Here is a 43815-nt window from a genome sequence, read left to right on the forward strand (position 1 = left end):
TTTTTTTGCTCTAAACTGAAGGAGCTATCTTGATCAAGATAGCTCCTTTTTTATTTTAAAAAGAAATGAAAAGTATGTAACGTTTTTGATTATGTAGGTACTAACTATATGTAATTGGTTTTAGAAATTGTTTTGGCGTTAGAAAGATTTGGATAAATAGTTTTTGCATTGTGAGTAAAGAAATAGAAGTTGAATTTTTACAAAAGATAAATATACATAAAGGGATTTTGTTTAAAGTCTCACGTATGTATATGGATAATATAAATGATCAAGAAGATTTGTATCAGGAGATTGTTTATCAATTGTGGAGATCGTATGCGAATTTTAAGGCTGAATCTAAGTTTTCAACTTGGATGTATCGCGTTGCGATCAATACAGCAATAACTTTTTTTAAGAAAGAAAGGGTGCGTATGTCAGCTGTAGATGCTTTTTCAAGTAATGAAACTGCAAGAGACGAATTTACTGAAGATAATATTAACACCGAGGTAGATTTCTTGTATAAAGCAATTCATTGTTTGAGTAAGTTAGATAAGGCGTTGGTCTTTTTTTATTTAGAAGGTATGTCACATAGGGAGATTGGACATAATTTAGGTATAACAGAAGGAAATGCGCGTGTTAAATTAAATAGAGCAAAAAGTAAGTTACAAGAAATAATTAAAAAGCAGGGATATGAATTTTGATGATTTAAAAGATAAATGGAAGGAACAAGAATTGATTTCTGAAGAAATAACAGAGAAGGTTGTCGTTAGACACATAAATACACTTCCATTAGATAAAATGCGAAGAAATGTAATAAGAGATATTTGGTTACAATCTTTATGTGTGATTCTGTTGGGATTTCTACCTTATTATCATCCTATGATTGGAGAAAACATAGTTTTATACTATGTTATGTTTACTTTATTTTCTTTAGTAACTATTTACTATTTACTTAAGATGTTTCTGTTTTATAGAAAATCAGAGTCGTATGTTTTAAATTCCTATGATAGTTTGTATGAAGTGTATTTCAATGTAAGGATGTATGTTCAATTATATGAAAATTTTTGTTTTTCCTTAGCCCCTTTTATTATTTTATTTATTCCTTTTTTCATTGGTTTGGATTTAGAGGGAATAGAGAAGCTCTTTAACAATGTAGTATTTTTAATAGCTTTATTTATTTATAGTTTGTTAGTTGTATTATTTTGTAAATATTGGATATATAGCTTGTATGGTAGATATCTTAAACAATTAAAAGATGTTTTGAAAGAGTTTAAAGAAGAAATGGAAGGATAAAATAAAAGCCAGTAACTAAATGTTCTGGCTTATTTATTTTAATTAGTACCTTATTTAAAGGTCATTCTTTGAATACGTACAGCATTTAGTATAGCAAGTAAAGCTACACCTACATCTGCAAATACAGCTTCCCACATATTAGCTATACCACCTGCACCAAGGATTAAAACTATAATTTTTACAGTCAACGCAAGAACTATATTTTGTATTACGATCTTTCTTGTTTCACGGGCTATTTGTATTGCTGTAGCAATTTTAGAAGGCTGGTCTGTTTGTATTACTACATCAGCTGTTTCAATTGCTGCATCACTACCTAAACCTCCCATAGCTATTCCTACATCACTTAAAGCAAGTACAGGAGCATCATTAATACCATCACCAACAAAAGCAATTGAACTATTTGGATGTTTATGTTTTAATTCTTCAACCTTTGCAACTTTATCTTCAGGTAGTAAACCTCCATAAGCATTGTCAATTGCCAGTTCTTTAGCAACTTTTTGAGTAATGCTATCTTTATCACCGCTGAGTATTATTGTTTGTGTAACACCACAATCTTTCATTTGTGTAATAGCAGATTTAGCATCTACTTTTATTTGGTCAGCTATTGTAATATAACCTACATATTCATTTTCTATTGCTACCACTACAATACTTTCAACGATATTATCAATTTCATCAGGATATTTGATATCAAACTGTTTCAATAGGGCCGTATTTCCAACGAGTACAGTTGTGTTGTTAATCTCTCCTTTTAATCCTTTTCCTGTTATTTCATGAACATTTTGTGCAATTAAATCAGTAGGGAAAGTTTCATTGATGGCTTTAGCTATAGGGTGAGTAGACTGTTTTTCAATTGCTGATACTATTTGTGTAAAGTCATGTTTATCTATACTTGTTTCAACCTTCTGCACTTTGAATACGCCTTCAGTCAGTGTACCCGTTTTATCCATTACAACAATATCAAGTTTAGCCATCAATTCAAGGTAATTTGAACCCTTGAAAAGTATACCGTTTTTTGACGCGGCACCTATTCCTCCAAAATATCCTAATGGAACAGAAATTACAAGGGCACAAGGACACGAGATTACTAAAAAGACCAATGCTCTATATAGCCAATCTTTAAATTCGTAATTTTCAACAAAAAACGCTGGTAATATTGTAACTGCAACGGCTAGAAAGAATACTATAGGAGTATATATTTTTGCGAATTTACGTATGTATAATTCAGTTGCAGCTTTACGCGAACTCGCCTCTTGTACCATTTCAAGTATTTTAGCAAGTGAACTATCTTGGTATAATTTTGTCGTTTGTATTTCAATTACATTCTGTAAGTTGATCATTCCCGTTAAGACAATGTCTCCTTGAGAAAATGTAGAGGGTTTACTTTCTCCAGTTAAAGCGGATGTATTAAAACTACCTTTGTTAGTTAGTAACTGTCCATCTAAAGGGATTTTTTCTCCTACCTTAACCTGTATAGTTTCACCTATTTTGACTTCTTCTGGATTAACAATAACAAACTTATTGTTTCTAAAGACATTTGCTTCTTTTGGACGAATATCAAGTAATGCTTTTATGTTTCCTTTAGCTTTATTAACGGCTTTTTCTTGAAATAACTCTCCTATTGTATAAAATATCATAACAGCCACTCCTTCTGGATATTCTCCAATTGCAAAGGCACCAATAGTTGCAATAGCCATTAAAGAGAACTCATTAAAGAAATTACCTTTTCCTCCTAATTCTACTGCTTCTTTTATAACAGGGAATCCTACAGGTAAGTATGCCGTACCATACCATAAGATTTGTAGTAGGGTATTGTTTACAAACCAATCGGCTTTGACTATATGAGTTAAGATTAATCCAGTAAATAAGAGTAGAAGTGAGACAATTAAAACCGAGTTATTGGTCATTTCTCCATGATCATGGTCATGATCTTCATCGTGATTATGATTATGTTTGTGTGGTTGACTATTGTGTTGGTCGCAGTTATTTTTATCACTATGGTCGTGACAATGATTATCTTGGTGATTATTTGATTTTGATGTACAACTATTATTCTGATTTATTTCAGAAGAACAGCAGGTTTTATGTGTATGTGCCATAATAGCATTATTTTATCATTCATAACAAATTTAGTAAGTTATACTCGATATAAATAATGCGTTGACATGTTTGCAATGCTGTTGCAAGTACTTAGAATTCATCAAATTTCCGGCTAATAGTTGATTAACAGCGATAATAAACAGGTGTAAGAATAGTCTAAAGATGGTGGAGTTATTGTAAGCACTATATGAATGAATACATCAATAGCTAAGGGAGTAGTAGATCAATAGAGGTTGGGTAGCAACCAAAAATGATAATCAAATGATTATATATTAATAAATGAAATAAAGCTTATGTATTAGTTTAAAGGATGTTTGGTTGTATTATTTGTGACATACAATAATCACCGAAATGAAGCTTATATACAGGGTTGAAGAATGTTTAATTGTACTATTGATGAACTTAGACTATATAGCATAATAATCGTTAAGCATTGAAGTTTCCGTATGAGTTGTTATAAAGGTCATTAAAACGTTCTTCTTGTTATGTTGGTTAGTGAGTGAAATAATAACATTTATTGATTTACATAGTTCTTTTTGAACAAATACATTAAAGGGAAACTACGGCAACACATCCAAACAGCAAAGGCAATCCAAACACTATATAGTTTAAAACCTAAGTAATCAAACAACAAAAGGGTAGGTATAAAACCACAAAAAGTTGCAAACAACAAATTATTACGTAAAAACTTAGCGTCTCCCATCCCTTTAAATATTCCATCATAAATATAAGCAAGAGCATTGATTGGTTGCATAATAAGTATTAACCAGAATACAGATAAAAATACTTTTATTACCTCAGGGTCTTGGTTGAAGAGTAAACCAATTTGTTTGTAGAATATGATGCAAATTGTATTTAAAGCAAGGGCAATAATAATAGCATATTTGCTGATATCCTTACTCATTTTCCACATCGCATTATAGTTTTTCTCGCCCAATAATCTACCTGATAAAGCATTACCAGCACTTGCATAACCATCAATAAAGAAAGAGAAGAAAAGCCAAATATTCATTAAGATACTTTGAGCAGCAATGAAGCTTTTACCATAACCAGTAGCGTACGCATTTGCTAAATATAGCGCCACATTTAAAGTTGCAGTACGAATTATAAAGTTAAAACTCATTATAATTAATGGCTTTAAAGAAGGATTAATCGTTCTTCGAACTTTTAACGTAAAAGGAGTTTTCGTAAAGAAGAAGTAGAAAGCCATAATTAACATTACAGTCTGAGCAATAACACTGGCATAAGCAGCTCCTTTAATATGCATTGCTGGGATCCATCCATCTACACCAAATACAAATAAGTAGTTTAGACCTACATTTAGAAAAGCTCCTACCAAACTACACTTCATTGCCCATACAGTGTTTTGAAGCCCCCTAAAGACTCCAAATATAGCAAAGGTTATCAAAGTAAGAGGAAAGCCCCAAGCTCGTATCAAATAGTATTCTTTTGCATAGGTAAGTATAAGACCACTTGCATTATAGGCCACAAAGATCTCGTGGACAAAAAAAGTAGTAAAGATGAATAAGAACACACTCAATAGAAAGTTGAAAACAATAGCCTGAGGAACAAGTGTTTTTACTGCAAATAATCTTTTGCTACCTAAGTGTTGTGATACGGTAGCAGAAATAGATGTTTTTGTTTGTGCAACTACCCATATAATAGCCGAAAGAAATGAACCGACAAGACCAACAGCAGCTAAGGCTTCTACACTATTTTCTTTTACATTCCCAACAATTGCAATATCCGTTAAAGAGATTATAGATTCTGAAATTCCTGAAAAGATAGCTGGAATAGCTAATTTGTTGATATCCTTAAACGTAATAGTAGTTGCCATAATAATTTGTAGTACTCAAAAACAATTGCAAAGGTCGCAAAAATATTAGGCAATAAAAAACCACCCTAACACAAGAATTGTGGGGGTGGTTGAAAAAAAAATGTCTTATTAAATAATTAAAAACGCATTCCTACACCAAAACCAATTAACATTGGGTCTACTTTTACTTTAGCAGGAATTTTTAATTCGTTGATTGGTGCACCTTCCATTAATAGGTTAGAAGCATCAACAGTTACGTCTGTTTTTAAGAATAATTTTTTGAAGTCAACGTTGATAAAGAATTTATCACTTAAATCAATGTCAAATCCAAATTGGTATCCCCAACCAAATTTGTTATCATACTTAATGTCTTTAGCTGCACCTGATTTTTCGTTGTAGAAAATTGTGTAGTTAACACCAGCACCAACATATGGTTTGAATACTTCACCAAATTTGTGGTGGTATTGTACCATTAAAGTAGGAGGTAATAACCAAACGCTTCCTAAATCGATATTAGCTACATCTGGTCCATCAACTAAAGTTGGATGATTTAAGTTAGAACCTAATGTTCCAACTGTATGTCTTGAAGTACCTAAAATTAATTCAGCAGCAAGATTTTCTGTGAAGAAATAAGTGAAGTCTAATTCAGGTATAAAGTTATTGTTTACGTCAATTTGACCACCGATAACACCAATGTCAGCTCTGTTGTGAGGAATTACACCAACACCACGTAAACGCATTTGCCATTTGTATGTTTCTTTTTCTTTAGCAACATTCTCTTGTGCAAATGTTGAACCACCCATTAATAAAGCAGCTCCTAAAAAAGATAGTAGTAATTTTTTCATAATTGTTTTTTTAAATTTTCTGATGTAAAATTAGTGTTAATATTGTATCAACAATATGACTTTTATCATTATTTGGATATTTATTCCAATTAAATGACTTATTTTACTGTTTTTAAGAAAATTTACTTCATTGTAAATGTTGATTTGGTATGTTTAATGTTGTTTGTGTTGTATCTTTTGTTAATTAATGTATAGTATTTGGGTTTAAATTGTTAAAGTAATAAAAATAATAAATTATGAAAACTTTAGTGTTAGGAGCTTCTTTAAAAACAGAAAGATACTCTTTTAAAGCAATTTCAATGTTACAAGAGTATGGTTATAGTGTTGTAGCTCACGGATTAAGAGTAGGTAATATTGGAAATGTAACTATTTCAAAGGAGTTAATAGCATATGATGATATAGATACAATTACCTTATATCTAAATCCTAAGAGACAAGAAGAGTTTTACGAATATATTATTTTGTTAAAACCAAGACGGGTAATATTTAACCCCGGAACAGAAAATCCGGTGTTATATAAATTATTGCGTGAAAATGGTATTGATTATGACGAGGCTTGTACGTTAGTTTTGTTGCGTACTAACCAATACTGATTTCTTGCTGATTAACAATAGTAAGATGACTGTAATACTTGCATTTATTAAGATCAATTCGTTGTCAAATACATAACCTCCTAAAAAACCGCTGGCATTATTACTAATAAATAATGTTGCAAATGGAGAAATTAGACAGATAATTGGAACCAGTTTGTCCTTCACTTGTTTGTTTTTAAAGATAATAGCAAAAGCGAATAATCCTAAAAGAGGACCATACGTATATGAAGCAATTCTAAAAATCATACTAACTACAGATGCGTCATTAATAGCATTGAACAAGATAATAACTAAGAACATCAAGAAAGAAAAGCTCAAGTGAACTATTTTTCGTTTCCAAACATTTGAGCTACTCTCTTTTTGTTTGTCCATATTTAAAAAGTCGATACAAAACGAAGTAGTTAATGCTGTTAAAGCAGAGTCAGTTGTTGCAAATGTAGCTGCTGTTAGCCCTAATAAGAATACTATTGCAGGAACAATAGATAAGTGGTTAAATGCTATTTCAGGGAACAATAAATCTGTTCTTGGTTTTCCTGAAGCGCTATCAAGAGGAACATCAATGCCGTATTTATTCGCATAGATATATAGTAAAGCTCCTACACCTAAGAAGAATAAGTTAATGACAACAAAGATAGCAGTGAACGAATACATATTTTTCTGAGCTTCTTTAATGTTTTTACAGCTCAAGTTTTTCTGCATCAAATCTTGGTCAAGTCCCACCATAGCCAAGGTTACAAAAATCCCTCCAATAAACTGTTTAAAGAAGTTAAATCGATTAGATATAAAATCTTCAAAGAAAAATATTTTAGAATAATTGCTTTGTTTTACTGTTTCAAAAGCTTCAATAGGACTTAAATCTAAGCTGTGGCAAATGAAAACAATGGTAAAAATAACCGATGCCACAAGGAAAAATGTTTGTAGCGTATCTGTTATGATAATGGTTTTTAGTCCTCCTTTGTAAGTATAGGCATATATAAGTAAAAGGGCAATTAATACGGTTGCAAAAAAAGGAATGCCAAAATGATCAAATACATAACGCTGTAGTACTATAACTACAAGGTAAAGTCTAAAAGCCGAACCAATTGTTCTACTTAATAAAAAGATAGATGCAGCACTTTTATAGCTATAATGTCCTAATCTTTTCTCGATGTAAGTATAAATGGACACCAAGTTATACTTATAATAAAGCGGTAATAAAATAGAGGCGGTTAGTAAAAAACCAATAGCATTTCCTAAAACGAATTGAAAGTATTTAAACTGTTCTCCATTAGGTGAACCAACTTCTCCAGGCACTGAAATAAAGGTAACACCAGAAAGTGCTGTTCCAATCATTCCAAAAGCTACTAAATACCATTTTGCATTTTTATTAGCACTAAAAAAGGCATCATTACTACTATCTTTTTTACTCACAAAATGTGAAATAAGAATTAATATACCGAAGTAAATCGTGATGATGGTAATAATGCTAATTGGTGACATAAATTGATTTTGAAAATGAATGTGTTTCCAAAAGTAATTATTTTTTTCACAAAGAGTGAATAGACGAAAAGAATGTTAGTTTTATTCTTTTTAACACTCGCAAAAACAAGTTGTTATTTTTTAGCGAACAGTGAAAAAGCAATTTCATCTATGCTTTGATATTTTATATATTTGCGCCATGGAATTCCCTTCAAAATTATTAGAAAAAGCAGTAGAAGAAATGTCACAATTACCAGGGATTGGTAAGCGTACTGCTTTGCGATTGATGTTACATTTATTAAAACAACCAGAAGAGCAAACAGTTCACATGGCAGAGGCGTTGATGAAAATGAGAAAAGAAATCAGTTTCTGTAAAAGCTGCCACAATATTTCTGACGAAGAAATCTGTGATATTTGTTCAAATCCAGTACGCGATCATCAAATAATTTGTGTCGTTGAAGACGTACGCGATGTTATGGCTTTGGAAAACACCCAACTGTTCAAAGGAATTTACCACGTTTTAGGAGGTAAGATATCGCCTATGGATGGAGTAGGGCCAAGCCAGTTGAATATTAATTCTTTGGTTGAAAAGGTAAAAAATGGAGAAGTAAAAGAAATTATTTTTGCTTTGAGTTCAACTATGGAAGGGGATACAACCAATTTTTACATTTATAAACAAGTAAAAGACCACAACATAATCACATCTACAATTGCCAGAGGAATTGCAGTTGGAGATGAGTTAGAGTATGCAGATGAAGTAACATTAGGGCGTAGTTTAGTGCACCGTGTTCCTTTTGAAAATGCGTTTAAACCGATTTAGTAACTGGTAGAAAATATTATGAAAGCAACTATTCGCAAGGGTAGTTGCTTTTTTTATGTCTGTTTGTTAAAGCTAAATAGGGATTAAGTAATGAGTCAGTTTTGTAATACCTGCTTTTTTAATTATATATTATTCGTAAACCATCAGCTCAGTCATATGCTTTTGTAATATCTGGGTGTACGTTAAATAGTACTGTCATTATAGGCTTCTTTGATACTTGTTTCACACAAGTACCACACAAGTACCAGACATCTTCGGTAAAAAAGGCTTTTTTCCGAACTTCTGTGGGACTTGAGTGGTAGATGTCTCGAACATGGTGCGTTTAAAACTCCCCTTTGATATGTTCTTTATCGCAAGAACAATCCATTGCATTAGATTTTTAATCTCCGTTTATTTTGTTTCTTATAGAAAAGGAAGTGTGTGTTTAGTGCCCCTAACTTTTAGACTTTTTCTTTACTTGTGTTTTAAAAAATTGAGTATTTCTTCAAGCTTTCCTTTTCTCTTAATCACATTATTTATAATGATTAGTTTTAACACTAAATTTATTGTTAGACAAGTCTAATTATGTAATTTTGTATATCTAAAGAAATGAGAATGAATTTGTCAGAACTTCAAAAAGGAGTAAAAGCTAAGATTGTTGGTATTGAGCGTGGTTGTGCAAGAGAAGTGCACCAACGTTTTCTTGACTTAGGATTTGTACCGGGTGCAGAAATTGCCGTACACAATGTAAGTCCTCTAAAAGATCCAGTAGCATACTCAATTTATAATACTATTATTTCATTGCGTAAAGAGGATGCAAAAATGGTATTAATCTCAATTCAATAACAAAATTTAAGTAAGGAGAAGATCGATATGGCGAAAACAGCCTGTGATATTTGTGATTTAAACGCTGCTGCAGAATTAAAGAAACTCGGTGATATATCGGGTAATTTTGATTATTCAATTGCGCTTGCGGGAAATCCAAATACTGGAAAAAGTACAATATTTAACGCCTTAACAGGATTGAAACAGCACACTGGTAACTGGCCAGGGAAAACTGTTACAAGAGCTGAGGGGAGTTTTCAATACAAAGAAAGTAAGTATAAATTAATTGACTTACCAGGAACGTATTCCCTAATGTCAACGTCAGAAGACGAAGAGGTAGCAAGGGATTTTATTCTTTTTGGTAAGCCTGATGTTACTGTTGTTGTAGTTGATGCTGGGAGATTAGAACGCCATTTAAGTTTGGTGGTTCAAATTCAAGAAATCACAAACAAAGTAGTTGTTTGTTTAAACCTTATGGATGAGGCTACGCGTCACGGTGTAGAGATTGACGTTCGTGGTTTATCAAGAGATTTAGGTGTTCCTGTTATTCCAACATCAGCGAGAAATAAAGAGGGAATTCCTGAGTTGCTATTGGCTATTGATCAAGTGGCAACAGGAAAATATGTTCCGGAACACAAAACGATTTCGGGAATTTCAGGGGAGTCGCGTAAAGCAGTACAAGAAGTTGCAACTGATTTATTAGCATTAGATGCTGAGTTGCCAAGTGCTTCGTGGATTGCAATGCGTTTGATTCAACAAGATAATAGTATTCAAGCTGCTTTGTTAAACAAAACCTTGTCTCAAAAAATAACAGTTGAAAAAATCCAACCTATTTTAGAAAAGGCAAATCAATACCACGATTCACTGGGGTTGGATTATTCAGATAATGTAGCAGGAGCTATTTTTTCACAAGTATCAAAAACAGTGAAAAGCACAGTGAAATCAGACGAGAATCAACGTGCATTCCGCATTGACAGAATGATAGACAACGTGGTTACCAGTAAGCGATTTGGTTTTCCTATTATGCTACTAATGTTAGGGGGAGTTTTATGGCTAACAATTATTGGGTCTAATTATCCTTCTGAAGCATTGTCATATTTGCTATTAGAACAATTATATCCTTTGCTAAAAGAGGGAGCAACCTCAGTAGGTTTTCCTTGGTGGCTAAGCGGATTTTTAATAGATGGAGTGTATCTTGCTACAGCGTGGGTAATAGCAGTAATGTTACCACCAATGGCTATTTTCTTTCCGTTATTTACGTTGTTAGAAGACTTTGGATATTTGCCAAGGGTAGCTTTTAATTTAGACAGGTTGTTTAAAGGAGCAGGGGCACACGGAAAGCAAGCGTTGACTATGAGTATGGGGTTTGGTTGTAATGCAGCAGGAGTTGTAGCAACAAGAATTATTAATAGTCCTCGAGAGAAATTAATAGCGATTATTACAAACAACTTTTCACTTTGTAATGGTCGTTGGCCAACGCAAATCTTAATGGCTACTATATTTATAGGAGCTTTAGTACCTGCTTATATGTCGCATACAATATCGACTTTAGCAGTTGTAGGAATTGTTGTTTTGGGAATTGCATTTACCTTTTTTGTTTCTTGGTTTCTATCGAAAACAATGCTAAAAGGAGAGGCTTCTTTCTTTACGTTAGAATTACCACCATACAGACCTCCTCACGTATTACAAACGGTTTATACATCATTGATTGACAGAACTATGATTGTATTGTGGAGAGCTATTGTGTTTGCAGCACCAGCGGGAGCAATTATTTGGTTAGTTTGTAATATTATGATTGGCGACAAGAGTATGGCATTATGGGTAATTGAAGGATTAGACCCAATCGGTGTTTTACTTGGATTAAATGGAGTTATTCTATTGGCTTATGTTGTAGCAATTCCAGCTAATGAAATTGTGATTCCAACCATATTAATGCTTACAGCAATGGTATTAGGCGATGCAAGTTTAGGTGAAGGAGCTGGAGTGATGTTTGAAGTTTCAGACGGAGAGATCGCTACAATTTTACACGCAGCAGGATGGACAACCTTAACAGGAGTAAATTTAATGTTGTTTAGTTTATTACACAATCCGTGTAGTACTACTATTTACACCATTTACAAGGAAACAAATAGTGTTAAGTGGACAACAGTAGCTTCTATTTTGCCAGTTATATTAGGAGTTATCGTTTGTTTTGTCGTAGCACAAGTATGGCATTTATTCGTATAATATATAGTTTAAAAACAAAAAAAGTCGAGATATTATCTCGACTTTTTTTGTTTATATATCTTGTGTTCCTATTTCGATAGGGACACCCAAATATTTAGGTTTCTTACTTATCAAATTATCTAATAGAACTTTTACTCTTGCAAACTTTTCTCTGATTAATGTTTTAAAACCGTAGTGTCTTGTAACATCTTGGGCATTAAAACCAATTGTTTTTAAATCAAGATGATTTGCAATATACACGGCTCTTTCATTGTGAAATGGTTGAGAAATAATGGTAAATTCATCTTGACCAAATATTTCTTTCATTCGATAAACAGAGTCTAATGTTCTGAAGCCAGCATAATCTAAGTAGATTTTTTCTTCAGGTATCCCTTTTTCTACCAACGCTAATTTCATATCCTCTGGTTCATTGTAATCTTTCCGACTATTGTCTCCACTAACAACTATATATTCTAACTTACCACTTTTATACAAAGCTGCTGCAGCTTCAATTCGATAAGTGAAATAATAGTTTAACTGACCATTAGCTAAGTGTTTTGCAGTACCTAAAACAAGACCTACTTTATTGTGAGGAATGTCCTCTGTCTTGTCATACAACTGCTTTTCTGTAGTCGCTTTTACTGTGTAATTAGCAAAGTAGAGTAACAGGAGTACACTGATAATGGCAATTAGTATTAAGTAAAATAGTTTTTTCATAACAGATTATTTAATCCGAAAGATAGATAAAAACCTTAGCTTAATACCAACGTTTTTTATTCTTTTTAGAGTTTTCAGATTTACGAGAATTACCTTGTCCTGGTTTTTTTCTGTAATCTTTCTTTTGTCCTTCACCCTCTTTTTTGTTCTTTTCTTTCCAAGGGAAAGGATGTTCAGTAACAATTTTAGGTTGAGAACGCGTGAATTTTACAATGTCAGCCCAGTAGTTTTTTTCTGTTTGGTCACAGAAAGAAATAGCTACTCCTTCATTTCCAGCTCTACCTGTACGTCCAATTCGGTGTACAAATGTTTCAGGAATATTAGGTAAATCATAGTTAATTACAACAGGTAACGAATCAATGTCAATTCCCCTTGCCGCAATATCTGTTGCAATTAATACTTTAGTTTCTTTATTTTTAAAACTATCTAAAGCCTCTTCACGTGCAGTTTGAGATTTGTCTCCGTGAAAAGCAGCAGCATTTATTCCGTTTTTAATCAAACTTTCTACTACAGTATCAGCTCCCATTTTAGTACGTGTAAATACTAAAACATCAGATAATTTCTCGTTTCTAATAATGTGGTATAACAATTTCTTTTTGTCTCCTTTTTCAACAAAGTACACTTTTTGTTTTACCGTTTTAGCACTTGAAGAAATAGAATCTACTGCTACATATTCTGGTTTTTGTAAAAACTCGTGTGCCAATTCGCGAATAGCCAAAGGCATAGTAGCTGAGAATAAAAGTGTTTGTCTATTAGACGGAGTTAATTGAATCAGTTTTTTCACTTCATCAATGAATCCCATATCTAACATTAAGTCCGCTTCATCTAAAACCAAGTAGTGTAAATGGTCAAGGTCTAAGTGTTTTTGTTTATATAAATCCAATAAACGACCTGGAGTACCAATGATTACATCAGCTCCTTTGTTTAATTGTTCTATTTGTGGTTTGATGGACATTCCACCATATAAAGTAATATGCGTAACGTTAGTATACTTAGCGTATTTCTCAAAGTTATCACCAATTTGAACAGCAAGTTCACGCGTTGGAGTAACGATTAATACTTTCGCTTTCTTTGCTTTTTTGGTATTCCCAATTTTGTGTAAATAATGGATAATCGGCATTGCAAAAGCAGCTGTTTTTCCAGTACCTGTTTGCGCACAACCAATAAGGTCTTTCTCTGCTAAGATTAATGGAATAACTTTTTGCTGAATAGGAGTAGGTTCTTTGTAACCAAGCTCTTCGATTGCACGTAATATATTTTTATTTAAGTGTAAGTCTTCAAATGTCATAAAAAAGTATAATATTTTGGACAAAGGTACTGCATTTGGAGTTAGTTTAACTTATAAAATTCAGTTTAAGAGCAGATTTATCGCTAAAAGCAACATACTATTAAACCTTTTGTTATTGATGTAATCTGTTTTATAATAGGTGATTGTGTTTTTTATAGCATCACTAAAGTTGTTGTTTTATACTTTTAAAATACGATAGGTTGTTTTTAAAAGTCTTATGGGAAATGTACTTAAAAAGAGATGGGATAAAAATTTGCTTTCAATTCGTATCTAAGCTCTTCAAACCTTTGAAAATCCTTGCTTTTTCAAGGTTTGGAACTTTTATCAATGAAAATATAGTTGAGCTTTGTTTCAACTGAAGATTGTGTTTGTGTAAATAGATTTCTTTATGATTGAGAAGAGTACAGAAAAAATGAACAAAAAAAATCCTCAACGAAAGTTGAGGATTCTTTGAAATAAAGACTTGTCAGATTGTCTTTGAAATTTATCTTAAGCTTCTTCTCCTATGAGAATTTCTAACATTGTAATAGCAGCTTCACTAATTTTAGTACCAGGACCAAATACGGCAACTGCACCTGCGTCGAATAAGAATTGGTAATCTTGTGCAGGAATAACTCCCCCTACAATCACCATAATATCATCACGACCATATTTTTTTAATTCTTCAATAACCTGAGGAACTAATGTTTTGTGTCCAGCTGCTAAAGAAGAAACTCCTAAAGCGTGAACATCATTCTCAACAGCTTGCTTTGCAGCTTCAGCTGGAGTTTGGAATAATGGTCCAATGTCTACGTCAAAACCAACGTCAGCATAACCAGTAGCTACTACCTTTGCTCCGCGGTCGTGACCATCTTGTCCCATTTTCGCAATCATAATACGAGGGCGACGACCTTCGATATCAGCAAATTTATCTGCTAACTCTTTCGCTCTTTTAAAACTTTTGTCGTCTTTTATTTCTTTGCTATACACACCACTTACAGATTGAATTTGTGCTTTAAATCTACCAAATACACTTTCCAGTGCATCACTAATCTCACCTAATGTAGCTCTTAATTTAGCTGCTTCAATAGCTAATGCTAATAAGTTACCTTCACCTGTTTTTGCAGAAGTAGTCAGTGCAGCTAATGCTTCTTGTACTTTCTGGTTATCACGCGTAGCTTTAATTTGATTTAATCGGTCAATTTGTTGCTTGCGAACTGTTTGGTTATCAACCTCTAAAATATGTAATGGGTCTTCTTTTTCTAAGCGATATTGGTTTACACCAACAATTATATCTTGTCCACTGTCAATACGTGCTTGTTTACGTGCCGCAGCTTCTTCAATGCGAAGTTTAGGAATACCAGCTTCAATAGCTTTAGTCATACCCCCTAATTCTTCAACCTCTTCGATAAGTGCCCACGCTTTTTGCGCAATTTCTTGTGTCAAGTTCTCTACATAATAACTACCAGCCCAAGGGTCAACCGTTTTACATAGTTTTGTTTCCTCTTGTAAGAAGATTTGTGTGTTACGAGCAATTCTTGCTGAGAAGTCTGTCGGAAGCGCAATAGCCTCATCAAGAGCATTGGTGTGTAACGATTGCGTTCCTCCAAAAGCCGCAGCGGCAGCTTCAATAGCTGTTCTTGCTACGTTGTTAAAAGGATCTTGTTCTGTTAAACTCCAACCTGATGTTTGACTATGTGTTCTTAATGCTAACGACTTTTCAGAAGTAGGGTTGAATTGTTTAAGTAGTTTTGCCCATAACATTCTACCTGCGCGCATTTTGGCAATCTCCATAAAATGGTTCATTCCAATTGCCCAGAAAAATGAAAGTCTTGGTGCAAATTCGTCAATTTTCATTCCTGCTGCCAATCCCGTACGGATGTACTCTAATCCGTCTGCTAACGTATAAGCTAACTCAATATCTGCGGTTGCACCTGCTTCTTGCATATGGTAACCAGAAATAGAAATAGAGTTAAACTTAGGCATATTTTTACTCGTGTATTCAAAAATATCTGCGATAATCTTCATAGAAGGAGTTGGTGGGTAGATATAAGTATTACGCACCATAAACTCTTTTAGAATATCGTTTTGGATAGTTCCTGATAATAATTTAGGGTCAACGCCTTGTTCTAAAGCTGCAACAATATAGAATGCCATAATTGGTAATACAGCACCATTCATTGTCATAGAAACAGACATTTCTCCTAATGGAATTTGGTCAAAGAGTACTTTCATATCTTCAACGCTGTCTATTGCAACTCCGGCTTTACCAACATCTCCAACTACGCGCTCGTGATCCGAGTCGTATCCGCGGTGTGTTGCCAAGTCAAAAGCTACAGATAGTCCTTTTTGTCCAGCGGCTAAGTTTCTTCTGTAGAAAGCATTACTTTCTTCAGCAGTTGAGAAACCAGCATATTGTCTAATTGTCCACGGACGACGTACATACATCGTAGAATATGGACCTCTTAGATTAGGAGCAAAACCAGCAGCAAATCCGATGTGTTCAATGTTTTCTAAATCAGTTTCGCTATATACTTTGTTAATAGCGATGCCTTCAGCAGTAGTAAACTCTGAAGTTTCCGATTGATTTCTGATAGCAGAAGTGTCAATCTCTAAATGATGTAAATCCTTTCTTTTCATACCTTATTGTTTAGCTTTTTTTTCCTCCTCTAATCTGTTTTGCTCATAAGCTTCAGCAAGACGTCTTTCAATAATCGGAACGATTAAAGTTTTACGAGGGTTTTGTTTAACAAAAGGATATAACTCAAGGTCGTGACTCATTTGGTCTTGAGGGTTTGGATATTTATTGGTACCCAATAGCACTTCTTTACCACTGTTGAACAAATCTTGTTCTTTGTGGGCGCTTTCATTTATTTTCTTCTGGATAGTTCCTTCAATTAACGAAGTGATAAATCCGTCTGCCTTCTCAATTTTTTTAAAAATGTCTAATGCTTTTTCAGCCAATTGTAAGGTAATGTTTTCTATATAGTAAGCCCCTTCAGCAGGATTATCAACTGCGTCAAAGTAGCTTTCTTTTTTCAAAATTAATAGTTGGTTACGTGCTATACGGTCACCAAACTCATTTTCTTTGTGGTATAGATTGTCGTAAGGCAAGTTACTCACCATATCAGCCCCACCTAAAATAGCACTCATACATTCCGTAGTTGTACGCAACATATTTACATTATAGTCATATAATGTTTTGTTTCTCTTAGTTGGAACGGCAATTAATTTAATGTCAATGCCTGTATGGTATTCTTTTATTACCATTTCTGCTAACATTCTGATTGCACGAAGCTTACTTATTTCAAAAAAATAGTTAGTTCCAACAGCAACTTTAATATAAATAGTGTTGTTTAAATGGTCAACTCTATTTAAGTATTCGTTTAAATGAGAAATAGCATAAGCAATTTGCTGTACCATATTAGCACCAGCATTTTGATAAGTAGTAGCGTTTATTACAATAGCCGTATTCGGAGCTTTAGACAAGCATTCCTTAAGGTTATTGAAATCACTATTCAAGTTTTCATACCAGTTACCATCAGAAGTTAATTGATGAATTGGATCTAATAAAATAGCTATAGAAAACTTATTAGCTTGTGCAAAAGCAGCAAGTTCAGTAGTGTACTTTGCATTTAAGAAACTAAATACAAAAAAATAAGTGTGCTGTTGAGGTAATTTACTCAATAGAAGTTTACTGTCAATCGAAGGATTGTCAATTGTAAAATAAATAATTTCAGCACCTCTTTGTAAAGTATCTAAAGCTTTGTCAATAGATTTATTGACATCATATACATAGATTCGCTGAACAATTTTGAAGTCACTTGCATTTGTGTTTATTGGTAGAGCTTTGTGATCACAATCATTGTGATAGAAAGGTCTAACTTTAATCCCTTCTAAACTCTCCCATACAAGTGTTTCATTGTAGTCAGCGCCTTTTAAATCATATTGTATCTGATTTTTCCAAGCTTTAGAAGAAACTTTTTCAAATTCTTCAAATAATTGGTTGGTCATAATAGTTGGTTGTCAAGATTAATTAGCAGGTATAGTATCAAATTCTACAATATAGATGTCTTCATTAGCACGTTTCATATAATAATTTTCACGCGCATACTTTTCAGTAGCATCTCCACTCTTTAATCCTTTGATAGATTGCCTGTCTTTTTCAATTTCTTTTTCGAAGTATTCTCTATTGCCTTCAAGCTTATCAATTTCTTTATTAATAACCCTGTGTTCAAGCAAAGAATAGCTGTCGAAAAACGTTATCCAAAATACAAAAATTAGACCTACTAAAAAAAAAGGATTTTTTAGTAGGTTTAAATAGTTGATATTTTTCAGGCGATCAAGTATTTTCATGTCGTAAATAGGTGATTAACCGATTTTTTCGTTAATAACTGTACGCACGATATCGATTGCTACAGTGTTATAAGTATCATTAGGAATAATGATGTCCGCATAGGCCTTAGAAGGCTCAATAAACTGATCGTGCATAGGTTTTAAGGTGTTTTGGTAACGACTTAAAACTTCGATCATATCACGTCCTCTGTCTGCTATATCTCTTTTAAGACGTCTAATTAAACGCTCATCAGAGTCAGCATGAACAAAAATTTTAATATCACACATATCTCTAAGTTCTGGGTGACATAAAATTAAAATCCCTTCTACAATCATTACTTTTCTCGGGTGAGTAAGAACATAATCGTCAGTTCGGTTGTGTTTTACAAAAGAATAAACAGGTTGATTAATACTATTTCCTTCTTTTAATTCTTTTAAATGCTTTACTAATAATTCAAAATCAATAGATCTTGGGTGATCAAAGTTGATTAAAGTACGCTCTTCTAAAGATAGATTGTCGGTTGCTTTGTAGTATGAATCTTGTGATATAACGCCTACTTCAGTTTCGGGTAATTCATTCATAATTTGGTGAACTACTGTTGTTTTACCACTTCCAGTTCCACCGGCTATTCCTATAATTAGCATGTCTTAATATATTTTTAGCAAAAATAGAAATTAATCAATGAGAGGAGAAACATTTTTTGGTTTAAAGTGCTTTTTTACATTTTCTTATAATAATTTTAATACATCTGATAACGAGCGAGGTGGAAAGATTTAACATAGTATAAACCAAAGTAGTTTATAATTATTCTAAATAAAGTAATATCTTTGAGGTATGTACCGATTCAATTATCTGAAATAGGTATTAATATATAAGAAATTATAGATGTCAAAGAAAACGAATATACAACGTAAGGTATTTGTATTAAAAAATAGAGAATATATAACACCACACTATGTTAGACTAACTGTAGGAGGAGATGATGTTGAGGTATTTAAAAATGCAACAGTTGGTGTAAACAACAAAATTTTTATTGCACCAAAGGGATGTGAGCGTGTTCATTTACCTGAATTTGATTTTGAAAAGAGAGAGTGGGCACCGATGGATGTGGCAATTAAACCAACTGTACGTACATATACGCATAGGGGAATAGATTTAGAAAAAAAGGAATTATATATTGACTTTGTGGCACACGGAGATGAAGGACCAGCTTCTAATTTTGCAATTAATGCAGCTATAGGAGATGAGATAGGCGTTGCAATGGGAGGTGATGCAAGTGAATTGTATCCTGTAGTAGATTGGTATTTGTTAGTAGGTGATGCAACGGCTATTCCTGTTTTAGGGGCAATTTTAGAAAGCTTGCCAAAAGGAGTAAACGTTGATGCTTTTATAGAAGTACAAAGTGAAGAGGATATACAGCAGTTAAGTTCACAAGCAGAAGTAAATATTCAGTGGATTGTTAATCCAACGCCAGGACAGAATTCTGTATTGGCAGAGAACGTGATTGAGTTTGTAAAATCAATAGAAGTTAATCCGTCAAGGTTTAGCTATGTTGCTGCAGAGTTTAGTACCGTAAAAATGTTGAGAAACTTTTTGAGAAAAGAATGTGAATGGACAAAAGAAGAGTTGAATGCTTATTCTTATTGGAAATTTGGAAAAGCAGAGTCGGCTTCAGAAGCAGATAGAAGAGCAGAAAAAGAGAGTGTTTAAAGGCACTTTAATTATAAGAGATATCAGTGATGATATTGTGAAAATTTTAGTTAGTATCGGTTTTTTTATAATTGTCAAAAAAGATAAAGTCAGATTGATTTTATCTTTTTTTGTTTAAAATGAATTGATTGTGGTTGATTATTGAATAAAGTATTTATATTTGTGAGAGATAAAAAAGAGAAAATGTTTATATCAGTTATAAAGAAGGGAAAGAAACAGTACTTACGTAAAAAATCGTGAGCAGCTTTCCTATGGTATAAATTTTGAGATATACGAAGGGGCTTGTCATCACGACAAGCCCCTTTTTTTATTCGTTTAGTCATTAACAAATTAATTTTTATGAAAGTTTTAAAATTTGGAGGGACTTCAGTCGGAAGTCCAGAGAGAATGGAGCAGTTGTTGCCAATTATCAAATCCCAGGCGAGTGATAAGCACTTAGTTGTTTTATCTGCTGTTTCTGGTACTACAAACGCATTAGTTAATATTTCAGAACTATATGCTAAGGGGGATAAAGAAGGGGCTAAGGAGTCTATTGATAAATTATTTGCTACATATAAAACTTTCATAAAGCAATTATTTAAAACAGAAGACGGATTACAAGCTGGTGAAGAAGTAATTAATCACCACTTTAGTTTGTTAGAAGGTTTTAGTAATGATTTGTTTACTTCAATGGAAGAGCGAATTGTACTGGCTCAAGGAGAGCTTTTATCAACTACTTTATTTCATTTTTATTTAAAAGAAAAAGGGATTAGTTCTGTTTTGTTAGCTGCATTAGATTTTATGCGTATTGACGAAGAACAAGAGCCTAATTTAGAATATATTAAAAGTCAGCTTGAAGCAGAGCTTGGTAAATATCCAAAAGAAACATTGTTTATCACACAAGGATATATTTGTCGCAATGCTTTTGGTGAAATAGATAACTTAAGACGTGGAGGTTCTGATTATACAGCGTCTTTAATTGGTGCTGTGTTACAGGTTGAAGAAATTCAAATATGGACAGATATTGATGGTTTTCACAATAATGATCCTCGCTTTGTACCGAATACTAAACCGATTGCAGAACTTAGTTTTGAAGAGGCTGCAGAGTTAGCTTATTTTGGAGCAAAGATTCTACATCCTCAGAGCGTATTTCCAGCACAACGTTTTAATGTTCCTGTGCGATTATTAGACACGATGGACTTAAAAGCACCGGGTACCTTAATTTCTGGTAATTCACAAAATGATGACCAAATTGTAGCTATTGCTGCAAAAGATGGTATTACCGCTATTCGAATTAACTCATCACGTATGCTATTAGCTTATGGTTTTTTAAGACGTGTATTTGAAGTTTTTGAGCGATATAAAACACCTATCGATATGATTACAACGTCTGAAGTTGCAGTGTCTTTAACTATAGATCAAACGCAGTATTTAGATGAAATCATCACTGAGTTAAATTATTTTGGAAGTGTTGAGGTGGATAGTGATTTAGCGATTATTTGTATAGTAGGGGATTTTAGAAATAATAAGTTAGGACACGCTACGATTGTTTCTGAAGCTGTAAAACATATTCCAATTCGTATGATTTCGTATGGAGGAAGTGAGCATAATATATCACTACTTGTACCAGCTAAACATAAATTAGAAGCATTGAGATCACTACATAATAGATTGTTTTAATAGGAAATAATAGGCTATGACAAAAGAAATTATCAGTAAGTTGGCAGATGAAAATACGCCATTGTATTACTACAACTTACCTTTGTTAAGAGAGACAATATCAGTTGCTAAAAATGCGGCTGATAGATATGGATATCACATTCATTATGCTATTAAAGCAAACAATAATCCGCGTGTACTTCAAGAAATAAGTAAGTTTGGACTTGGTGCAGACTGTGTAAGTGGCTATGAAATTGAGCGAGCAATAGACAATGGGTTTAAAGCAGAAGAAGTTGTTTTTGCAGGAGTTGGTAAAACAGACAGAGAGATTTTAACAGGATTACAAAACGGTATTTTGTCTTTTAATGTAGAGTCGGTAGAAGAACTACGCGTTATCGGAGATTTGGCGAAAGAACATCAATTAGTTGGAAGAATTGCTTTGCGTATCAACCCCAATGTAGATGCCAAAACGCACCATTATATTACTACGGGATTAGACGAGAATAAGTTTGGAATAATGATGCATCAACTACAGACTTGTGTTGATATAATTTCAGAGAATAGTTTTTTAGAGCTTGTAGGTCTTCACTTTCACGTTGGGTCACAAATAACAGACTTAAATGTTTATAAGCGACTATGTATAAAAGTAAACGAGTGGAATACGTGGTTTTATGAAAGAGGATATCATATTCCTATTCTAAATTTAGGAGGGGGATTAGGGATTAACTATGCTGAACCTGATGAAGAAGCTATTGTGAATTTCTCTAATTTCTTTTACTTGTTTCACGAGTTTTTAGATTTGAGAGAAAATCAACAAGTGCACTTTGAATTGGGGAGATCACTTGTAGCCAATTGCGGCACATTGGTTAGTCGTGTATTATATATAAAAGAGGGAATAAAAAAGAATTTCGCCATTTTAGATGCAGGTATGACGGAATTGTTGAGACCAGCGTTATATCAAGCATATCATAAAGTAGAATTATTGTCTGATAAATTTATTGAACAAGAAGAAGATAAAGCAGTTACAAAGTACGATGTAGTTGGTCCTATTTGTGAGAGTAGTGATTGTTTTGGCAAAGATGTTTTGTTGCCAAAATTACAGCGTGGAGACTTAATCGGTATTAGATCAGCAGGTGCATATGGAGAAGTAATGTCATCAAGATATAATTTGAGACAAGAGTTGAGTTATTTTTTCAAAGAATAGTGTTTAAATAGTTTTAGTTTTGGAATAGTTTGTTAAATTTGATTTCTATCAAGAAGAATTAATAAATTAAAATAAACAAGGATGAAATTAGGAGACATTGATGTAGCTGGTGAAATAATTGACTTAAACTTTCAATTATTAAGAACACAAATTTTATTAGAAGAAGTATTGAAACACAATGCTGAGACTATGAAATTACCTTCACCAGAAGCGATGAATGAGATTAATGAATTTGCATTGAAATCGATTCAAAAGAAATTTCCAAATATGAACATTGGAAAAAGAGAAGATGAAGCAAAAGGAGCAGAAGGAGCTCAAGCTGAATAAAAAAAAACGCCAAGTATTACTTGGCGTTTTCTTTTTTAGGATATTTCCTTTATTAATGTGTTAGCTACAGAATTCTGCTGACCAATCTTCGTGTCCTCTGTTTTGGTAACATTGGTAACTTTCTTGAATAGATAATACTTTGAAGTTTCCATCAATAGTTTCAACTTCCATAGTAACTTTTATAGCTTTAATAGAATCGTCCATACGACCATCTTCCACTAATGTAAGTAAAGTTACGTTTTCTTTATCTGTATTAGCTTTTGTAATTACATAAGAATATTTTCCTTCTGCTCCAGTATCTTCTGGTTGGTATTCTTGCATAACAGCTTCAATAGTTTCCGCTTTATTCTCAGCTAATGCATTATTAAGATTATCAATTTTTTCTTGTTCGATAACTCTAAATTCCTTGCTTTCTGTTGCAACTGTTTCTTGTGTTTCTGTTTGTTCTACAGTAACATTTTCAGTTTCGTTCTTTTTACCACAGCTGTACAGTGAAAAAGCAAAAAGTAAACCTACTACTACAATCGATTTTTTCATAACTTCTAAATTTATTTGAATTTTATTTCAAAATTAGACAATTATAACTGAATTTGAAAGTAATAGTAGGTTTATAAGTTGTTGTAATATAGTTTTTTAGCGTATAAGTTGTTTGGGTACTTAAACTATATTGATGTTATATTCCCATTTCAAACTGCATTCTAAAATACCAGTTGTTCTTTACGGGATTATTAATGATATCTAAGCGTTCATAAGTAAATTCTGCTTGAATTTTAAATGCGTGTTCCCATAAATACTTAGTAGCCCCTAAAGTAAACTGCGTTGTATTAGGAAGATTTAATTGTTCATATAACTGTTTCTTCATTGTTTGTGTAGAAACACGTCCAATTAACTCGTAGTTACTTGGAAACAAATAACTCAATTGATAATCTAAACCATGTCCTGCAAATACGTAAGCGTAGTCTTTACTTAAATCACCTGGTGTTTCATAAGAAATAGCATCGTCAAGAGAACGGCTCATATATGATACCATTCCTGCCCAACCATTATACTTAAATATACCATCAGCAAAAACAGAGTTAAACGATTTGTCTTGTAATAGTTTATTACCTAATTGTCCTTGTGAAGCTTGCGCATTATTATTGTGAGAGAATGTACCAGCAAGCATTAATTTAGGTTTTACTTCACGAGCAAGGTCTCCTTCAAAGAAAGCCCCACCTTTAGCAAACTTACCAAAAGGATAAAGTTCAACACGACCCGTTAAAGCGTAACTATCACTTTCTTTACCTGTCCAGTTTCTTCCATGTCCAGTTGAAATAGCTGTTTTAAGGATATAACCGAAGTCGTCTTTTTTCTCGTTTAAGTAATAAGCTTGTACACCAAAGTCTCTATCTAAGTTAAATTTAGCATTATTGATAGAGCGGTCTGTTAATTGTAAAGCACCAGAAGAGTTGGTACGTTGTCTGTTACCAGGAAGTTTAGTTTGTCCAAAAATGAAGTTCCAGTGTTCATTAGGACGATAAGTCATTGCAGCATCACGAATGATTTTTGGTGGATCTCCGTTCTCTGATTTCCCCACATCTCCAGGCGCAAAAGAAAGTTGCACAACATATAAGAATTTAGGGTTACCTACATAACCATCAAAACGTAAACGCAGTCGTCTAATTTCACCTGCAAACGTTGCTTTTTCATCTTGATTGCTATAAGCTGTAATTCTATTCTGCATCCTAAAACGCAGATTTAATTTAAAAATACTATCAGGAGAAGTCATACCAATCCCTTTACCATAACTGTAATAAGGTAATTGTTCAAGTTTAATATCATTAGGCCTGGCTTCGTGTTCTGTTGTTTTATCTTGGGCTGAAACCAGTAAAGGAAACCCAAGTAATAGCGCTAGTAAAAGCTTTTTCATAGAGTATTGTATTATAATGCAAAAATAGCATTAGTTTTGCACATAGTTAAGTTTTAATTTTTAATTCAAGGTAAACTTAATGTTATCAAATAGTTAATAAATAACAACAATAATATATGGTATATATTGCCTATCACTTTAATGTAGACCCTAAAGAAGTAGGAACAGAAATTCTAATTGCTGAGTTAGGAGAAAAGGCGTTCGAAAGCTTTGAAGAGACAGCAACAGGAGTAAGTGCTTATGTTCAAAAAAGCTTGTGGACTCCAGATATTTTAGAGGATATTTTTATTCTTCAATCAGATCAATTTACAATTACTTATCGCAAAGAAGAGATTGCACAAGTAAATTGGAATGAGGAATGGGAAAAGAATTTTGACCCGATTGATGTAGATGGTGTTTGTTATGTACGTGCACCTTTTCACGCAAAAACAGAAGCGGAGTTTGATATTGTAATCGAACCTAAGATGAGTTTTGGAACGGGACATCACGAAACTACATTTATGATGATTCGCCAAATCTTAACAAATGATATGCAAGGAAAACGCGTATTAGATATGGGATGTGGTACTGCAATTTTAGCAATTTTAGCGTCAATGCGTGGAGCAACACAAGTAGATGCAATTGACATTGATAATTGGTGTTATATCAATTCAATGGAGAATGCGCAACGCAATAATTGTGAGAATATCAATGTATTTGAAGGAGATGCTTCAATCTTAAAAGGAGAGCCTGTTTACGATGTTATTTTAGCTAATATCAATCGTAATATCTTATTAAATGATATGGATAAATACATTGCTTGTCTAACAGAAGGAGGAGCAATTTACTTTAGTGGATTCTATACTGAAGATGTTTCTGCTATTCAAAAATGTGCAGAAGGATTAGGTTTGTCATTTGAAAAACAATTAGAAAAAAATAATTGGGTATCTTTGAAATTCGTTAAAGCATAGTTTTTTAGAATATTAAAAGAGTTAAAAATGAGTACACAAGAACAAGTTCAAGAGAAGGTTGATATTTCAGAATTGTTGAATAACAATACTGAGATTGTGCTGTATAATGATGATGTTAATACATTTGATCATGTGATAGAAACGCTTGTAAAAGTTTGTAAACATACATCTGAACAAGCGGAACAATGTGCTATTTTAGTTCATTATAAAGGAAAATGTACAGTGAAAACAGGAGAGTTTAAAAAGCTTCAAGCACAATGTTTGCAACTTTTAGATGCAGGATTAAGTGCTGAGTTAGTATAAATAGGAATGTTTCTCAAATAAAATAAAACGGGTGGTTAATTGTATTAGCCACCCGTTTTTGTTTTAAATGGATTGTCAAAAGTTTAAAATACAAGGTCTTTTGTAAAAGGGGATAGCCGCTATTTTATTGATTTGATTATTGAAAGGACTTTATTTACTTGTAATAATTAATATCTTTGAAAAAAAACAAAAATGAAGAAGATTTATTTAATGTTCATTGGTATAGGGTTATTTTTTCAATCATGTGTAATGAAAGAAGAAATGAATGTAAATTCAAACGAAGAGTTTGAGTTTAATTATAGTATAAACTTCTCAGAGTTATTACAATCTGCAGGTGAGTTAAAATCAGTAACAAAAGGGGCTGATGGGTTTGTAGGTATGATTAATGGAAAGGAGTTATCATTAGAGGAGTTATTAGATTTATCGTTGATAAATGAAAAGAATCCAGAAGTAAAGAAAGACAGTATTATGAAAGTAGATGCTGATTTTTTTGAGACAACTAAGAAGATACGATTGAAAGCTACCTTGAATGATAGCATTGGTGATATAACATTTAAGTTTAAAGCTAAAGGAGTTGAGGAACTTAATAAAACAATCAGTAGTTTACAAAAGATAGAAGAGAAAACAGCTGCATTGAATAGTTCTAAGCAGAATAATCAAATGGGAAGTAGTCCAATGTTTTTAGATGATGCGGTATTTAGTTTTAAGAAAAATACGTTTGAACGCAAAGTAAATTTAAAAACTAAGAAAGAAGAAGAACCAAAAGAAGCAGGAGGAATGGAAGGGTTCTTTACTTATAAGATTATAGTGAATTTTGATAAGCCAATTAAGAAAGTGTCTTATGAAGATGCTGAAATTAGTAGCGATGGTAAGTCATTTACCAAAACCTTTTCGCTTACAGAGTTGATGGAGAATCCTGCTTTATTAGAGTATAAAGTGGAATTAAAGAAATAAAAAAAGCCCGATTATTTAATCGGGCTTTTTTATTATAATTTATTCATATTTCCAGCTAAAGCTTCAATGAATTTACCGATAGGTCCTTTTACCATCATCGCCATCATTGGGTTGAAGCTTCCTTCAAACTGAAGTTGAATTTCAGTATTATTAGCATCAACTTCTGTGATATTTCCTGTAAGTGTGAAAGGAAGTTTATCACTTGCAGCTCCTAAAACTATTTTAGAATGAGGTGTTTGCTCTTTCTTTTTAAGTTTAATTTCCGGCATTCCTTTTAATGCGAATATGAAAGAATCATCTCCTGTTACTTCAAATTTTGCAATTGAGTCAGGCATTAATTTTTCAAAGTTTTTCACGTCGTTTAAGGCGTTGAAAATATATTCAGCAGATTGAGGAACTGTAACTTTAGTGCTTTCTAAGTTCATAGAGATTAGTTTTTAGTCAATTATTATTGATTCCATTCTGATGGATTCTTTCTCCACTCTTGAAGAGTATCTAAGTCAGTATCAGAGATGTATTTTTGATTCACTGCATTTTCTAATAAAGAAGAATAATTGCTCAATGTAGTTAATTCAATTCCTGCATTTTTGAAATTATCTTCAGCTACTTGGAATTCGTAAGTAAAGATAGCGGCCATACCTAAGATATTCGCTCCGTTTTCTTTAAGAGCTTCCACTGCTTGTAAGCTACTTTTTCCAGTACTGATTAAGTCTTCAATTACGATAACGCTTTTTCCAGGTTCAAGTTGTCCTTCAATCTGGTTTTGTCTACCGTGTTTTTTAGGCTCAGGTCTTACATAAACAAAAGGTAAGTCAAGTGCTTCCGCAACTAATAAACCAATTCCAATAGCTCCTGTAGCAACACCAGCGATAACATCTGGTTTCCCATATTTGCTGATAATGTTGTTAGCAAACTCTTGTTTTAAGAATTTACGAATCTCTGGAAATGATAGAGTAATACGGTTGTCGCAATAAATTGGTGATTTCCATCCAGAAGCCCAAGTAAAAGGATTTTTAGGATTTAATTTAATTGCGTTAATTTGCAGAAGTAATTCGGCCGTCTTGTGTGCTGTTTCTTTATTAAAAATCATAATACAAATGTATAAAGTTTTTGTAAACGACAAACCTTTGTTTCTAACAGATAAAATCGAGAAAGAAACCGATTTTCAATTGTTCTTATTAGATAGTGTCGATATTGACAAAATTATCATTAAATATTTTCAAAATAAAATTGATAAGGCTTTTTTATACCATCCAAATGAAAAACAAATCTTAAAAAAGATAAAAGATAAGATTCCTGTGCAAAAAGCTGGAGGTGGATTGGTATATAATTCAAAAGGAGAGATTCTTTTTATTCTTCGCAGTGGTAAATGGGATTTACCTAAAGGAGGAATTGAAAAGAACGAAGAAATGGAAGAAACTGCTATTCGCGAAGTGGAAGAGGAGACAGGAGTAAACGGATTAGAGATAGTGCGTAAACTACCTAAAACCTACCATATCTTTAAACGTAATGGCAAGTACAAGTTAAAAATAACAACTTGGTATGAGATGAAAACTGATTTCGAAGGAACTCCAGTTGGACAGTTGGAAGAAGGAATTGAAAAAGCTGTGTGGTTAAACAAAGAGCAAATTAGAGAGGCAATGAATAATTCGTATGAGAATATTAAATTATTGATTGACGAGGCAGGAGTCTTGAAATAAATAAGGTTCTTGTATTCCACAAATAAGAAAAATACATATAAAAAAATCCGTTCTATCATAGAACGGATTTTTTTATATTTAAAACTTAACTGGTTCTGGAACTAATTTAGAATAGTCTCCTTTATTTCTTATAACGTCGCGTACGATACTTGAACTGATAAAAGAAGTGCTTGCAGCAGTAAGCAAAAAGACAGTTTCTATTTTAGAAAGAAAACGATTTGTATGAGCAATCGCTTTTTCAAATTCAAAATCAGCAGGGTTTCTAAGTCCTCTTAAAATAAATTGAGCATTAACTTCAAAACAATAGTCTGTTGTTAGCCCTTCATAAGTGGTTACTTTTATTTTAGGTTCGTCTTTAAAAGTTTTTTCTATAAAACGCTTTCTTTCTTCAAGAGAAAACATATACTTTTTATCAGAATTAACTCCTATTGCAACTATAATCTCATCAAACAAAGGTAATGCTCTGTTTATAATGTCATAGTGCCCATTTGTAATAGGATCAAATGAACCAGGAAAAACTGCTCTTCTCATAGTTAATAATTATTGTGCCTTTTGCAAAGCTAAAACAATTGCGTTGCCAAACAAATCAGATAAAGAGATATTCGCTTGTTTCGCTTGTTGAGGTAAGATACTTTCATTTGTCAAACCTGGAACAGTATTCATTTCTAATAAGAAAGGAACGCCGTCTACAATGATAAATTCACTGCGAGAGAATCCTTCCATTTTCAAGATTTTATAAATACGAGAAGCGATATCTTCTATTTTAGCTTTTGTAGCTTCGTCAATTCGTGCAGGAGTAATCTCTTGAGATTTTCCTAAATATTTAGCTTCGTAATCAAAGAAGTCGTTTTCTGAAACAATTTCTGTAATTGGTAAAACAATTATTTCTCCTTGGTAATTGATCACACCAACAGAAACTTCAGTACCATTTAAGAAACTTTCAATAATAATTTCATTGTCTTCTTTATAAGCTGTTTCAATGGCTTGTAACAACTCTTCTGTATTCTTAGCCTTAGAGATACCAAAGCTTGAACCAGAGCGATTAGGTTTAACAAAACAAGGTAATCCTACGCGTTGAATGATAGCTTCTGTATCAATAACATCTCCTTCATTCAAATAATAAGAGATTGCTGTTTTAATACCATAAGGTTTTACAACAGATAGCATATCTCGTTTATTCATTGTTAAAGCAGCTTGATAATAATCACAAGAAGTATGAGGCATACCAATTAAATTGAAGTAAGCTTGCATTAAGCCATCTTCTCCTGGAGTACCGTGTATTGCGTTGAATACAACATCAAATGAAATCTTGTTTCCATTGTATTGAACAGAAAAATCATTTTTATCAATTGGAAATTCGGCATTGTTTTCATCAACATAGACCCATTTGTCTTTCAGAATGTGAATTGCGTATGGGATGTATTTATTTCTATCTAAATTATCAAAGACAACTTTTCCACTTACTAATGAGATTTTATATTCGCTTGAATAACCTCCCATGATAATAGCTACATGCTTCATTTTTAATTAGTTTTATTTCTCGAGAGAGAAAATTATAGGGTACTTTGGGTAAAACAAATTTATAACAAAACATAGAAACAAAAAATGTTTTCGATTTTATATCTTTGCCCAAAATAAATAGATATGAAATTATTTGGTTTTTTAAAAAGCAAGGCTTTTTTTATTTCTCTAATCGCTGCAGTAGTTATGCTTGTAGCTGGAGTATTTTTAGCTCTTAAATGGTTAGAGAAAACAACAAATCACGGGCAACGTATTGCTGTACCATCAATTTTAAAGTTGGATACAGACCAAGCAATCCAGGTTTTAGAGAAAAACAGTTTGCGTATGGTTGTACTTGATACGTTAGATTACGATAGAGATTTTCCTCCTTTAACTATTCTTGAACAAGATCCAGAACCAAATACGGATGTAAAAGAGAATAGAAAAATATATGTAAAGATTAACGCAGCAGGTTATGGAAAAGTGATTTTACCAGAATTTGAAAAGTTAACGTACAGACAAGTTTTAGCAACTATTAAATCGTTAGGGTTAAAAGAGGGGACTATTTCTTATGAAACATTTATAGGAAAAGATGTAGTCTTGAGAGTGACTCAAAATGGTAAAGTGTTGAAAAAAGGAGATAAAGTGTCTAAAAATTCTCGAGTTGACTTTGTTTTAGGAGATGGTAGAGCAGCTTATACACAAGAAGAATTAGACGTAGCACCAGAGATTGATTAAGAAAGATATAAGAAAGATATATGCAAGAAGGTAATATTGAAGCGTTCGATGATTTAGATGGAGAATTATATGAACATTTTAGATTTGAAGCAGGAAAAGGACAAGCTCCTCTTAGAGTAGATAAGTTTTTAATGAACTTAGTAGAAAATGCTACGAGAAACAAAATCCAACAAGCTGCTGCAAATGGAAATATTTTTGTGAATGATGTACCTGTTAAATCAAATCACAAAGTGAAGTCAATGGACGTTGTACGTGTGTTGATGAAACAACCACCATTTGAAAACATCATCATACCAGAGGATATTCCGTTAGATATAGTTTATGAAGATGACGCTGTTTTAGTTATTAATAAACCAGCAGGACTTGTAGTTCATCCAGGACACGGTAATTACACAGGGACATTGGTAAATGCATTGGCTTACCATTTTGATAATCTACCTTTAAATAGTAGTGAACGTCCAGGATTAGTACACCGTATTGACAAAGATACAACAGGACTTTTAGTAGTTGCAAAAACAGAGTGGGCAATGACTGAATTGCAAAAACAGTTTGCTGCAAAAACTACGGAGCGTGAGTATATGGCAATGGTATGGGGAAATGTTGAAGAAGATGAGGGAGTAATTGAAAGCTATATCGGTCGCCACGTTAAAGACAGAATGCAAATGGCTGCTTTTGACGACGAAACTATGGGAAAATGGGCAGTTACGCATTATAAGGTAATTGAGCGTTTAGGATATGTTACTTTAGTTTCTTGTCGATTAGAAACAGGACGTACTCACCAGATTCGTGTACATATGAAGTCTATTGGACATACCTTGTTTAACGATGAACGTTATGGAGGAAACCTTATTTTGAAAGGAACTACATTTACGAAGTACAAACAGTTTGTAGATAATTGTTTTAGCGTTTTACCAAGACAGGCACTACACGCAAGAACATTAGGTTTTGAACATCCAATAACAAAAGAGTTTATGCGATTTGAAACTGAAATTCCTGAAGATATGCAAGAGTGTATCGCAAAATGGAAAACATACGCACAAGCATCTAATCTTGGAAACAAAGGAGAAATATAATACAGAAGGAATCAACGAGAGTTGGTTCCTTTTTTTATTTTTTAAATTAGGTATATACTTTTGATTGTAAAGTAAAGGATATTTATTTCACCTAAGTTCTATTGCATTTAAGTAAGTGGTAATGGAAGAAGTATAATAGTATCTTAAAAAAGCCCTTGTCTTCGTAAAAACACACTAAATTCATTTCTCTTTCCGAATTTATTTATTTACTTTGGTGACTTTAGATTAAAATGTTAAGTCAACTTAAAGTACATATTGAAAGTAATTTTCAAGAATTAGTAGAAAAACCATTGTTACTTGCCGTTAGTGGTGGGATAGACAGTGTCGTTTTAGTACACCTATGTCATCAACTAAAACTAAATGTTGCAATAGCACATTGCAATTTCCACTTGCGTAAACAAGATAGTATAGATGATCAGGCTTTTGTAGAGCAATTGGGAAAACAATTAGATATTCCCGTTTTTGTAGCGGAGTTTCAAACAGAACAATACGCTGAGGAGAATAAGATATCTATTCAAATTGCTGCCAGAGAGTTGAGGTATGATTGGTTTAAATCCCTCATTGCAAAAGGGGAGTATAAATACTTGTTAACAGCTCATCACTTAGATGATTCTATGGAAACGTTTTTAATCAATTTATCAAGAGGAACAGGTATTGAAGGATTGTTGGGAATACCTGCTAAGAATGATTATATCAGACGTCCATTATTGCCATTTACAAGAGAGCAGATAGTTAATTACGCTGAAGAAAATAAGATTACTTGGCGAGAAGATTATACAAATGCTCAGACAAAATATCTTCGTAATAAAATCAGACAAAACATATTGCCTTTAGTAAAAGAGACTAATGATCAGTTTGCAAATTCGTTTCAAAAAACAATTGATTACTTACAGCAAACATTTGATTTAAGTGAAGATGCAAGTCGTTTATACTTTGAAAAAATAGTTAAAAGCATAGACAATCAGTTGATTATTGATATTTTAGCGCTAAAAGAATTATCTTCGCCTATAGCTTATTTATATCGCTGGTTACAGCCTTACGGATTTACAGCTTGGAGCGATATAGAAAACTTATTAGATGCTACATCAGGTAAAGTAGTTTATTCACCAACGCATATGTTGCTTAAGAATAGAGATGAACTTATTTTACAACGTTTAGCAGATAAAGAAGAGAATAAAGAACAAATATATTTTTTAGAACCAAAACAAACATTAACCGAACCACTAAAGATTAGTATAACACCTTATGAAGAAAAAGAATTAAAAAGCGATAGTTCTGTAATTTATGTGGATGGAGATGCTTTAAAGTTTCCTTTATCTATTCGAAAATACAGAAGTGGAGATAAATTTATTCCTTTTGGGATGAAGGGCAGTAAAAAAGTAAGTAAGTTCTTTAAAGACGAGAAGTTTAGTCTGATAGATAAAGAAAATACCTATCTTTTATGCTCAGAAGATAAAATTGTATGGATTATTGGAAGTCGAATGGATGAACGATTTAAGATAAAAAATACAACTACAAACATTTTTAAAATTCAAGTTATTTTATGAGAAAATTAGCTTATTTGCTACTTTTTTTAGTGTCATTTGTGTCAATGCAAGCACAGATTGCAAACCCTGCGAAATGGCAAACTAAAATCGAGAAGAAGTCTGACACAGAATACACTATCACTTGGGATGGTGTTATTCAAGAGGGATGGCATATGTATTCTCAGCACACTCCAGATGGAGGACCACTACCTACAGAGTTTATTTATAACAACCAAGAGGGAAATTATGAGTTAGTAGGAGCGGCAAAAGAGAGTGAAACAAAAACAACGTTCAACGATATTTTTGATGTTGATGAAACTTATTTTGTAGGACCAGTAAAATTGGTTCAGGATATCAAGTTGACAAATCAAGATACACCAAATGTACAAGTTGAATTAGCATACCAAGTTTGTGAAGAAGTATGTATCAGTCAAAGTAATTTATTTGTTTTTGACTTAAAGACTTTAACTTCTGTTGAGGTTAAAAACTTTGAAGAATACGCTACAAAAACTTCAGCAACAGAATCGAAAGATAGTGCTACAAGTGAAACAGATGGAGCAGTAGTTACAAATAAGAAAGAAGAGAAAAGAGGATTGTTTACAATCTTTATTCTTGCGTTCTTCTCTGGTTTTGCAGCTTTACTTACACCTTGTGTATTCCCTATGATTCCTATGACGGTTAGTTTCTTTACAAAACAAAGTAAAACACGTGCTAAAGGGATTAAGAATGCGATTATCTACGGATTGTCTATTATTTTTATTTATGTAATATTAGGAACAATTGTTACTGCCATATTTGGAGCGGATTCATTAAATGCGTTATCAACTAACGTTTATTTTAATGTGATTTTCTTCTTGTTATTAGTGGTATTTGCTACGTCTTTCTTAGGAGCATTTGAAATTATGTTACCTAACTCTTGGGCGAATAAAGTAGATTCACAAGCAGATAGAGGTGGTATTATTGGTATCCTATTTATGGCTTTAGCTTTGGCTATTGTGTCGTTTTCTTGTACAGGACCTATTGTAGGAACTTTATTGGTAGAAGCAGCGTCTAAAGGAGGAATAGCACCTATTGTTGGGATGTTAGGTTTCTCATTGGCATTAGCTTTACCATTTATGTTATTTGCAATGTTCCCAGGGTGGTTAAACTCAATGCCTCGTTCTGGAGGATGGTTAAACACGGTAAAAGTATCATTAGGTTTCTTAGAGTTAGCTTTAGCTTTTAAATTCTTATCAAATGCAGACTTAGTATTACAAGCGCATTGGTTAGAAAGAGAAGTATTCTTAGCTATTTGGATTGCTATTTTTGGTGCTTGGGCATTGTACTTATTAGGAAAAATTAAATTACCTCACGATAGTCCAACAGATAGTATTTCTGTCGGAAGATTATTTATGGCTCTTTTAGTAACTACGTTTACTATTTATTTAGTACCTGGATTATGGGGAGCACCATTAAAGATTATTTCAGGTTTCCCGCCACCAATGACGTACAGTGAAAGTCCGTATGGAGTTGGAGGAAAAGGTGGTTCAGCAGGTGGTGATGCAGTAGGTGTATTGCCAGATGGAGCTAAATTAGGAGCACACGATATCGTTGCTTTTACAGATTACGAAAAAGGAGTAGCTTATGCACAATCAGTAAACAAGCCTATTTTATTAGACTTTACAGGATTTGCTTGTGTTAACTGTCGTAAAATGGAAGACTACGTATGGTCAGATCCATCAGTATTGTCAATTCTTAAAAATGAAGTTGTTTTGATTTCACTTTATGTTGACGACAAAAAGGAGCTACCTGAAAATGAGCAGTATATTTCTGAGACAACAGGTAAGAAAATTAAGACGATTGGTAATAAATGGAGTGATTTCCAAATGAAGAATTACCACGCTAATGCGCAACCATACTATATTATTTTAGATAGTAAAGAAAACCGATTAACTGAAGCAGTAGGATATACACCAGATGTAGATGACTACAAAGCTTGGTTAGAGAGCGGAGTTCAGAAAGTAAAATAAAACTTATCAATTAGTTAAGTACAAAGCCGAGTGATTATTTCACTCGGCTTTTTTTGTGTTATTACGTAAATAAAACTTTGCATTTTGAGAAAATATTAAGATATAAGTCAATACATTTGATAGCTATACTTAGGTATGCTAATCATTAACTACAAGGGAAATATTGTATTTACAATACTTGATTTCACGTGTAGATAGTGAAGGGAAGAGGAAAAGGAAAAATCAGAAAAATTGTTATAAAATGAAAAGAAGTTTAGTTGCAATCGCTTTTGGATTGTTTGCTTTGTGCACAAATGCACAGGTACACACTCCACCTACCAGTACAAAATCAGAGATTCACCAAGTAGTTGGGTTAACAGATGTAAATATAGATTATTCAAGACCTAATATGCGTGGGCGTTTAGTTTTTGGTGATTTGGTTCCTTATGGAAGACTTTGGAGAACCGGAGCAAATATGAACACTGTTGTTACCTTTGGTAATGATGTTGTTATTGGTGGTAAAACATTGAAAAAAGGTTCTTATGCCTTGTATAGTATTCCAAAAGTAGAGGAGTGGGAAATCATCTTTTACGCAGATACAAACAATTGGGGATTGCCTGAAAAATGGGATGAAAGCAAAGTAGCTCTGTCAACTAAAGTAAAAGCAATTGGTTCTGATCGCAAATTTGAAACACTGACAATTGCTGTAAATAATGTGAATATAGATTATGCTGATTTAGAGATAATGTGGGAAAAAGTAATTGTACCTATTCGCTTTACTGTTCCAACTGATCAATTGGCAATGGAAACAATAGAGGAGACTTTTTCTGGCCCTAAGGTTGTAGATTATTATGCGGCAGCAGAATACTACTACTTAACAGGAAAAGACCTTAAAAAAGCGTTAGAATGGGTAGATGCAGCAATACAGAAATCAGGAGATAAAGTGCCTTATTACTTTGTTCGTTTGAAATCTCAGATTCAAGCAAAATCAGGAGATAAAGTAGCCGCAGTAGAAACAGCTAAGCTTGCTTTAGCGTTAGCAGAAAAAGCTAATAACTTAGATTACATTAAGATAAACAAAGACGCTATAAAAGAGTGGTCTAAATAATTTTCAAAAGATAGCCGTAAAAAGCTATCTTTTTTTATGCCATATTTTTATATTTTGTAGTTAATGGTTTATCTTTGTTTTTTAACAACACATTCTAAATTATGTTAACAGAATTAAACGCTATTTCCCCAATAGATGGGCGTTACAGAAACAAGACAGTTGGACTTGCGAATTACTTTTCAGAAGAAGCACTTATTAAATACCGTGTTTTAGTTGAGGTGGAATATTTTATAGCGTTGTGTGAGCATAACGTTCCTCAATTAGCAGGAGTATCTTCAGATGTATTTCCTGAATTGCGTAAGCTATACCAAGAGTTTAGTACAGAAGACGCTTTGTGGATTAAGGAGATTGAAAAAACGACTAACCACGATGTTAAGGCAGTTGAATACTTTATCAAAAATGCCTTTGATCAACTTAAGCTTGAGGAATACAAAGAGTTTATTCACTTTGGACTTACTTCTCAAGATATTAATAATACGGCTATTCCGTTAATGACGAAAGAAGCTTTTCACGATGTTTATATGCCACTTTTCGTTAAGGTAGTAAACAAGTTGAAAGAGTTAAGCGTTGAGTGGAAAGACGTTCCTATGTTAGCACGTACACACGGACAACCTGCTTCTCCTACAAGATTAGGTAAAGAGTTTGACGTATTTGTTGTTCGTTTAGAAGAGCAGTTACGCTTGTTAAACAATGTTCCTTTCGCAGCTAAGTTTGGTGGGGCTACAGGTAACTTTAACGCACATAATGTTGCTTACCCAGGACACGATTGGAAACAGTTTGGAACTGACTTCGTTGAATTAACATTAGGGTTAAAACATTCGTTCCCTACAACACAGATTGAGCACTATGACCATTTTGCAGCGTTCTTTGATGCGTTAAAACGCATTAATACGATACTTATGGACTTAGATAGAGATGTGTGGACATATGTTTCTATGGAGTACTTCAAACAGAAGATTAAAGCTGGTGAAATTGGTTCTTCTGCAATGCCACATAAAGTGAATCCTATTGACTTTGAAAACTCAGAAGGAAACTTAGGTATTGCTAACGCTATATTTGAACATTTATCGGCTAAATTGCCTTTATCGCGTTTACAACGTGACTTAACAGATAGTACAGTGTTGCGTAATATTGGTGTGCCATTAGGACATACATTAATTGCTTTTGAATCTACGTTAAAAGGATTAAATAAGTTATTGTTGAATGCTGAGAAGTTTGAGCAAGACTTAGAAAATAACTGGGCTGTAGTGGCAGAAGCTATTCAGACTATTCTAAGAAGAGAAGCTTATCCTAATCCGTATGAGGCATTAAAAGATTTAACGCGTACTAATGCAGTAATTAACAAAGAGTCTATTCACAATTTCATCGAAACGCTTGCTGTTTCAGAAGATATTAAAAATGAATTAAAAAATATTACTCCAAGTAATTACTTAGGTATTTAATATATATTATAATTAGTACTATCTTTATATTATAATTAGTACTATCTTTATTTTATAAAGAGTGGTAATTATGACAAATCGTTTATTATCTATTTACAGTTTTATAACCATTATATTGTTTAGTATAATAGTTAGTTTATCTCTGTTACAAGAAGAAGGTATATATGGTAACGCATTAATTGGTGCAGTATATGAAATATTATGGCTGCCACTTCTAATATCAATTACTGTACTGCCATTTATATGGGGACATTCACTATGGAAAAACAAAGTAGATAAACTAAAAGGATTAAGTTTTATAGGAGTATTCATCTTGCTATTTAGCAGTTTGTTTATCCTTTTTTAAATAATATAAAAGATGTCTTATTCTAATTAAATTAGAGTAAGGCATTTTTTTATGGATATATTATTGCTTTTTTAATGAAGTATTTTACCTGTTTATTTATCAAAAGGAAAGAGGAAAAAAGGAGAGTTGTTATATAAAAAATAGATAAATAATGAGTTTAAATAAGAGAAGGTCATTTAGCAATAAATGACCTTCTTTGTTTGATAAAACCATCATGTCGTTATTCTAATGTTAGGAATTAAGCAATAGAAATTTACGGGAAGAAAATGACTATTTCTTAAGTTGGGTTAATTTCTTACTACCCCATACTCCTACAGAAAGGAATAGTAGTGGCGTTAAGAAAGATAAAAGTTCAAAAGACTGTGTAAATATATAGGTATCGATACTCTTGATCAATAAAATCAGTCCGACGACAAATACTAAAAACAGTATTGTCCTGTAAAAATTTGCACTTGAACGTTTCATTACGTGGTGTTTTTATAGTTAATAAAAATAAATATAGGGAATAAAAAAAGCCTGTCAAAATTTTGACAGGCTTTTCTATATTGTTGATATTTAATCTTATAAGTGAATAACTTCACCGTAAGCTTCAGCAACAGCTTCCATCACTGCTTCACTCATTGTAGGGTGAGGGTGAACCGCTTTCAAGATTTCGTATCCTGTAGTTTCTAATTTACGTGCTACAACTGCTTCAGCAATCATATCAGTAACACCAGCTCCGATCATATGACAACCTAACCACTCTCCGTATTTAGCATCAAAGATAACTTTTACGAATCCGTCAGGAGTACCAGCAGCTTTTGCTTTACCAGAAGCAGAGAATGGGAATTTACCAACTTTGATATCATAACCAGCTTCTTTAGCTTTTTTCTCAGTCATACCAACAGAAGCAATCTCAGGAGTAGCGTAAGTACATCCAGGGATATTTCCGTAGTCTAATGGTTCAACGTGGTGACCAGCAATTTTCTCAACACATAAGATTCCTTCAGCAGAAGCAACGTGTGCTAACGCTTGTCCAGGAACAACGTCTCCAATTGCATAGTATCCAGGGATATTAGTTTGGTAGAAATCGTTTACTAAGATTTTATCTCTATCAGTAGCGATACCAACTTCTTCTAATCCGATGTTTTCAATGTTAGATTTGATACCAACAGCAGATAATACGATGTCTGCTTCAATGATTTCTTCTCCTTTAGCTGTTTTCACAGTAGCTTTTACTCCTTCACCAGTAGTATCAACTTTTTCTACAGAAGCGTTAGTCATAATTTTGATACCTGCTTTTTTCAAAGAACGCTCAAATTGTTTAGAGATATCTTCGTCTTCAACAGGAACAATATTTGGCATAAACTCTACAATAGTTACATCAGTACCCATTGCATTGTAGAAGTAAGCAAATTCAACTCCAATTGCACCAGAACCAACAACAATCATTTTCTTAGGTTGTTGAGGTAAAGTCATTGCTTGGCGGTATCCAATTACTTTTTTACCATCTTGTGGTAAGTTTGGTAATTCTCTTGAACGCGCACCAGTAGCGATGATAATATGATCAGCAGATATTTCAGTTACGTTACCATCTTTATCAGTTACGTCAACTTTTTTACCAGCTTTTACTTTTCCGAATCCATCGATGATTTCGATTTTATTCTTTTTCATTAAGAATTGAACTCCTTTGCTCATTCCTTCTGCAACATTACGAGAACGTGCAACAACAGCATTGAAATCCTTGTCTACTTCACCATTGATAGTCAATCCGTAATCAGAAGCGTGTTTAAGGTATTCAAATACTTGGGCAGATTTTAGAAGTGCTTTCGTAGGGATACATCCCCAGTTTAAACAGATACCTCCTAAGTTTTCTTTTTCAACTACCGCAACTTTAAAGCCTAATTGAGATGCTCTGATCGCAGTCACGTAACCTCCAGGGCCACTTCCTAAAACAATAATATCGAATTTCATATGTATATATTTCTATATTTTATGCTACGAAAATAATCATTTATTTTCTTACTTGAAACTTTCGGATTGAAAAGTTGGTCAGCTGTTCTTTAATGAATTGTGAAGGGGGATTAGTATTTTGTCGTCTAACAATTTATTATTGTCAGAAAATACACTTATTTTTTACCAATCCATTAAAAAACTTGGCAGTAAATATGCAGGTTCTGTAGTCTGTCTAATCTCTTAGTAAGTATAAAATCACTTTAAGATAGCTTAACTATAACACTTAATAGTTGTAATAAATTCACTAATTGTAAGGGAAAGCCATTTTTTAAACAAAAAAAAGAGGGAAGATAACATCTTCCCTCAATTCATATTTTTAAGCTCCTTCTGCAATTTTAAATTGCGATTCATATAGGTTTTTATAATACCCATTTTCTAATTCAAGGAGTTCTTTATGCGTTCCTTTTTCAACAATCTGACCTTTGTCCATAACAATGATTTGATCTGCATTGACAATGGTAGCCAAACGGTGGGCAATGATAATTGATGTACGCCCTTTTGTTAAGTAATCAGTAGCGTTTTGAAGTAATTCTTCTGAATGTGTATCAATAGAAGAAGTAGCCTCATCTAATATCAAAATACTTGGGTTACTTACATAAGCACGTAAAAAAGCAATAAGCTGTCTTTGTCCTGATGACAACATAACTCCTCTTTCTTTCACGTTGTAATCATATCCACCTGGTAAACTTTCAATGAAGTTGTGAATACCGATTGTTTTCGCTGCTTTAATTACATCCGCTCTACTAATATTAGGATTGTGTAACGTAATATTGTTAAAAATACTATCACTAAACAAGAAAACATCTTGTAGTACCACAGCAATTTGTTTTCGTAGCGAATCCAGTTTAAACTCGTTTATATCTGTACCATCAATCTTGATAGAACCACTATTAATATCGTAAAAGCGGTTTAATAAGTTGATGATTGTTGACTTTCCTGCTCCAGAAGACCCGACAATAGCAATTGTTTTTCCAGCTTCAATTTCTAAGTTAATACCCTTTAAAATTTCCACTTCAGGAATATAGCTAAATCGCACATCTTTCATTAAAATATGTCCTTTAAACTGCGGAGCAATAAGCGTACCTTTATCCTCAATAACCTCGTCCAGTTCAAGTTCTTCAAACACGCGTTCCGCTGCAATAATTCCCATTTGCATTACGTTAAACTTATCCGCAATTTGACGCAATGGGTTAAAAAGCATTGTAATCAACATTGTGTAAGCAAACAAATCTCCAAACGTGGTTAAGTTATCACCATTCACAATCGACATTCCTCCGTACCAAATAACAAACCCTAAGGTTAGCGATGATACAATATCAGCAATAGGGAAGAAAATCGAGTTGTACATAATGTTTTTCAACCAAGCTTGATTGTGTCGTTGGTTGATTTCTTTAAACTTCTCGTATTCTATATTCTCTCTTGAAAACAATTGAACAATTTTCATTCCTGTCAATCGCTCTTGAACAAAAGTATTTAGGTTAGAAATCTGCGTACGTACTTCTTGGAAAGCGGTTTTCATTTTTAACTGGAATACGCGAGTTGCATAAAGTAATATTGGCATTGCAACTAATACGATACAGCTCAATTTCCAGTTCATATAGAACATAATACAAAGCACCACAAACATCTTAAGTAAGTCACTGACAATCATAAAAAGTCCTTGACTAAAAATACTTGCGATAGACTCAATATCAGACACCGAACGCGTTACTAATTTACCAACAGGTTCATTGTCAAAATAGCGCATTCTAAAACTGATGATTTTATCAAACAATTTTTCTCTGATGTCCTTAACAATGTCTTGTCCTAACCAGTTAGCCCAATAAGTAAAGAAAAATTGAGAAGACACTTCTAATAATAAGACAATACCCATTAGTCCTACATAAAGAAGTAATCCCATTTTGTCTTGTTTCTGTACATACTCATCCACTGTTAGCTTTAGCATATACGGGCGTATAGCAGCAAAGATGGATAAAGTTATAGCAAATACCACTACCCAATTAAATCGCTTTTTATAAGGCTTAGCGAAGTTTAATATTTTTTGTAGTGATATAGATTTAATTCGTTTCATAAATAAGGATAACTTACTTTAGTTAAAAATAGTCCCTTTCCGGGAACTGAAAACCCTGCGTTTCCTCTGTTTTTGCTTTCGATGATTTTTCTAAAATCGTCAAGCGTAATTTTTTCCAGACCAACATTAATTAATGTACCTACTATTGCACGCACCATATTTCGCAAGAAGCGGTTTGCAGAAACAGTAAACACTAATTTATTGTTGTCTTTTACTTCCCATTCTGCTTTGTAAATCGTACAGTTGAATGTGAAAACATCCGTATGCGTTTTAGAAAAGCACTCGAAGTCTTCATATTCAAATAAGATTTTAGCCGCTTCATTCATCAACCCAACGTTTAATGGTCTGAAGTGATAAAAGCTTAAATCGTTAGAAAAAGCATCTTTAAACAAATGCATATGGTATTCATACGTACGAGCAGTAGCATCAAAACGAGCGTGTGCATCCTCAGCAACGGTATGAATGTCAAAAACAACAATATCTTCAGGTAAAAAAGAATTCATTTTTTGAACCAAAGTCGCTTTTTCAAAAGGCTCGTCAAAATCAAAATGTGCATACATCTGTTTTGCGTGAACCCCAGCATCTGTTCTTCCAGCCCCCACCAGCTCAATAGGTGTGCGAAGTAAGGTAGAAATAGCGTGAGTAAGCGTTTCTTGTACCGTTTTAGTATTCGGTTGTAGTTGCCAACCGTGATAATGAGTTCCGTTATAAGCGAATTCTAAAAAGTATCTCAAAGTGAATCTGTTTTTTACAAAAGGCAAATATACTTTAAAAAGACGATTAGGCTGTTTATGTTATTATAAAATTAGTTTTTACTCTTATAAGTAGGCAATAGGAGTGTGTGTTTTAAAACAAGGAAAAAGTAGTTGTTGAAAGCATTGAGAAAATACCGCGAATGTTAAGACTGTTTTATGCAGTCAGTATGTATATCCTATGTTTAATGTATGTAGGGTGTTTGTATATTTTTACATAGAAAGTATACAACCAGTATACAAGCACTATACATACAGTATACATACACTCTGTAAATGAATGCAAAAAAATATGTCTCGTCCTACTATAGCTGTACAGCTATAGTTGATAATCCTGTTTTGTACTGT

General features: G+C 33.1%; 40 protein-coding genes. 21 read left to right on the forward strand and 19 right to left on the reverse strand.

Annotated features, from left to right (window positions below; translation table 11 throughout):
- Window positions 1-245 precede the first annotated feature (245 nt).
- Window positions 246-680: an RNA polymerase sigma factor gene (locus tag AABL81_RS11545; protein ID WP_445929830.1), complete on the forward strand. Its 435-nt coding sequence runs from the start codon at window positions 246-248 to the stop codon at window positions 678-680.
- Window positions 670-1272, forward strand: coding sequence for a hypothetical protein (locus tag AABL81_RS11550; protein ID WP_341341089.1), 603 nt, complete (start codon window positions 670-672; stop codon window positions 1270-1272). Before AABL81_RS11545 ends, AABL81_RS11550 begins: the two co-directional genes overlap by 11 nt.
- A 50-nt stretch (window positions 1273-1322) precedes the next feature.
- On the opposite strand, the gene AABL81_RS11555 is transcribed toward AABL81_RS11550, so the two are convergent.
- The 3 genes from AABL81_RS11555 to AABL81_RS11565 form a co-directional block, all read right to left on the reverse strand.
- Window positions 1323-3371 carry a heavy metal translocating P-type ATPase gene (locus AABL81_RS11555; protein WP_341341090.1) on the reverse strand — a complete coding sequence of 683 codons (2049 nt, stop codon included), beginning with the start codon at window positions 3369-3371 and terminating at the stop codon, window positions 1323-1325.
- 515 nt (window positions 3372-3886) lie between these two features.
- Entirely contained in the window at window positions 3887-5209 is a 1323-nt protein-coding gene (locus tag AABL81_RS11560; RefSeq protein ID WP_341341091.1) for an MATE family efflux transporter, read from the reverse strand.
- Between the two features lie 116 nt (window positions 5210-5325).
- Window positions 5326-6033: an OmpW/AlkL family protein gene (locus tag AABL81_RS11565; protein ID WP_090410372.1), complete on the reverse strand. Its 708-nt coding sequence runs from the start codon at window positions 6031-6033 to the stop codon at window positions 5326-5328.
- A gap of 236 nt (window positions 6034-6269) precedes the next feature.
- Between AABL81_RS11565 and AABL81_RS11570 the strand changes: the two genes are divergently transcribed.
- Entirely contained in the window at window positions 6270-6626 is a 357-nt protein-coding gene (locus AABL81_RS11570) for a CoA-binding protein (protein WP_199269089.1), read from the forward strand.
- On the opposite strand, the gene AABL81_RS11575 is transcribed toward AABL81_RS11570, so the two are convergent.
- Window positions 6597-8105 (reverse strand): sodium:solute symporter, encoded by a 1509-nt coding sequence (locus AABL81_RS11575; protein ID WP_341341092.1) that lies wholly within the window; start codon window positions 8103-8105, stop codon window positions 6597-6599. The genes AABL81_RS11570 and AABL81_RS11575 overlap by 30 nt on opposite strands.
- A 178-nt stretch (window positions 8106-8283) precedes the next feature.
- Between AABL81_RS11575 and recR the strand changes: the two genes are divergently transcribed.
- From recR to feoB, 3 genes are all read left to right on the forward strand, one after another.
- Window positions 8284-8904 (forward strand): recombination mediator RecR, encoded by a 621-nt coding sequence (gene recR / locus AABL81_RS11580; RefSeq protein WP_341341093.1) that lies wholly within the window; start codon window positions 8284-8286, stop codon window positions 8902-8904.
- A 594-nt stretch (window positions 8905-9498) separates the two neighbouring features.
- Window positions 9499-9729, forward strand: a complete 231-nt coding sequence (locus AABL81_RS11585) for a FeoA family protein (RefSeq protein WP_090410368.1) — start codon at window positions 9499-9501, stop codon at window positions 9727-9729.
- A gap of 27 nt (window positions 9730-9756) precedes the next feature.
- A complete protein-coding gene (gene feoB / locus AABL81_RS11590; protein WP_158210233.1) occupies window positions 9757-11934 on the forward strand; it encodes a ferrous iron transport protein B in 2178 nt (725 codons plus the stop codon).
- 51 nt (window positions 11935-11985) lie between these two features.
- On the opposite strand, the gene AABL81_RS11595 is transcribed toward feoB, so the two are convergent.
- The 6 genes from AABL81_RS11595 to udk form a co-directional block, all read right to left on the reverse strand.
- The gene (locus AABL81_RS11595) at window positions 11986-12630 is read right to left on the reverse strand and encodes a SanA/YdcF family protein (protein WP_341341094.1); all 645 of its coding nucleotides are present in this window, start codon (window positions 12628-12630) and stop codon (window positions 11986-11988) included.
- 40 nt (window positions 12631-12670) lie between these two features.
- Entirely contained in the window at window positions 12671-13918 is a 1248-nt protein-coding gene (locus AABL81_RS11600; RefSeq protein ID WP_158210235.1) for a DEAD/DEAH box helicase, read from the reverse strand.
- A gap of 489 nt (window positions 13919-14407) precedes the next feature.
- Window positions 14408-16537 carry a methylmalonyl-CoA mutase gene (gene scpA / locus AABL81_RS11605; protein WP_341341095.1) on the reverse strand — a complete coding sequence of 710 codons (2130 nt, stop codon included), beginning with the start codon at window positions 16535-16537 and terminating at the stop codon, window positions 14408-14410.
- Between the two features lie 3 nt (window positions 16538-16540).
- Window positions 16541-17911, reverse strand: coding sequence for a methylmalonyl-CoA mutase subunit beta (locus AABL81_RS11610; protein WP_341341096.1), 1371 nt, complete (start codon window positions 17909-17911; stop codon window positions 16541-16543).
- 18 nt (window positions 17912-17929) lie between these two features.
- Window positions 17930-18253 carry an FtsB family cell division protein gene (locus tag AABL81_RS11615; protein WP_158210238.1) on the reverse strand — a complete coding sequence of 108 codons (324 nt, stop codon included), beginning with the start codon at window positions 18251-18253 and terminating at the stop codon, window positions 17930-17932.
- Window positions 18254-18268: 15 nt separating this feature from the next.
- Window positions 18269-18877: a uridine kinase gene (gene udk, locus AABL81_RS11620; RefSeq protein WP_158210239.1), complete on the reverse strand. Its 609-nt coding sequence runs from the start codon at window positions 18875-18877 to the stop codon at window positions 18269-18271.
- Window positions 18878-19118: 241 nt separating this feature from the next.
- On the opposite strand from udk, the gene AABL81_RS11625 reads away from it, so the two are divergent.
- The 4 genes from AABL81_RS11625 (at window position 19119) to AABL81_RS11640 (ending at window position 23112) form a co-directional block, all read left to right on the forward strand.
- On the forward strand, window positions 19119-19943 hold the full coding sequence (locus tag AABL81_RS11625) for a siderophore-interacting protein (RefSeq protein ID WP_341341097.1): 825 nt from the start codon (window positions 19119-19121) through the stop codon (window positions 19941-19943).
- A gap of 339 nt (window positions 19944-20282) precedes the next feature.
- On the forward strand, window positions 20283-21602 hold the full coding sequence (locus AABL81_RS11630; protein ID WP_341341098.1) for an aspartate kinase: 1320 nt from the start codon (window positions 20283-20285) through the stop codon (window positions 21600-21602).
- A gap of 16 nt (window positions 21603-21618) precedes the next feature.
- Window positions 21619-22785, forward strand: coding sequence for a diaminopimelate decarboxylase (gene lysA / locus AABL81_RS11635; RefSeq protein ID WP_158210242.1), 1167 nt, complete (start codon window positions 21619-21621; stop codon window positions 22783-22785).
- 81 nt (window positions 22786-22866) lie between these two features.
- The gene (locus AABL81_RS11640) at window positions 22867-23112 is read left to right on the forward strand and encodes a hypothetical protein (RefSeq protein ID WP_158210243.1); all 246 of its coding nucleotides are present in this window, start codon (window positions 22867-22869) and stop codon (window positions 23110-23112) included.
- A gap of 60 nt (window positions 23113-23172) precedes the next feature.
- Here the strand turns inward: AABL81_RS11640 and AABL81_RS11645 are convergent, their stop codons facing one another.
- Together AABL81_RS11645 and AABL81_RS11650 are read right to left on the reverse strand one after the other, a co-directional pair.
- Window positions 23173-23649, reverse strand: coding sequence for a hypothetical protein (locus AABL81_RS11645; protein ID WP_158210244.1), 477 nt, complete (start codon window positions 23647-23649; stop codon window positions 23173-23175).
- Window positions 23650-23785: 136 nt separating this feature from the next.
- Window positions 23786-25021: a porin gene (locus AABL81_RS11650; protein WP_158210245.1), complete on the reverse strand. Its 1236-nt coding sequence runs from the start codon at window positions 25019-25021 to the stop codon at window positions 23786-23788.
- Between the two features lie 116 nt (window positions 25022-25137).
- On the opposite strand from AABL81_RS11650, the gene prmA reads away from it, so the two are divergent.
- From prmA to AABL81_RS11665, 3 genes are all read left to right on the forward strand, one after another.
- Window positions 25138-25971 (forward strand): 50S ribosomal protein L11 methyltransferase, encoded by an 834-nt coding sequence (gene prmA, locus AABL81_RS11655; protein ID WP_158210246.1) that lies wholly within the window; start codon window positions 25138-25140, stop codon window positions 25969-25971.
- Between the two features lie 27 nt (window positions 25972-25998).
- Window positions 25999-26274: an ATP-dependent Clp protease adaptor ClpS gene (locus tag AABL81_RS11660; RefSeq protein WP_158210247.1), complete on the forward strand. Its 276-nt coding sequence runs from the start codon at window positions 25999-26001 to the stop codon at window positions 26272-26274.
- Window positions 26275-26466: 192 nt separating this feature from the next.
- On the forward strand, window positions 26467-27228 hold the full coding sequence (locus AABL81_RS11665; RefSeq protein WP_158210248.1) for a hypothetical protein: 762 nt from the start codon (window positions 26467-26469) through the stop codon (window positions 27226-27228).
- A 32-nt stretch (window positions 27229-27260) separates the two neighbouring features.
- Here the strand turns inward: AABL81_RS11665 and AABL81_RS11670 are convergent, their stop codons facing one another.
- Entirely contained in the window at window positions 27261-27653 is a 393-nt protein-coding gene (locus AABL81_RS11670) for an orotate phosphoribosyltransferase (RefSeq protein WP_090410351.1), read from the reverse strand.
- Window positions 27654-27676: 23 nt separating this feature from the next.
- Window positions 27677-28318: an orotate phosphoribosyltransferase gene (pyrE, locus tag AABL81_RS11675; protein WP_158210249.1), complete on the reverse strand. Its 642-nt coding sequence runs from the start codon at window positions 28316-28318 to the stop codon at window positions 27677-27679.
- Window positions 28319-28325: 7 nt separating this feature from the next.
- On the opposite strand from pyrE, the gene AABL81_RS11680 reads away from it, so the two are divergent.
- Entirely contained in the window at window positions 28326-28928 is a 603-nt protein-coding gene (locus AABL81_RS11680) for an NUDIX hydrolase (RefSeq protein WP_158210250.1), read from the forward strand.
- Window positions 28929-29006: 78 nt separating this feature from the next.
- On the opposite strand, the gene coaD is transcribed toward AABL81_RS11680, so the two are convergent.
- Both coaD and AABL81_RS11690 read right to left on the reverse strand, forming a co-directional pair.
- Entirely contained in the window at window positions 29007-29459 is a 453-nt protein-coding gene (gene coaD, locus AABL81_RS11685) for a pantetheine-phosphate adenylyltransferase (RefSeq protein ID WP_158210251.1), read from the reverse strand.
- Between the two features lie 9 nt (window positions 29460-29468).
- Window positions 29469-30449, reverse strand: coding sequence for a D-alanine--D-alanine ligase (locus AABL81_RS11690; protein WP_090409245.1), 981 nt, complete (start codon window positions 30447-30449; stop codon window positions 29469-29471).
- A gap of 123 nt (window positions 30450-30572) precedes the next feature.
- Between AABL81_RS11690 and AABL81_RS11695 the strand changes: the two genes are divergently transcribed.
- The 7 genes from AABL81_RS11695 to AABL81_RS11725 all read left to right on the forward strand — a co-directional run bounded on the left by AABL81_RS11695 (window position 30573) and on the right by AABL81_RS11725 (window position 38649).
- Entirely contained in the window at window positions 30573-31166 is a 594-nt protein-coding gene (locus AABL81_RS11695; RefSeq protein ID WP_341341099.1) for a PASTA domain-containing protein, read from the forward strand.
- A gap of 20 nt (window positions 31167-31186) precedes the next feature.
- The gene (locus AABL81_RS11700; RefSeq protein WP_158210253.1) at window positions 31187-32239 is read left to right on the forward strand and encodes an RluA family pseudouridine synthase; all 1053 of its coding nucleotides are present in this window, start codon (window positions 31187-31189) and stop codon (window positions 32237-32239) included.
- Window positions 32240-32469: 230 nt separating this feature from the next.
- Window positions 32470-33786 carry a tRNA lysidine(34) synthetase TilS gene (gene tilS, locus AABL81_RS11705; RefSeq protein ID WP_341341100.1) on the forward strand — a complete coding sequence of 439 codons (1317 nt, stop codon included), beginning with the start codon at window positions 32470-32472 and terminating at the stop codon, window positions 33784-33786.
- Window positions 33783-35774 (forward strand): protein-disulfide reductase DsbD family protein, encoded by a 1992-nt coding sequence (locus AABL81_RS11710; RefSeq protein WP_341341101.1) that lies wholly within the window; start codon window positions 33783-33785, stop codon window positions 35772-35774. Before tilS ends, AABL81_RS11710 begins: the two co-directional genes overlap by 4 nt.
- A 241-nt stretch (window positions 35775-36015) precedes the next feature.
- A complete protein-coding gene (locus tag AABL81_RS11715; RefSeq protein WP_158210256.1) occupies window positions 36016-36861 on the forward strand; it encodes a DUF2911 domain-containing protein in 846 nt (281 codons plus the stop codon).
- Window positions 36862-36962: 101 nt separating this feature from the next.
- Window positions 36963-38303, forward strand: a complete 1341-nt coding sequence (gene purB / locus AABL81_RS11720) for an adenylosuccinate lyase (protein ID WP_341341102.1) — start codon at window positions 36963-36965, stop codon at window positions 38301-38303.
- Window positions 38304-38373: 70 nt separating this feature from the next.
- Window positions 38374-38649, forward strand: coding sequence for a hypothetical protein (locus AABL81_RS11725; RefSeq protein WP_158210257.1), 276 nt, complete (start codon window positions 38374-38376; stop codon window positions 38647-38649).
- A gap of 561 nt (window positions 38650-39210) precedes the next feature.
- On the opposite strand, the gene lpdA is transcribed toward AABL81_RS11725, so the two are convergent.
- The 3 genes from lpdA to truA form a co-directional block, all read right to left on the reverse strand.
- Complete coding sequence (gene lpdA / locus AABL81_RS11730; RefSeq protein ID WP_158210258.1) at window positions 39211-40602, reverse strand: dihydrolipoyl dehydrogenase; 1392 nt, start codon at window positions 40600-40602, stop codon at window positions 39211-39213.
- 358 nt (window positions 40603-40960) lie between these two features.
- Complete coding sequence (locus tag AABL81_RS11735) at window positions 40961-42715, reverse strand: ABC transporter ATP-binding protein (RefSeq protein WP_341341103.1); 1755 nt, start codon at window positions 42713-42715, stop codon at window positions 40961-40963.
- Window positions 42712-43449, reverse strand: a complete 738-nt coding sequence (gene truA, locus AABL81_RS11740) for a tRNA pseudouridine(38-40) synthase TruA (protein ID WP_341341104.1) — start codon at window positions 43447-43449, stop codon at window positions 42712-42714. The genes AABL81_RS11735 and truA overlap by 4 nt, the downstream gene beginning before the upstream one ends.
- Window positions 43450-43815 lie beyond the last annotated feature (366 nt).

It is taken from the genome of Myroides sp. C1519, from assembly GCF_038039755.1.
Lineage (GTDB): Bacteria > Bacteroidota > Bacteroidia > Flavobacteriales > Flavobacteriaceae > Flavobacterium > Flavobacterium phaeum_A.

What these genes read in the sequence shown, in the direction of transcription:
- AABL81_RS11545 (WP_445929830.1), top strand. Translation starts at nt 246, where the DNA reads ATGTATATGGATAATATAAATGATCAAGAAGATTTGTATCAGGAGATT.
- AABL81_RS11550 (WP_341341089.1), top strand. Translation starts at nt 670, where the DNA reads ATGAATTTTGATGATTTAAAAGATAAATGGAAGGAACAAGAATTGATT.
- AABL81_RS11555 (WP_341341090.1), bottom strand. Translation starts at nt 3,371, where the DNA reads ATGGCACATACACATAAAACCTGCTGTTCTTCTGAAATAAATCAGAAT.
- AABL81_RS11560 (WP_341341091.1), bottom strand. Translation starts at nt 5,209, where the DNA reads ATGGCAACTACTATTACGTTTAAGGATATCAACAAATTAGCTATTCCA.
- AABL81_RS11565 (WP_090410372.1), bottom strand. Translation starts at nt 6,033, where the DNA reads ATGAAAAAATTACTACTATCTTTTTTAGGAGCTGCTTTATTAATGGGT.
- AABL81_RS11570 (WP_199269089.1), top strand. Translation starts at nt 6,270, where the DNA reads ATGAAAACTTTAGTGTTAGGAGCTTCTTTAAAAACAGAAAGATACTCT.
- AABL81_RS11575 (WP_341341092.1), bottom strand. Translation starts at nt 8,105, where the DNA reads ATGTCACCAATTAGCATTATTACCATCATCACGATTTACTTCGGTATA.
- recR (WP_341341093.1), top strand. Translation starts at nt 8,284, where the DNA reads ATGGAATTCCCTTCAAAATTATTAGAAAAAGCAGTAGAAGAAATGTCA.
- AABL81_RS11585 (WP_090410368.1), top strand. Translation starts at nt 9,499, where the DNA reads ATGAATTTGTCAGAACTTCAAAAAGGAGTAAAAGCTAAGATTGTTGGT.
- feoB (WP_158210233.1), top strand. Translation starts at nt 9,757, where the DNA reads ATGGCGAAAACAGCCTGTGATATTTGTGATTTAAACGCTGCTGCAGAA.
- AABL81_RS11595 (WP_341341094.1), bottom strand. Translation starts at nt 12,630, where the DNA reads ATGAAAAAACTATTTTACTTAATACTAATTGCCATTATCAGTGTACTC.
- AABL81_RS11600 (WP_158210235.1), bottom strand. Translation starts at nt 13,918, where the DNA reads ATGACATTTGAAGACTTACACTTAAATAAAAATATATTACGTGCAATC.
- scpA (WP_341341095.1), bottom strand. Translation starts at nt 16,537, where the DNA reads ATGAAAAGAAAGGATTTACATCATTTAGAGATTGACACTTCTGCTATC.
- AABL81_RS11610 (WP_341341096.1), bottom strand. Translation starts at nt 17,911, where the DNA reads ATGACCAACCAATTATTTGAAGAATTTGAAAAAGTTTCTTCTAAAGCT.
- AABL81_RS11615 (WP_158210238.1), bottom strand. Translation starts at nt 18,253, where the DNA reads ATGAAAATACTTGATCGCCTGAAAAATATCAACTATTTAAACCTACTA.
- udk (WP_158210239.1), bottom strand. Translation starts at nt 18,877, where the DNA reads ATGCTAATTATAGGAATAGCCGGTGGAACTGGAAGTGGTAAAACAACA.
- AABL81_RS11625 (WP_341341097.1), top strand. Translation starts at nt 19,119, where the DNA reads ATGTCAAAGAAAACGAATATACAACGTAAGGTATTTGTATTAAAAAAT.
- AABL81_RS11630 (WP_341341098.1), top strand. Translation starts at nt 20,283, where the DNA reads ATGAAAGTTTTAAAATTTGGAGGGACTTCAGTCGGAAGTCCAGAGAGA.
- lysA (WP_158210242.1), top strand. Translation starts at nt 21,619, where the DNA reads ATGACAAAAGAAATTATCAGTAAGTTGGCAGATGAAAATACGCCATTG.
- AABL81_RS11640 (WP_158210243.1), top strand. Translation starts at nt 22,867, where the DNA reads ATGAAATTAGGAGACATTGATGTAGCTGGTGAAATAATTGACTTAAAC.
- AABL81_RS11645 (WP_158210244.1), bottom strand. Translation starts at nt 23,649, where the DNA reads ATGAAAAAATCGATTGTAGTAGTAGGTTTACTTTTTGCTTTTTCACTG.
- AABL81_RS11650 (WP_158210245.1), bottom strand. Translation starts at nt 25,021, where the DNA reads ATGAAAAAGCTTTTACTAGCGCTATTACTTGGGTTTCCTTTACTGGTT.
- prmA (WP_158210246.1), top strand. Translation starts at nt 25,138, where the DNA reads ATGGTATATATTGCCTATCACTTTAATGTAGACCCTAAAGAAGTAGGA.
- AABL81_RS11660 (WP_158210247.1), top strand. Translation starts at nt 25,999, where the DNA reads ATGAGTACACAAGAACAAGTTCAAGAGAAGGTTGATATTTCAGAATTG.
- AABL81_RS11665 (WP_158210248.1), top strand. Translation starts at nt 26,467, where the DNA reads ATGAAGAAGATTTATTTAATGTTCATTGGTATAGGGTTATTTTTTCAA.
- AABL81_RS11670 (WP_090410351.1), bottom strand. Translation starts at nt 27,653, where the DNA reads ATGAACTTAGAAAGCACTAAAGTTACAGTTCCTCAATCTGCTGAATAT.
- pyrE (WP_158210249.1), bottom strand. Translation starts at nt 28,318, where the DNA reads ATGATTTTTAATAAAGAAACAGCACACAAGACGGCCGAATTACTTCTG.
- AABL81_RS11680 (WP_158210250.1), top strand. Translation starts at nt 28,326, where the DNA reads ATGTATAAAGTTTTTGTAAACGACAAACCTTTGTTTCTAACAGATAAA.
- coaD (WP_158210251.1), bottom strand. Translation starts at nt 29,459, where the DNA reads ATGAGAAGAGCAGTTTTTCCTGGTTCATTTGATCCTATTACAAATGGG.
- AABL81_RS11690 (WP_090409245.1), bottom strand. Translation starts at nt 30,449, where the DNA reads ATGAAGCATGTAGCTATTATCATGGGAGGTTATTCAAGCGAATATAAA.
- AABL81_RS11695 (WP_341341099.1), top strand. Translation starts at nt 30,573, where the DNA reads ATGAAATTATTTGGTTTTTTAAAAAGCAAGGCTTTTTTTATTTCTCTA.
- AABL81_RS11700 (WP_158210253.1), top strand. Translation starts at nt 31,187, where the DNA reads ATGCAAGAAGGTAATATTGAAGCGTTCGATGATTTAGATGGAGAATTA.
- tilS (WP_341341100.1), top strand. Translation starts at nt 32,470, where the DNA reads ATGTTAAGTCAACTTAAAGTACATATTGAAAGTAATTTTCAAGAATTA.
- AABL81_RS11710 (WP_341341101.1), top strand. Translation starts at nt 33,783, where the DNA reads ATGAGAAAATTAGCTTATTTGCTACTTTTTTTAGTGTCATTTGTGTCA.
- AABL81_RS11715 (WP_158210256.1), top strand. Translation starts at nt 36,016, where the DNA reads ATGAAAAGAAGTTTAGTTGCAATCGCTTTTGGATTGTTTGCTTTGTGC.
- purB (WP_341341102.1), top strand. Translation starts at nt 36,963, where the DNA reads ATGTTAACAGAATTAAACGCTATTTCCCCAATAGATGGGCGTTACAGA.
- AABL81_RS11725 (WP_158210257.1), top strand. Translation starts at nt 38,374, where the DNA reads ATGACAAATCGTTTATTATCTATTTACAGTTTTATAACCATTATATTG.
- lpdA (WP_158210258.1), bottom strand. Translation starts at nt 40,602, where the DNA reads ATGAAATTCGATATTATTGTTTTAGGAAGTGGCCCTGGAGGTTACGTG.
- AABL81_RS11735 (WP_341341103.1), bottom strand. Translation starts at nt 42,715, where the DNA reads ATGAAACGAATTAAATCTATATCACTACAAAAAATATTAAACTTCGCT.